General features: G+C 57.3%; 62 protein-coding genes. 12 read left to right on the top strand and 50 right to left on the bottom strand.

Annotated elements, in window-relative coordinates; genetic code table 11:
- Nucleotides 1-271: 271 nt before the first annotated feature.
- The 8 genes from HWW83_RS24160 (at nt 272) to HWW83_RS24195 (ending at nt 8745) form a co-directional block, all read left to right on the top strand.
- Entirely contained in the window at nt 272-964 is a 693-nt protein-coding gene (locus HWW83_RS24160) for a nucleotide-binding protein (protein WP_055314065.1), read from the top strand.
- 17 nt (nt 965-981) lie between these two features.
- Nucleotides 982-1317 (top strand): hypothetical protein, encoded by a 336-nt coding sequence (locus HWW83_RS24165; protein ID WP_055313860.1) that lies wholly within the window; start codon nt 982-984, stop codon nt 1315-1317.
- A 182-nt stretch (nt 1318-1499) separates the two neighbouring features.
- The gene (locus HWW83_RS24170) at nt 1500-2147 is read left to right on the top strand and encodes a recombinase family protein (RefSeq protein ID WP_176589640.1); all 648 of its coding nucleotides are present in this window, start codon (nt 1500-1502) and stop codon (nt 2145-2147) included.
- Nucleotides 2144-3115, top strand: coding sequence for an Rpn family recombination-promoting nuclease/putative transposase (locus HWW83_RS24175; protein WP_176589641.1), 972 nt, complete (start codon nt 2144-2146; stop codon nt 3113-3115). Before HWW83_RS24170 ends, HWW83_RS24175 begins: the two co-directional genes overlap by 4 nt.
- Before the next feature lie 28 nt (nt 3116-3143).
- Complete coding sequence (locus tag HWW83_RS24180; RefSeq protein ID WP_176589642.1) at nt 3144-3758, top strand: DUF2913 family protein; 615 nt, start codon at nt 3144-3146, stop codon at nt 3756-3758.
- 108 nt (nt 3759-3866) lie between these two features.
- A complete protein-coding gene (locus tag HWW83_RS24185) occupies nt 3867-7922 on the top strand; it encodes a DEAD/DEAH box helicase (RefSeq protein WP_255326674.1) in 4056 nt (1351 codons plus the stop codon).
- A gap of 61 nt (nt 7923-7983) precedes the next feature.
- A complete protein-coding gene (locus tag HWW83_RS24190; RefSeq protein ID WP_176589643.1) occupies nt 7984-8418 on the top strand; it encodes a RecX family transcriptional regulator in 435 nt (144 codons plus the stop codon).
- 45 nt (nt 8419-8463) lie between these two features.
- Nucleotides 8464-8745, top strand: a complete 282-nt coding sequence (locus HWW83_RS24195; RefSeq protein ID WP_055313732.1) for a hypothetical protein — start codon at nt 8464-8466, stop codon at nt 8743-8745.
- Between the two features lie 359 nt (nt 8746-9104).
- On the opposite strand, the gene HWW83_RS25910 is transcribed toward HWW83_RS24195, so the two are convergent.
- The 35 genes from HWW83_RS25910 to HWW83_RS24365 form a co-directional block, all read right to left on the bottom strand.
- Nucleotides 9105-9266, bottom strand: a complete 162-nt coding sequence (locus HWW83_RS25910) for a replication-associated protein RepA4 (RefSeq protein WP_500862583.1) — start codon at nt 9264-9266, stop codon at nt 9105-9107.
- A gap of 408 nt (nt 9267-9674) precedes the next feature.
- Nucleotides 9675-10763 (bottom strand): Replication protein, encoded by a 1089-nt coding sequence (locus HWW83_RS24200; RefSeq protein WP_343926889.1) that lies wholly within the window; start codon nt 10761-10763, stop codon nt 9675-9677.
- 332 nt (nt 10764-11095) lie between these two features.
- On the bottom strand, nt 11096-11878 hold the full coding sequence (locus HWW83_RS24205) for a TraX family protein (protein WP_176589644.1): 783 nt from the start codon (nt 11876-11878) through the stop codon (nt 11096-11098).
- A 13-nt stretch (nt 11879-11891) separates the two neighbouring features.
- Nucleotides 11892-12443: a phospholipase D family nuclease gene (locus HWW83_RS24210; protein ID WP_176589645.1), complete on the bottom strand. Its 552-nt coding sequence runs from the start codon at nt 12441-12443 to the stop codon at nt 11892-11894.
- Nucleotides 12436-12654: a hypothetical protein gene (locus HWW83_RS24215; protein ID WP_176589646.1), complete on the bottom strand. Its 219-nt coding sequence runs from the start codon at nt 12652-12654 to the stop codon at nt 12436-12438. Before HWW83_RS24215 ends, HWW83_RS24210 begins: the two co-directional genes overlap by 8 nt.
- A gap of 78 nt (nt 12655-12732) precedes the next feature.
- Nucleotides 12733-18039, bottom strand: a complete 5307-nt coding sequence (traI, locus tag HWW83_RS24220; RefSeq protein ID WP_176589647.1) for a conjugative transfer relaxase/helicase TraI — start codon at nt 18037-18039, stop codon at nt 12733-12735.
- Nucleotides 18039-20237: a type IV conjugative transfer system coupling protein TraD gene (gene traD, locus HWW83_RS24225; RefSeq protein WP_176589648.1), complete on the bottom strand. Its 2199-nt coding sequence runs from the start codon at nt 20235-20237 to the stop codon at nt 18039-18041. The genes traI and traD overlap by 1 nt, the downstream gene beginning before the upstream one ends.
- Nucleotides 20227-20436 carry a hypothetical protein gene (locus HWW83_RS24230; protein ID WP_033641525.1) on the bottom strand — a complete coding sequence of 70 codons (210 nt, stop codon included), beginning with the start codon at nt 20434-20436 and terminating at the stop codon, nt 20227-20229. The genes traD and HWW83_RS24230 overlap by 11 nt, the downstream gene beginning before the upstream one ends.
- 2 nt (nt 20437-20438) lie before the next feature.
- Nucleotides 20439-20969 carry a hypothetical protein gene (locus tag HWW83_RS24235; RefSeq protein ID WP_033641526.1) on the bottom strand — a complete coding sequence of 177 codons (531 nt, stop codon included), beginning with the start codon at nt 20967-20969 and terminating at the stop codon, nt 20439-20441.
- A complete protein-coding gene (traG, locus tag HWW83_RS24240; RefSeq protein WP_176589649.1) occupies nt 20966-23797 on the bottom strand; it encodes a conjugal transfer mating-pair stabilization protein TraG in 2832 nt (943 codons plus the stop codon). The genes HWW83_RS24235 and traG overlap by 4 nt, the downstream gene beginning before the upstream one ends.
- Before the next feature lies 1 nt (nt 23798).
- The gene (gene traH, locus HWW83_RS24245; protein WP_176589650.1) at nt 23799-25166 is read right to left on the bottom strand and encodes a conjugal transfer pilus assembly protein TraH; all 1368 of its coding nucleotides are present in this window, start codon (nt 25164-25166) and stop codon (nt 23799-23801) included.
- A complete protein-coding gene (locus tag HWW83_RS24250) occupies nt 25163-25585 on the bottom strand; it encodes a hypothetical protein (RefSeq protein ID WP_176589651.1) in 423 nt (140 codons plus the stop codon). The genes traH and HWW83_RS24250 overlap by 4 nt, the downstream gene beginning before the upstream one ends.
- Nucleotides 25578-26117: a type-F conjugative transfer system pilin assembly thiol-disulfide isomerase TrbB gene (gene trbB, locus HWW83_RS24255; protein WP_176589652.1), complete on the bottom strand. Its 540-nt coding sequence runs from the start codon at nt 26115-26117 to the stop codon at nt 25578-25580. Before trbB ends, HWW83_RS24250 begins: the two co-directional genes overlap by 8 nt.
- A complete protein-coding gene (locus tag HWW83_RS24260; protein ID WP_094141459.1) occupies nt 26104-26418 on the bottom strand; it encodes a hypothetical protein in 315 nt (104 codons plus the stop codon). Before HWW83_RS24260 ends, trbB begins: the two co-directional genes overlap by 14 nt.
- An 11-nt stretch (nt 26419-26429) precedes the next feature.
- Entirely contained in the window at nt 26430-27179 is a 750-nt protein-coding gene (gene traF / locus HWW83_RS24265) for a type-F conjugative transfer system pilin assembly protein TraF (RefSeq protein WP_425563772.1), read from the bottom strand.
- A gap of 41 nt (nt 27180-27220) precedes the next feature.
- The gene (gene traN, locus HWW83_RS24270) at nt 27221-29125 is read right to left on the bottom strand and encodes a type-F conjugative transfer system mating-pair stabilization protein TraN (RefSeq protein WP_176589654.1); all 1905 of its coding nucleotides are present in this window, start codon (nt 29123-29125) and stop codon (nt 27221-27223) included.
- Nucleotides 29126-29270: 145 nt separating this feature from the next.
- Entirely contained in the window at nt 29271-29945 is a 675-nt protein-coding gene (gene trbC, locus HWW83_RS24275) for a type-F conjugative transfer system pilin assembly protein TrbC (RefSeq protein WP_176589655.1), read from the bottom strand.
- 29 nt (nt 29946-29974) lie between these two features.
- Nucleotides 29975-30361: a hypothetical protein gene (locus HWW83_RS24280; protein WP_033641527.1), complete on the bottom strand. Its 387-nt coding sequence runs from the start codon at nt 30359-30361 to the stop codon at nt 29975-29977.
- Nucleotides 30362-30371: 10 nt separating this feature from the next.
- Nucleotides 30372-31370, bottom strand: a complete 999-nt coding sequence (gene traU, locus HWW83_RS24285; protein WP_176589656.1) for a conjugal transfer pilus assembly protein TraU — start codon at nt 31368-31370, stop codon at nt 30372-30374.
- Nucleotides 31367-31744 (bottom strand): hypothetical protein, encoded by a 378-nt coding sequence (locus tag HWW83_RS24290; protein WP_176589657.1) that lies wholly within the window; start codon nt 31742-31744, stop codon nt 31367-31369. The genes traU and HWW83_RS24290 overlap by 4 nt, the downstream gene beginning before the upstream one ends.
- An 11-nt stretch (nt 31745-31755) precedes the next feature.
- Nucleotides 31756-32391 (bottom strand): type-F conjugative transfer system protein TraW, encoded by a 636-nt coding sequence (gene traW / locus HWW83_RS24295; protein ID WP_176589658.1) that lies wholly within the window; start codon nt 32389-32391, stop codon nt 31756-31758.
- Complete coding sequence (locus HWW83_RS24300; protein ID WP_255326675.1) at nt 32391-33137, bottom strand: DsbA family protein; 747 nt, start codon at nt 33135-33137, stop codon at nt 32391-32393. The genes traW and HWW83_RS24300 overlap by 1 nt, the downstream gene beginning before the upstream one ends.
- A gap of 80 nt (nt 33138-33217) precedes the next feature.
- Nucleotides 33218-33637, bottom strand: a complete 420-nt coding sequence (gene trbI, locus HWW83_RS24305) for a type-F conjugative transfer system protein TrbI (protein ID WP_176589660.1) — start codon at nt 33635-33637, stop codon at nt 33218-33220.
- Nucleotides 33634-36264, bottom strand: coding sequence for a type IV secretion system protein TraC (traC, locus tag HWW83_RS24310; protein WP_176589661.1), 2631 nt, complete (start codon nt 36262-36264; stop codon nt 33634-33636). The genes trbI and traC overlap by 4 nt, the downstream gene beginning before the upstream one ends.
- The gene (locus HWW83_RS24315) at nt 36261-36584 is read right to left on the bottom strand and encodes a hypothetical protein (RefSeq protein ID WP_243756578.1); all 324 of its coding nucleotides are present in this window, start codon (nt 36582-36584) and stop codon (nt 36261-36263) included. The genes traC and HWW83_RS24315 overlap by 4 nt, the downstream gene beginning before the upstream one ends.
- 10 nt (nt 36585-36594) lie before the next feature.
- Nucleotides 36595-37149, bottom strand: coding sequence for a type IV conjugative transfer system lipoprotein TraV (gene traV / locus HWW83_RS24320; RefSeq protein WP_425563771.1), 555 nt, complete (start codon nt 37147-37149; stop codon nt 36595-36597).
- A 9-nt stretch (nt 37150-37158) separates the two neighbouring features.
- Entirely contained in the window at nt 37159-37545 is a 387-nt protein-coding gene (locus tag HWW83_RS24325) for a hypothetical protein (RefSeq protein WP_142076378.1), read from the bottom strand.
- Nucleotides 37542-37760 carry a hypothetical protein gene (locus HWW83_RS24330; RefSeq protein ID WP_070914249.1) on the bottom strand — a complete coding sequence of 73 codons (219 nt, stop codon included), beginning with the start codon at nt 37758-37760 and terminating at the stop codon, nt 37542-37544. Before HWW83_RS24330 ends, HWW83_RS24325 begins: the two co-directional genes overlap by 4 nt.
- Nucleotides 37757-38266 (bottom strand): hypothetical protein, encoded by a 510-nt coding sequence (locus tag HWW83_RS24335; RefSeq protein WP_176589663.1) that lies wholly within the window; start codon nt 38264-38266, stop codon nt 37757-37759. Before HWW83_RS24335 ends, HWW83_RS24330 begins: the two co-directional genes overlap by 4 nt.
- On the bottom strand, nt 38266-39663 hold the full coding sequence (gene traB / locus HWW83_RS24340) for an F-type conjugal transfer pilus assembly protein TraB (protein ID WP_176589664.1): 1398 nt from the start codon (nt 39661-39663) through the stop codon (nt 38266-38268). The genes HWW83_RS24335 and traB overlap by 1 nt, the downstream gene beginning before the upstream one ends.
- A complete protein-coding gene (gene traK, locus HWW83_RS24345) occupies nt 39663-40391 on the bottom strand; it encodes a type-F conjugative transfer system secretin TraK (protein ID WP_176589665.1) in 729 nt (242 codons plus the stop codon). Before traK ends, traB begins: the two co-directional genes overlap by 1 nt.
- Nucleotides 40381-40944 (bottom strand): type IV conjugative transfer system protein TraE, encoded by a 564-nt coding sequence (gene traE, locus HWW83_RS24350; protein ID WP_147882578.1) that lies wholly within the window; start codon nt 40942-40944, stop codon nt 40381-40383. Before traE ends, traK begins: the two co-directional genes overlap by 11 nt.
- Nucleotides 40945-40954: 10 nt before the next feature.
- Nucleotides 40955-41260, bottom strand: coding sequence for a type IV conjugative transfer system protein TraL (gene traL, locus HWW83_RS24355; protein WP_042785939.1), 306 nt, complete (start codon nt 41258-41260; stop codon nt 40955-40957).
- Nucleotides 41261-41271: 11 nt separating this feature from the next.
- The gene (gene traA, locus HWW83_RS24360; RefSeq protein ID WP_176589666.1) at nt 41272-41637 is read right to left on the bottom strand and encodes a type IV conjugative transfer system pilin TraA; all 366 of its coding nucleotides are present in this window, start codon (nt 41635-41637) and stop codon (nt 41272-41274) included.
- Between the two features lie 126 nt (nt 41638-41763).
- Nucleotides 41764-41961, bottom strand: a complete 198-nt coding sequence (locus tag HWW83_RS24365) for a TraY domain-containing protein (protein ID WP_097103299.1) — start codon at nt 41959-41961, stop codon at nt 41764-41766.
- A gap of 203 nt (nt 41962-42164) precedes the next feature.
- On the opposite strand from HWW83_RS24365, the gene HWW83_RS24370 reads away from it, so the two are divergent.
- Complete coding sequence (locus tag HWW83_RS24370; protein ID WP_097103301.1) at nt 42165-42818, top strand: helix-turn-helix domain-containing protein; 654 nt, start codon at nt 42165-42167, stop codon at nt 42816-42818.
- Between the two features lie 3 nt (nt 42819-42821).
- The gene (locus tag HWW83_RS24375; protein WP_176589667.1) at nt 42822-43310 is read left to right on the top strand and encodes a hypothetical protein; all 489 of its coding nucleotides are present in this window, start codon (nt 42822-42824) and stop codon (nt 43308-43310) included.
- Here HWW83_RS24375 and HWW83_RS24380 read toward each other — a convergent pair.
- From HWW83_RS24380 to traM, 3 genes are all read right to left on the bottom strand, one after another.
- Nucleotides 43303-44034, bottom strand: coding sequence for a metallophosphoesterase family protein (locus HWW83_RS24380; protein ID WP_176589668.1), 732 nt, complete (start codon nt 44032-44034; stop codon nt 43303-43305). The genes HWW83_RS24375 and HWW83_RS24380 overlap by 8 nt on opposite strands.
- A 17-nt stretch (nt 44035-44051) precedes the next feature.
- Nucleotides 44052-44714: a VUT family protein gene (locus HWW83_RS24385; protein WP_176589669.1), complete on the bottom strand. Its 663-nt coding sequence runs from the start codon at nt 44712-44714 to the stop codon at nt 44052-44054.
- Between the two features lie 80 nt (nt 44715-44794).
- Complete coding sequence (gene traM / locus HWW83_RS24390; protein ID WP_176589670.1) at nt 44795-45196, bottom strand: conjugal transfer relaxosome DNA-binding protein TraM; 402 nt, start codon at nt 45194-45196, stop codon at nt 44795-44797.
- Nucleotides 45197-45615: 419 nt separating this feature from the next.
- Here traM and HWW83_RS24395 point away from each other — a divergent pair, with 419 nt between their 5' ends.
- A complete protein-coding gene (locus HWW83_RS24395; protein ID WP_164058097.1) occupies nt 45616-46086 on the top strand; it encodes a transglycosylase SLT domain-containing protein in 471 nt (156 codons plus the stop codon).
- 285 nt (nt 46087-46371) lie between these two features.
- Here the strand turns inward: HWW83_RS24395 and HWW83_RS24400 are convergent, their stop codons facing one another.
- The 12 genes from HWW83_RS24400 to HWW83_RS24450 form a co-directional block, all read right to left on the bottom strand.
- Nucleotides 46372-46668, bottom strand: a complete 297-nt coding sequence (locus HWW83_RS24400) for a DUF5983 family protein (protein ID WP_172691719.1) — start codon at nt 46666-46668, stop codon at nt 46372-46374.
- 102 nt (nt 46669-46770) lie between these two features.
- The gene (locus HWW83_RS24405) at nt 46771-47598 is read right to left on the bottom strand and encodes a DUF932 domain-containing protein (RefSeq protein ID WP_176589671.1); all 828 of its coding nucleotides are present in this window, start codon (nt 47596-47598) and stop codon (nt 46771-46773) included.
- Nucleotides 47599-47654: 56 nt separating this feature from the next.
- Complete coding sequence (locus HWW83_RS24410; RefSeq protein WP_176589672.1) at nt 47655-48026, bottom strand: dehydrogenase; 372 nt, start codon at nt 48024-48026, stop codon at nt 47655-47657.
- 574 nt (nt 48027-48600) lie between these two features.
- Nucleotides 48601-48726 (bottom strand): hypothetical protein, encoded by a 126-nt coding sequence (locus tag HWW83_RS25750; RefSeq protein ID WP_255326676.1) that lies wholly within the window; start codon nt 48724-48726, stop codon nt 48601-48603.
- A 37-nt stretch (nt 48727-48763) separates the two neighbouring features.
- The gene (locus HWW83_RS24415; protein ID WP_176589673.1) at nt 48764-49561 is read right to left on the bottom strand and encodes an N-6 DNA methylase; all 798 of its coding nucleotides are present in this window, start codon (nt 49559-49561) and stop codon (nt 48764-48766) included.
- Nucleotides 49562-49614: 53 nt separating this feature from the next.
- Nucleotides 49615-49875 (bottom strand): hypothetical protein, encoded by a 261-nt coding sequence (locus HWW83_RS24420; RefSeq protein ID WP_094887931.1) that lies wholly within the window; start codon nt 49873-49875, stop codon nt 49615-49617.
- A gap of 85 nt (nt 49876-49960) precedes the next feature.
- Nucleotides 49961-50308 carry a hypothetical protein gene (locus HWW83_RS24425; RefSeq protein ID WP_172691772.1) on the bottom strand — a complete coding sequence of 116 codons (348 nt, stop codon included), beginning with the start codon at nt 50306-50308 and terminating at the stop codon, nt 49961-49963.
- A gap of 36 nt (nt 50309-50344) precedes the next feature.
- Nucleotides 50345-50815 (bottom strand): protein TraE, encoded by a 471-nt coding sequence (locus HWW83_RS24430; RefSeq protein ID WP_176589674.1) that lies wholly within the window; start codon nt 50813-50815, stop codon nt 50345-50347.
- A gap of 558 nt (nt 50816-51373) precedes the next feature.
- Complete coding sequence (locus tag HWW83_RS24435) at nt 51374-52099, bottom strand: plasmid SOS inhibition protein A (protein ID WP_176589675.1); 726 nt, start codon at nt 52097-52099, stop codon at nt 51374-51376.
- Complete coding sequence (gene psiB, locus HWW83_RS24440; RefSeq protein ID WP_176589676.1) at nt 52096-52536, bottom strand: conjugation system SOS inhibitor PsiB; 441 nt, start codon at nt 52534-52536, stop codon at nt 52096-52098. Before psiB ends, HWW83_RS24435 begins: the two co-directional genes overlap by 4 nt.
- A gap of 41 nt (nt 52537-52577) precedes the next feature.
- On the bottom strand, nt 52578-54632 hold the full coding sequence (locus tag HWW83_RS24445) for a ParB/RepB/Spo0J family partition protein (protein ID WP_255326678.1): 2055 nt from the start codon (nt 54630-54632) through the stop codon (nt 52578-52580).
- Between the two features lie 92 nt (nt 54633-54724).
- The gene (locus HWW83_RS24450; protein WP_176589677.1) at nt 54725-55015 is read right to left on the bottom strand and encodes a ribulokinase; all 291 of its coding nucleotides are present in this window, start codon (nt 55013-55015) and stop codon (nt 54725-54727) included.
- A gap of 507 nt (nt 55016-55522) precedes the next feature.
- Between HWW83_RS24450 and HWW83_RS25615 the strand changes: the two genes are divergently transcribed.
- Nucleotides 55523-55723 (top strand): hypothetical protein (locus HWW83_RS25615; protein ID WP_218035870.1); only part of this gene is annotated, 201 nt, incomplete at its 3' end.

A 55723-nucleotide genomic window follows, 5' to 3' on the forward strand; every position in this document is an offset into this window, starting at 1 on the left:
ACAAAGGATTCCACAAATGGTTAACGAAGGTTACCTTTAAAGAATCCACAAAAGAAACCACACACGGTAACTTTTTAGAATTCACAAAAGAATTCATTAAAGATATCACAATGGATTCATATGAATTCAGCAAATCACCCATATAATGCACACGACAAGAATTCTAAATGAATTCCACTAGAATTCCTCATTGACAACACAAAAGAATTCCTTGAAGATACCAAAATGAATTCAGATGAATTCTCAAAGCTCATCAACGGAGGGTCAATGTATGCCAGTCATTGTGTTCGTATCCCCAAAAGGAGGGGCAGGAAAAACCACGTCCGCCCTGGCGTTAGCTCTACAAATAGCAAAAAGAGTTCCGGTAACGGTCATCGATGCAGACCCGAACCACCCTATTAAATCCTGGTCTGAAGGGGGGGCTACACCTGAGAGCATGACCGTCATTTCAGATGTAAGCGACAAGACGATAGGGGAAACAATCGCAGATGCTGCGACCAAGACCCCCTTTGTGATAGTTGATTTAGAAGGCACAGCTGCAACCATTGTTGCCTACGCAATTGCCGAGTCAGACTTTGTCGTCGTCCCAACCCAAGGCTCCCAGCTTGATGCAGAACAAGCCAGCAGAGCTTTTGGTTTAATCCGCGCCCATGAACGAGGCATTCAGAAGCATAAGCCTGATTACAAGCTACCTTATGCTGTTTTGTTCACTCGCACCTCAGCAGCGATACAGAGTCGTGATACCAGGCATATTAGGAAGAGCTTCGAAGCAGGTGGCATTCCTTTTTTTGAAACCGAATTAAACGAACGCGCTGCATTTAAAGCAATGTTCTCGTACCGGCAACCTCTTGAAATGCTCCCAACAAACGAGGTTTCAAATGTTGAAAAAGCCATCGAGAACGCAGAAGCCTTTACGCGCGAAGTTATTGGCAGAATAACCACCGGCACTCCGGTTACACCATGACAGGAGGGGAATAAACCATGAGTCGTGTTGATCCGTTAGAGAATTTGAAGAACTTTGAACCTAAAGCTGCCGTCGAAAAAAAATCAAAGCAGAGCGATGCAGAAATTGAGGAGCTGGCAAACCAACACGGTTTTGTTGGAAGGCAAACAACAGCGCTATCTCAGCCCGTTGAACGCTCAAGACGACGTTTCAAGACAGGGCGGAATATACAAATCAATATTAAAGGGGAACTTGAAACCAAGAATGAGTTATACCGCATCGCCGATCTAATCGACCAGCCATTAGGTGAGACTCTCAAGCGTGCATTGGCGGCTTTACAGCGAGAACTGGATCAAGCAGAAGGCTCTGCGTAATAGTTAAAAGCGGGAGGGTAGGGGTCTCCCCCTATTTGAATGATCGGCCCCGCCCAAGCTCTCACAAGGTATACCTTTGTGAGAGCCAGGGCAATTTGTTCAAAACAAGTATCACATAACTTGATTTAGTAAATTTGATACGTGAAAATCTCATTATCTAATGTCTATTGAGATTAAATCGTATGGCGCTCGTCGGTTATGCTCGTGTATCCACCACAGATCAGGATCTGACACATCAGATAGCGGTGCTGACTTCAGCCGGCTGCCGTAAAATCTTCTCGGAGAAAATGACCGGCGCCAGGAAAGAGGGCCGTCAGGCACTCGATGACTGCCTTGATTACTTGCGAGAAGGGGATACGTTGGTGATCACCCGTATCGATCGTCTGTCACGTAGTCTGCGCGACTTACAGAATCTGGTTCATGAACTTGAAGGGCAAAACATCAAGCTCAGGGCGACCGAGCAGGCCATCGATACCTCTTCGGCATCCGGCAAGGCTTTCCTGGATATGTTGGGCGTCTTCGCCGAGTTTGAGACACGCCTGCGTCAGGAACGGCAACGGGAAGGCATTGCCCGCGCGAAAGCCAGGGGGGTATATAAAGGAAGAAAACCCACCGCTCAGGTGAAAGCGCAGCAGGTGATTGAATTGACGCTGGCCGGACTCACCCGCGAAGCGGTTGCCGACCGATTGGGCATTGGCAGGGCCAGCGTCTACCGAATATTAAAAACCTGGCGGCAGCAACATCCCGACGCTATTCTGCCCGGAGAGCGGGTGAAGCCTTCGCTCAGCCATAGTGAGCCGGCGACAGAACATGTTACGATAGCGCCATGAAAAAAAATCCAACGCCCCATGATGCAACCTTCCGGCAATTTCTGACTCAACCCGAAATTGCCCGCGATTTCGTTGATATCCATCTGCCGGCCGAACTACGGGCCATCTGCGACCTCACCACGCTGAAGCTGGAGTCCGGCTCCTTTGTCGAAGATGACCTGCGCCAGTATTTCAGCGACGTGCTCTACAGCCTGAAAACCACCTCCGGGGAGGATGGTTACGTGTACGTTTTATTAGAAGCACAATCCTCGCCCGATAAGCATATGGCTTTTCGCCTGATGCGCTACTCAGTGGCCGCCATGCAGCGACATATCGAGGCAGGACATAAAAAGCTGCCGCTGGTCATTCCGGTACTGTTCTATACCGGCAAACGCAGCCCATACCCTTACTCGACCAACTGGCTGCAGGAGTTTGATGATCCGGCGTTGGCGGAGAAACTGTACACCGGCGATTTTCCGCTGGTTGATGTGACCGTCATTCCCGACGAAGAGATTATGGGTCACCGCAGCATGGCCGCACTGACCCTGCTGCAGAAACATATTCGCCAGCGCGACCTGGCCGAACTGACCGACAGGCTGTCCGCCATTCTGCTGGCCGGCTATCTGTCTTCGCCACAGGTGATTTCGCTGATACACTATATTATCCAGGCCGGTGAATCGGCGGATGCGCAGGCATTTGTCCGCGAACTGGCCCTGCGGGTTCCGCAACATGAGGATGAACTGATGACCATCGCACAGCAGCTTGAACAAAAAGGTATCGAGAAGGGTATCCAGAAAGGTATCCAATTGGGTGAACAGCGCGGTATTGAAAAAGGGCGCCATGAAGGCAAACTTGAAGGCAAACTTGAAGGCAAACTTGAAGGCAAACTTGAAGTTGCCCGTACCATGCTGGCCAACGGCCTCGATCGCGACGCGGTGATGAAAATGACCGGGCTGACCGCTGACGACCTGGCGCAGATCCGCCACTAATCTTTCGCTTCGACGGGCAGGGTAGCCATTGTCAGATAAAACCGCATCCGTTACCACTGAGAACACTACTTCAGCGCTCAGCCATCTGGCGTTCTGCGCCCTGGCAGCGCTGGGGCTGGCGCGCCAGGACGGTATCGCCGGCACGCCCTATGCCGAAAACCTGTTCCTGATCCGCTGGCTGGCCACCGCCCAGAAGCAAAAACGCTTCCCCAGGAGCGTCGCGATTGACATCCAGTGGTTACTCGAACGTGGCCGTAAACACGGCCCGGCGGGCAAACTGCGCCAGCATCTTGACTACCTCTTTCGCTCCTGCAGCGGTAACCTGGCCGCTCAGTCCGACCTGTTCCGACTCACCTACGCCTCCGAAACCCTGAAAGACCAGGGCTGGGACAATTATGTGCTGGACGCGAAAGAGTGGAAGTCCGGCGTCGTGCCGACACCGTCACAGCATAACGGGTTCTACGTCGAAAAAACGGCGCTGAATGCCGCCTTTGCCCAGGACGGTCGCCATCTGCACCCCGTCACCTTTCGGGTGGTCGGTGACGCCGACCGGTTTATGCACGTCATGGCGGAGTACGGGCTGGGCACTCGCCGACTTAACAGCACGGCGACTTGCCACACCATCGCGCTGGAGCCTGCGTAAACGACATCATCGCAGCCCGGTAAAAGGACAGAGATAGCGGCACCTGACCCACCGTCGCCGGCAGACACGCAGCCGGCGGTGCTGAGGTCACGTTAAAAGGGTGATACCATGACCGGACACAAAAACACACCTTCACGCGCTGACAACGCGGAGACAGGGATTGCGCATCTGTCCATCCCTCTCACCGCCATCCTCTGCCAGCTCGCCCTGCATGACGATTTGGCAAAATCCGCCCTGCTGGATAACCTGCACCAGCTGGAGATAAGCCCCGTTGCCCACCGCCGCATGAATCCCGCGGATATGGCTGACGCCCTGAAAATCCTGCTGGCGCAAGGATGGCTGCAGGAGATGAACAACCGCTACCACCTGGCCGGTCATGATAACGTGGTTTACCGCTACATGGCCACTCACCCCGCAGTCTGGGGGGCTTCCCCGCATCACCCTGGCCATTCACGCCTGTTCAGCGGCCTGCGTACACGCCGAGCCCGGATGTGGCACGCGCTTCTCGCCGGAGATGAGGCGGCCCTGCCGCAATACCTGGACGAATGGATAACAAATCCGGGGTATTCCCCACAGGCACATCCGGCTTTTCAGCTGTTGGCTGACGAGGCCGGCAGACAGACCTTTGCGCTGTTGAACGAAGCGATACAGATAGCGCTGCTGGCCAGCTTTCTCGTTGATGCCTGCTATCGCCTCACGGAGTGTTCCGCACTCTATCAGTATGCCTGCACCTTCAGCGACGCGCGGAGCACGACACCGTCCGTGTTACGAGAACCCCTGGCGCTGCAGGCCCTGTGGCGCGGCGACCAGGGCCGCCTTGACCAAATTAGGGGGGAGGGTGAACTGCCTCCGACCGTCACCGGCTGGATTGCCCTGAGCCGCGGACAAAAAGACGCTGCGCTCGAGGCATACCGGCTGCTCGTCAGTCAGTACCGCAAGGCCACGCGCAAACGCAAGCTGCACCTGCCCCCCTTGCCGTCCATGATGGCCGCGTTAACGCTGCTGGCCAATCATGGGCCTGCGTATACCGCAACACTTCGGGAACTGGCCCACCATGCCATCGAGGAGGGTTTCGGCAGTGGCTGGGTTTTGCTGCTGGGTCTGCTGCATGAATGCGAAGGTAAGCCGCCGCAGGGCACCTCACCCGAACAGGCCACGACGCCACTCATCGGCATGGCCGGCGTCTGGCTGGCGCTGCTCCGATACTGGCGAAGCGATACCGAAGACGGCGAACGCGGGCAGCAACGCCTCGAGCTGTTCGGAGGACAGTTAGCCACCCGCGGCTATCACCGGCTGGAGCAGGACATCGCCGACCTGCTCCATCAGCAATACCGTCAGCCGGCGCCCTCACTGCCTCATCCGCTGAGCGCCCTGTATCGGCGCAGGGCGTCATGGGAATACGCCCTGGACGCCCTGAGCCAGCTGACGGCGGCGGAAAACGCCAATACGTCACGCATGGCCTGGTTTTTGACCCTGCATCGCTGCGAGCTGACGCTGGAGCCCCGGGAACAAAAATACAACCGGGACGGCTGGACCAAAGGGCGCCCGTTGTCCCTCAAACGCCTCAACGACGCGGCCGACACGCTGCCCTGGCTGCTGGCGCAGGACCGGCAAGCGTTGCGGCATATTCACTACACCTCGGCGTACTCCTTTTACGGGCACAGCGGCACCTACACACTGGATGCCGAAGCCGCCTTGCCGGCGCTGGTTGGCCATCCGGCGGTGTTCTGGCAGGACGCCCCTGACATACGCATCGATATCGAACCCGGGCAGGTGACGCTGGTGATAACGGAGGCGGGGGAACATCTCGCCCTCACGCTCCGCCCGCCGGACATCAGCGACAGCCGTGGCCTGCTCTGGGAAAAAGAAACGCCGACCCGCCTGGTGGTGTATCCGGTCAGTGACGAGCATCGCAAGATAGCCGGCATTCTCGGCCGGGAACTGCGCATTCCGGCCGGCGCCCGCGACCGGGTCTTGCAGTCGGTGTCGTCCATCGCGCCTCTGCTGCCGGTCCAGGCCAATCTGCCCGAGCTGACGGCCCACATTCCGCATGTCCCCCCGGATGAAAAGCTGTATGCGCATCTGCTGCCGCTTGGCGAGGGGCTGCGTCTGCAGCTGCGGGTTCACCCGTTGCCAGGCGGCACCGCCTTCCCGCCAGGGCGGGGCGGCGACATCGTCAACGGCGAGCACGACGGCCAGGCGATACAAACCCGCCGCGACCTGCCGGCAGAACAACAGCGGCTGCAGCAGGTACTGGCGGCTTGCCCGATCCTCGAGGCTGCGGCAACGGACACCACCGAATGGCAGCTGACCGAGACCCAGGACGCCCTGGAGGCACTGACGCAACTGCGCGCAATTGACCCGGCGCAGCTTGAATGCGTCTGGCCGGAAGGTGAACGCTTGCGTCTGGGCGGACGTCGCAATATGCAGGCCCTGAAACTGCATGTCCGCCGGCAGGGCGAATGGTTTGCCCTGTCCGGCGAACTGGTGCTGGATGACGGCAAGGTGTTGCAGCTGCGCCAGGTACTGACACTCCTGCAGGAAAGCCGCGGCCGGTTCATCCGCCTCGGCGAGCAGGACTGGCTGGCCCTGGATAATCAGCTTCGCCAGCGCCTGCAGCAAATAGCCCTGCTGGCCGGTGACAGTGGCCCTCTCACGCTGAATGCGCTGACGCTGCCATTTTTGAAAACGCTCGCCGATGAAGCCGGGCATCTTGACGGTGACGCCGACTGGCGCCGGCAGCTGCGTGGGCTTGAGGACAGAGAAAAACACCCTCCTGTGGTACCGTCCACTCTGAAAGCCGAACTGCGCGACTACCAGCAGGCCGGCTTCTGCTGGCTGTCCCGGTTGGCGCAGTGGGGTGTCGGCGCCTGCCTGGCCGATGACATGGGGCTGGGGAAAACCCTGCAGGCACTGGCCCTGCTGCTCGAACGCGCCCCGGGCGGACCGCAACTGGTGGTGGTGCCTACATCCCTTACCGGCAACTGGCTGAGCGAAAGCGAACGGTTCGCCCCCACACTCCGTCTGCGGGACTATCGGCGCCGACGCGAGACAGCGGACCTGGGCGCATTCGATGTGGTGGTGGTCAGCTATGGTCTGCTGCTGCAGGATGCGCCGGCGTTTGCCGGCCAGCAATGGCACAGCGTGGTACTGGATGAAGCGCAGGCCATCAAGAACGCGCAGACCCAACGGGCACGCGCCGTGATGGCGCTGAAGGCGGATTTCCGCCTGGCGCTGAGCGGCACGCCAATCGAGAATCACCTGGGCGAACTGTGGAGCCTGTTCCGGTTCCTCAACCCGGGGCTGCTGGGGGGGCTGAAACTGTTCAATCAACGATTTGCGACGCCGATTGAGCAGGGTGACCGGTTGGCCGGCACCACACTGAAGCAGCTGCTTAAGCCGTTTATCTTGCGCAGAACCAAATCGCAGGTACTGGACGAATTGCCGCCGCGCACCGATATCCTTCACACCATTCCTCTGAGTGACGAGGAACGACACTGGTACGAGGCCTTGCGCCAGCAGGCAGTAGCGCGGCTGGACAGTGACGGTGACGACATCAAACCGCTGCAGGTGCTAACGGAAATCACCCGCTTGCGCCGGTTCTGCTGCCACCCGTCACTGGTGCTGGATAACCTCCCGCTGGCGGGCAGCAAACTGGCGGCCTGTCTGGATATCATCGCCGAGCTGCAGGAAAACCACCACAAGGCCCTGGTATTCAGCCAGTTCGTCGACCATCTGACGCTGTTACGCACGGCGCTGGATGAACGGGGCATCACCTGTCAATACCTGGACGGTTCAACCTCGCCGACCGAACGGGAGAAGCGGGTGGCCGCGTTCCAGTCCGGCGAGGGCGACCTGTTCCTGATAAGCCTGAAGGCCGGCGGTACCGGACTCAACCTGACGGCCGCCGATTACGTCATTCATCTCGATCCCTGGTGGAACCCGGCCGTTGAGGACCAGGCGAGCGACCGCGCCCATCGAATAGGACAGGAGCGCCCGGTCACGGTATACCGTCTGGTGATGGAAGACACCATCGAGGAACAGATGGTCGCCCTGCACAGCCGAAAGCGCCAGTTGGCTGAGGACTTGCTGGCCGGTAGCGACGGTGTGAGCCGGCTGGACACCCAGGCCCTGCTGGCGGTACTGCGGGGAAACCCGACGTGAGACCGTGGCGACATGTTGGCAGATCCCCGTGCCGTTTATATTACGACAAAAGGAATGAGCCGTGACTGAACAGGAACTGTATGATCATGCCGTATCGTTGCTGGCAAAGAAAAATTACGCCTCTGGCGAGATGCATCGCCAGCTGAGCCGACTGACCGAAAGCACGGGGGATATCGAGCGTGTTTTACGTCGCCTGACCGATAACCACGCGCTTAATGATGCTCAGTTACTTGCTTATCTTTTTGATAAACACGTTAAAAAAATGCACGGCCCCACGCGAATAAAACAAGAGATGCGCCAGAAAGGATTTCCCGCGGCACTGATAGAGCAAGGTATTAATAACGGTGACATTGACTGGTATCAATTAGCCAAAGCCGCCCGTATCAAGAAATTTGGTGAAGCATTACCCTCAGAGCCAAAGGAAAAAAACAAACAAATCAGGCATCTTCAGTATAAGGGATTCACGATGGACATGATCTTTGAGGCGTTAGGTTAACCCTGATTTCAATTTTGACTTCGATAGAGGAGAGGCCGGAACCCTATGCGCATTCCAGAAAATGCCATTTTATCAACCCTGAAAAACGGTGGGTGTATCAAGAGCTTTTACCGGCGAGCGGCACGGAGTCCCCGTCAGGAAAAATCAATGCTGGCAGATGGTTATGTGCTGGAGTCATCGGTTGACGGGGACGAAATTATTCTAAGTCATGCCGATTTTTTATCGGTAAAAACAAAATTGGCAGAAACAGAGACCTGGGAGCAAAATGTGGGTGGCATCTTCTTCGGGGGAAGTACGTGGGTAATTCGTGTTAATGCTGACAGTTGAACGGCCGAAACGATAGAAACAGCTTCACCAGCCATTCTCTTAATGCCATTGTCCGGCGTAGTACCCCTTTATGCGCGTCAGCGCATGCAGGCGACAGCAAGTCTACAAAAGTACATAGTTGGTAAGGGTCGCCGGTGACGCGGCGCAGCCGCCCTGCTTTGATAGATTTCACCTATCCCCCCCTTCGGCCTGCAAGACCAGTCCTGCTAAATGCGATGTATGTCTTTGTGTGCGCCGTCGGAGTGGTCACGACAAGGCGTAGCCGCCGTCGGGGCGTATCTCCGCGTTGGCGGGCCGTAGGGCCGCTTACGGGCGTGTACGCATAACGTTCCGCAACACATCTGAAAGCCACTCAATTTCTAGTTACAACATCGATCATTAAAAGCGACACTGTTCCGGCCCTTTGGGCCGGGGCGGGGCCGCTTTTCAGCGATGGTGAGGGGGTTTGTGGGGCTAAGGTTGGGAAATTTTGGCGGTTCCTGTGTGGGTGCTGGGCCTTTTGCCTGCAGTCGTGACTGCAGGTGCTACATTAGGTTTTTGCTAAGAGAGGTAGGGAACTGAGTAAGGCTCTGTTTTTTGCCCGAACGAAGTGAGGGAGGTACTCAACAGCAACGGCGTAAGCCGGTGCGCTGAGTTACTCCCTTTTTAAAGGGCTTAGTTTGTTCAGAAACAACCTTCGAAATTAAGCATCTCTCCGAGTGATATTTCGAAGTTAATACTGCCTACGAAGTTAATGACGAAGTTAAAGGTTTATTCATTGCCTATCGATGTCAGCAATGACCCGGATCGACGTCGGCGGCCGCCAAAATCACGCCGACATCAGCCGAAACACCCCGGCCGAATGGCCAACCTGGCATCAGCGGCGAGAAACAAGCAGCACAAAACCCCCGCGGATCAGGCAGGGTAAAAATTCTGTATGTGGGAGGAAGTTAGGCGGGGATAGCGCCGGCACGCTCCAGCAGCAAGCGATAGAACGCCTCCGGATCGCTGTTCAGCAGTCCGGGCTGTTCATGCTTGAGCGTATTCTCCAGCTGCATCGCCTTCAGCGGCGAGCTGCCCATCGTCCACTGCACCCAGGCCTGATAAAAGCCGTTCTGCTTCTGGCGCCGGGCGGCGGCCAGCTTTTTGATGCCGGCAGCGGTGTCATCCAGCAACGTATCGAGCCGCTGCTCGTTCTGCTGCCGCCTGGCCAGTTCGTTGCCAATCACCTGCTCCGCGTTACGTTTGAGGTTTTGCAGATCGGGACTCACTACCCAGCGCCGGATCTTTTTCAGCCGGTTTTTCAGCGAGTGCTTGCGCTCGATGTCGATCCCCAGATGCGCAATGCGCACCAGGTGGCGCTCGTACTTTTGCCTGAGCGTTTCGGTCAGGCCGTTTTTAATCGCCCACAGCCGGTACTGATTCAGCCACTGGCGAATTTCGTCCACCCGGATGCCACGGCTTGTGAAGAAGTTCTCCGTCAGCCAGATGCGCAGCGGCTTGTTCTGACCGGTGTCAGTATCCTGCCCGCGCGACACGATGAGATAGTCCAGCTGCTCGAGCACCGACAGCGCATGCAACGCCACGTCATACGCCTTGCGGCCGCTTTCGTAGACGTGCAGCACCCCCATCGCTTTGGCCACGTCCTCGAACGGCAGCATGATCTCGAACGGGTAGTCGCTGTCCGGGTTGTAGTCGCAGTTGGCGCCCAGCACCATCGAGAGCACCGTCAGCGCTTCACGGCTCTCCGAACGCGCAGCAATGCGCATCGGTTTGGGACGGTAGTCCGGGTTGTTGCGTTGGGTATAAGGGATATAACCCTGCCGGCGCAGGCCGATCAGGTCATCATTACGCCGCCAGTCGTGGCTGCTCATGCGCGCCACCACCTTGCTCGCCATGCCTTTCGGCACCCGGCAGCACAGGTTTGGGGTGTAACGACGATGAATTTTTTGTTGCCCGCGCCGCAGCGCATTATTGGCACCACGGCGTGAAATGGTTGATTTTACAGGATTTACCTGTGCGGCATGTTGACTATGCACGTTCCCCTGCACTTAGGGTCGGCAGGGGGGATTGACGTAGAATACGCATACAGTATACTTCCTTACAGGCGCCAGGCCTGCTTGTGACCCCCGGATTTACGATGCACCGACCAAAGTTCATGCGTAATCCGGGGGTTTTTGCGTCTGGAGCTCCGCTCCATCCCGTCCACCTTCTGGCGTGGACAACCATCGAATGCAAAATTTTTCCCACTCTACCAAAAGCCTTCATATCGGTAAAGCGGACAACGCGCCCCGCGGCCGTGGCGATCGTCACCTGGTCAAGTAACGAAGCATGGGCAAAGTGCGAAGCGGTCGGTAACATCAGCGGTGCCTCAGTGTAAAAACACGCCGGCCAGCCCCAGCGCCAGCAGGTGCGCCACGTAGGTCTGCAGGAAAAACCCCCGCGGCAACAGACGCCGTTGATTGAACGCCGTCGCCAACGGCAGCGTCCCCAGGATGAGCAGTGCCGGCAGCAACAACCCGGCCAGCATCATCGTGCCGCCCAGCTCGGCATTGAGCATCAGCACCAGTAGCGGCCAGGCCACGATCGCCAGCCCGCGCACCGGCCAGACGGCCGTCACATACCCCGGCAGAGAAACGCACAGCCCATAACTGGCCAACAGCAACAGAACGCCGGCAGTACCGTAACTGCCGTCTGTGGCGCCATACGCCCACCACAGCGCCAGCAAAACGCCGCCGACCAACACCGGATTGGGGGCGCCCTTGCGCATCGGCAGCGACGCCACGGCCAGCGCCTGTGTCACGGCAGCGAACAGGAACAAAATATTCGGATCGGTAAATGCCAGCCCGTCATGACGCATCACCAGCCAATAGCCCGGCTGCGCAACCACGGCCCATACCCACAGCCGGGTCGCCTGCGCCTGCCGGACAGGCCGCGAGGCCAGGTTGTACCCCCACAGCAGGGCGAACAGCGGAAACGCCCCACGCCCCAGCAGCAACAGCACCGGCTCATGCAGCCCCAGCGCCCGGTTGGCGTGGTCGAACACCATCAGCACCAGCGCCAAAAATTTCAGTACGTCCTGCTGCAACGGGGTGAAACGCGCCACCTCGCGCACCTGCTGCAGTTTTCCGCTGTGCGGATCAAACATCGCCATCCGATTTCCTTTCTTAGTAAGTCGACTGCCAGTCCTGGCCCTGCGCCCAACGGGATTGCCAGTGCGCCAGGTACGGTTTGGCCACCTCCGGCATGTCGCGCAGCACCACCACATTTTCCGAGTTGGCGCGTGCCGCTCGGCTGAAATTAAAGCTGCCCGTTTCGGTCGTCACGCCATCCACGACGATCACCTTGTCGTGCAAAATCTTATAGCTGTTCACCGTCCTGACGTTCACGCCGGCGTTGGCCAGCAGGTTCAGTGCCGCCCGGCCGGCGCCGTTCTGGTTGGCCTTCGCATCGACCACCACCCCGACGGCCACCCCGCGCCGGTGCGCCGCAATCAGCGCCCGCGCCACCTCCGGCGAGGTAAAGGCGTACCCCATCAGGCGAATATCGCGCCGCGCCTCACCGATAACGCTCAGTACCAGCTGCTGCGCCGTCCCTTCCGGCGAAAACCCCACCTGTACCGCCGGCGTCGCCAACAGGGGCGATGCCGGCAGCCAGCCGCTGAACACCAGGGCGGCAACGCCAAACACCCGAGCGGGGAGTCGCGGTGTCTTATTCATGCGGGGCCGCCCTGTTCAGCCGCGCCTGCAGGTGCTTCATGCCCATGAAGACCAGCAGAGGCAGCGGGACGAGCGCATTGCGCCAATACAGCGGCAGGTCGCTCAGCGCGTCCCACTGCACATATCCCCAGAGCGTCGCGGCCCCGGACAGCAAGACCGCAGTGGTTAACAAGACGCCCTGCGTCGTTGATACGTTTTGAGTTGTGTTCATCCGTTCTTCCTTTAGGTAATGCCGTGCGGGACAGGGGCTCGTCACCTGTCTCGCACGGCGTTGGACAAGCGCAGCGCGTCAGTCGCCGCCCAGGGTTTTCTCTTTGTTCAGTTCCCGCTCCGCATGGGTATCCCGCACCAGGTTCTGTTCATCCTGCTGCAGCCGGCTGCGTGTCGATACCGGCTCGCGCGCCACCTGGCGGACAGCGGCATCGACCCGCAGTGCTGCATCCTGACCCATCACCTCCCGCATGACCGCCGCCGGCAGACGCGCTTTCACGTCCTCGGCGCGCAGTTCGCCACGCGCGAACAACGCACGCAGCTGCTCATCGTTAAGCCCGGCCAGCCGCTGCGGGTCAGGGGCGTTCGGTTCACGGCCCAGTTTGTCGGCCTGCGTCTGCAGTTCACGCTGCAGGCGTTCTTCCGGGCTCTCCGGCAATTTAATGACACTGTCGGACGCGCCGCTCTCCCGTGCAGTGGCCTTGAGCGTCTCGTCGTTCACCCACACCCTGCCGCCGGTCATCGCCTGGGGGTTGAACGGCACGTCATCACCCTGCAGGCGTACCACCACGCCACTGTCGGGATAGCGTGCCGCCAACCGGATACCGTCCTGCATCGTCCCGGCCAGCCTGGTCTCGTTGTTGCGGCTCCCCTGCAGCGCCACGAACTGCGCGCAGTCACTGCCGAACACTCGCCCCTGCGTCGGCAGTCCCCCCACGCTTTTCCCCTGGGTGTCCGCTAGAGGCGCCAGCCAGGCGCCGGCCGGTTTGCCGTTGGCGTCATACATCGGCAGCATGGCGTGGGGCTGCGGATACTTCTTACCCGGAGACACATAGTGCGCCAGCGTGTCGCCGGTAAGTTGGCTGCCGCGCAGCACCGCGCGTCCCAGCGCGTTTTTGGATAAAGGGACCGCTTTGCCGTAGAGGTCGGCGGCCGCTTTCTGGCTGCCCGGCGCCATCCCCAGTACCGCATCATGGGCCGTGGTGCGCGCCTTCGCCTTGCCGATGGCATTCAGCCACCCGGCTTCGTTGTCGGTGTACACCTGCACGTGCTCCTTGGCGCGCGAGAGCGCCACATAGGCCGACGCCCGGTTGACCAGCGGCTCACGCCCGCCTTCCACACCTTCGAGCGTGATGGCAAAGCGTTCGCTGGCCCCTTGGGCACCGTGGGCGGTGATGGCATAGGCCAAATCGACGTGTCGGTCTTGTTGCTGCTCGCGGGGATTGACGGTACGGGTCTGTTGTCCATCGGAGAGCGTGACCATGTCACCTTTGATGGCTTCGACCGTCCAGACGCTGTTGGCCACATGCCCGCGCTCGACGTCCGATTTGGAGAAGCGCATGCGGTCGCCCACGTTCACCTCGATGGTGCGCGGGTTGTACAGCGTGACGCCTTCGCGCACCGCACTGGCCGGGGACAACTGTCGGGTATTGCCCTCGCTGTCCTGCAGGCTGACGGTACGGGACTGACTGTCGATGTCGGCCATCCGGTAGTAGGTGTTATCCAGCAGGACGACGGCGTCGCGATGACGCGCCCAGGTGTCCAGCTTGCGCAGCTCGCCGTCACGAATATTGGCGGTCTCAAGGATGGGCAGATTGACGGACGCCCCCTTCAGTTCGCCCGCCGCTTTACGTTCCTGGTGAATACCGGCATTGATGATGTGCCGGTCGGCATTAAGGTGGGTGATGATCAGCGTATCGCGCCGGGCCGCCTCGGTGCGCCCCAGGTAATCGCTGACAATCGCGGCATGAATGTCATCCGGCCCCTTGGCGGGATATTCAACGACCGACTGCGCCGGCACCCAGGCATCGGCTTGCCGGGGCACATTGGCCGGCGCCACGGCGCGCACCACGTCCAGCGCGCCGGGCACATCGTTATCAATCATCTTGTACACCGCCGGCTTCAGCTCGGGGGTCTGGCGCACAATCTCTTTCATGACCGCCATGTCGATGGCACTGCGTCCCTGCGCCAGTCGGAACGGCGCACCCGGCGCAATCGCCTCCAGCTGGGCTTCGTCGCCACTCATCACCGCGCGGCCGTTGCCCTCGGCAATCAACGCGTAGGTGCGCGCCATTTCGCTGTTGCCCACCATCGAACTCTCATCCACCACAAACAGCGTGTTGCGATAGTCCGGTTTCTCGCCGCCGGCGACCTTCAGCCCCTCATCGTGCAGGAACGATGCCAGGGTTTGGGCATCGACGCCGGCCGCCTGCATTTCCCCCACCGCACGGTGGGTTGGCGCCAGCCCTACCACGCGGGGCCGTTCACTTTCAGGCAACTGGTTTATCCCGTCCAGTAGCGCCTTGAACTGGGTGGTTTTCCCCACACCCGCATAGCCCTGTATTGCCACAAATCGGTCGGTTGTGTTTAAAATAAGGTCGACAGCCTGCCGCTGTCCCTGGGTCAGGTACGGAGCCACCTTTCCCTCCCGCTGACCGGGGCCGTCCTCGTTGTGGGTTTTGCTACTGGTTGTTACCAACGGCGGCAGGCTGTCCTTCCCATCCGCAATCAGCCGGATAATGCTTTTTTCTGCCTCGAAGCTGGCGCGCGAGACCAGCAAATCCGCCCCGACGCCGGGCGCGACATCCACTTTCAGCAGCTCCCCGCGTTTGACCTGCGCCTCGATTTCCGTCTGGATGGCCTCCATCGACACGCCTTTGGCCGCAAAATCGAGACTACCGGCGAGCAGTTTGGCCTGGCCAAATGCGACGCTATCCCCTTCCAGCGTCGGAATGGCCAGATGAATGGCCTGCTGCGCCGGGGTAAACAGTGATGATTTTTGCCCGGCGATAGCGTCATCAAGCGAATCGATGCCGGCCAGTTGTTTGACCTGCTCGCCTGCCAGACGGTACGCCGGATGCTGGGCGACTTTCTCCTGCGTCTTGCGCGCATCAAGCGCTGAATAGAGGGTGATGTGCCCGCCGCTTCGCGCGATGCCACTCAGCGTGGCGCTGTTAAGCTCGTTTTTCTTCACCGCGGCATAGACCGCCGCCGTACTGCTCACCGACGCGCCGAGGCTTTCCACATACGCCGGCGACACCTTGACAGCGCTAAAGACGTCGTTGCCGACCGCGAGCGTCCGGGTCTCCGGCTTCTGCGTCGCATCCGGCTCGCCGGCCACACGCACCCGCAGCTCGCCGGCGCCGGCACGAACAACCGTCAGCGCCGTGCCGGCCTTCAGCGCATCCTTGCCCCGCCCCTCCAGGCCTAATACCCGCAGGCGTTCGCCGTCGGCAACACCCATCGTACCGGCCCGGAACAACGACCAGTCCTTGTCCACTTCTTTGACGGCAAGCCGCTGTTTTTCACCCTCGGCGTTACGCAACACCAGGTTGCGCGTTTGCGCACCGACCCGGTCGATAACGAACCGCTCGCGCTGCCGGCTCTCCGCATCCCAGCGCTCCATCACCATGCCTTCCCGGTAGGTATCGATGGCGCCGCGGTTTTTGCTGTCCAGCCATACCGGTGTCAGCGTCGCCACGGTGGTCTCTTCGCGTCCCAGCAGTCCGGTATCTTTCAGCTCGTCACGTATCATGGCCGTCAACATTCGCTGGTCGGACGGGCCGTTTACCTGCGCGACCGCCGGCCGGTCTTCGACAAACGCCTGCACCACGCCTTTGGCCAACTGACCGAGGCGCTGCGTCTTATCCGGCTCGCTTACCACCTCCGCCGGCACCACCTGACGGCCACTGAACTGATAACGCGGTACGCCGGCCTCCTTCATGACTGCAAGCGCATTGCCCGTCCCCTTGCGCTTTTCGGTATCCATCAGCACCAGCTGGACGTTGTTACGCACCGCGCCATCCAGCAGCGCTACGGTCTCCTTGAGCGTCAGTTTCTCAGCTTGGTCAACGACCAGCGTACTGTTCGGCGCAAACAGCGCCTCGCTGCCGAGCGCAGCGCGCGTCACCACACGGTCTTCATCGAGATGGACGCTTTGCTGCAGATACTGCTGTGACTGCCGGTCAACGGTCAGCACGGTGGCGTCGCGGCCCTGCTCGCGTGCCAGCTCCACCACTTCCGCCACGCGGGAACGGTTCACCGATGCGCCACCAATGCCCGACAACACCGCCATCGCCGGCGCATGCTGCGCAAGCGTCTGCACAGCATCGCTGTAGGTTGGTATGCTGCCGGTGCGCGGGTCAGACTTTGGCGCGCCTGTCACCACCGCACTCTCGTCAAGGTGCGTGCGGCTCAGCTGCGCCACGCTCAGCTCATCGAGCAGATGAATATCGGAGGTAAAGACGCCCTTCTCCTTGTCGAGCGGAATAAGCTGCTCGCGCTCGATGGCGCGGTCGATGCCGTCACGCACCGCGTCCAGCATGCCCGGCTCCCCGGAGAGGTAGCTGATGGCCTTGTTGGCCACCTGGTTGTGCGTGAAGTTGACCTGCCGGTCAGAGAGCGCAGAAATGGCTTTCCCCACCGCCTGGTCGACAAGCGCGTCGCCCCCCGCTTCCAGCGGCGTCGGGGACGGCGTCACCATCGTGCGAGACTGCGCCTCGGCCTGATACGATTTGGGTTCAAAACCAGTGGCCTTCATTTCCTGCATCCAGGTGACAAACAACTCGGCCTGGTCAGGGGTGACCTTGGCCTTGCGGGTATCGAGCGTCGCCATATCGCGCGACTTGAGCGAAGCATCAGGGCCGGCAGCGGCGTCGATGGCATGGCTGCGCTTGGAGAACGGTTCCCTTACCGCCTCCGTTCTTTTGAACTCCCACATGCCATGTGGCCCGGTAGTTTCGGTCTCGTACCCCATTGCCTCAACTTCCCGCTGCAGGATATGGCGGTATATCTGACCACCCGCGATCTGGCTGGCATACACGTTCTCGATAAACCCGGTCTTGCCGACCGTATCGGAGGACAGGGTGTGCCACTTGCCGTCATGCTGCGTGACGTTGGCCACCACCGCATGAGTGTGCAGTTGTGGGTCAAGGTCGCGCGACGTATCGTGGTTAAACAGCGCCACCACCAGGTTGCCGGTCAGTTTGGTCTCGGAGACGCCACCTTCCATCACCCGCGTCGAGGCCATTTTCTCTATCTCTCGCACCGCGACCTCTACCGCGTGGTTATGCGCGGCGATAAGGCGTTTATCGCCGCCCAACATCGCCATGATGGAGACGCTTTTGGGCGCCGAAAACGTCAGGTCATAGCCGGGGCGGTGTTTATTCTCGCCTCCGACCATACGGGTCAGGTCGCTGCCGTCCGGCAACTTGCCTTCCAGCACCGCCACGAAATCTTTGACGTCCACCTTACCCGTCAGCCCCAACGCTTCCGCCCCCTGGCCCACCCAGCGTTCGTCCATGCTGCCCAGCACGTAGTAGTTGTCCTGATGGGTGTAGTAGTCGCCGGCTTTACCGGCGGGGCCGACCTGGCCAATGCTCATCATCAGAATTCATCTCCCGGTTCGCTGTCCCCATGATGAACTTCGGCCAGTTCGCGCCGATGCCTGTCGATAGTAATGTTGGTCTCTTCCCTGCGCTGCATGGCTTGCTGCCCCATGGCCTGCTGCTGCGCCTGCCAGGCTTCATACTGCGCAATGTCCACCACTTCGCCGTCGCCACTGATACCGGGGGGCAACTCCCCCCGTTCTGCATCATCATCACCGGGCGCCGGTTTCTGTTTCAGTTCCGCCTCCTGCCCCCCTGTCGCGGTGGTAGCTGCTGACACGACAGGCACCTCACTGACGGGGGTCTCTGTCGGCACCGTACTCACGACAGAGACAGGGGCATCAGCAGTTTCGCGCGCACTGGCCGCCGGCAGGATTGGGGTAGCAGCGAACAAGGCATCCATATTGCCGGTCTCGGCTTCCCGCATTTCGATCGCCGATACAAGCCGCCCATCGGCAGCGGCATCCATCTTGCGAGGCTCATAGGGGTGCGCGACCTGCCTGACTTTTTTGTACACCATCTGCAGCCTGACGGCCGGGTATGGCCCCGGCAGCGTCACATAGCAGCACAAATCAGGCAGCGTCTGGATGTCGCTGTAGCTCACCAGCTGCATGCGCTCCAAATCCTTACCGACGGACACCCCGTCCCTGACGGGGTCGGCCCCGTAGGAAAACTGTTCAGAGGCCTTGCGATACTCTTTTTCACCGACTTCGCCGGCGGCGAACTCGGCACCCACGCGATCCGGTACGCTGAAGAGGAAGCGGGTGCGCAACACCCCGAACAGGGTGGCCGCCGCCTTGACGCCATAAATATCTTCAAGCTGAGAGTAGGTCTGGAATCCCAACACAAAGCATCCGCCGAACTTGCGCGCTTCCGGCACGATGGACACCAGGTCCGGCAGCTTGTGCAGGGTGGGTAATTCATCGGCAAAAATCCAGACGCGGCGGTCCGGGTTCTCGCCCATTGATAACAAGCTGTGTGAGGCGATAGAGAGCCACATGGAGATCAGCGGTTTGAGCGCCTTGTGGCTGGCTGAATCGGAGGTCAGGAACAACCAGCCGTTTTTGCCGTTGTCCTTCACGCCGCGCATCCAGTCACGGATGGTGAACGGTGCCCCCAGTTTCTCTACGCCCTGCATGTAACGCAGTGCCTTGGCATAGTTGGTCAGCACGCTGCGAATGGAGATGGCGGTCTTCTCGATTTTGCCGTCCACCAGGTTGGCCGCCGGCGTGCCCTCCAGATAAGCACGCAGACGCGGCAGATCGATGGACAACAGCGTATTGAGCAACTTGGCGTAGCTGCGGTCTTCGTCATTGCGCATGCGGTAGGCCGCTTCCACAAAGATGGTGCGGGCCGACCCCTGCCAGAACGGATCTTCGTTGCTGCCCATGGGGATAAGGATATCGGCGACGTTCTCAAAGTCCGGCAGTGTCAGACATTCCGACCATAAATCCCAGCCGACGCAGCGTGCATCCTGCGGGTTGAGGATTTTATCGTGCTGCGGATCGTAGTAGTCTTTGACAAAATCACAAGACTTGTCGTAGACAATAACCATGTCACCACGTTTGCGAGCATAGTCCATCAGCTTGCGATACAGCCGTGACTTACCCGTACCGACGCTGCCCATGGCGCAGAAGTTTTTGACCTCGCTGTTTTTTAGCAGCGGTAGGCCATCAATAATGATATCGGACGCCATACCATCACGTTTGAGCATGTTGGCCACCACCGCAGGGTTATCTGTGAGCGTTCGCCCGCCGGTGATCTCATCCTCGCTCTGCTGCTTGCCCTGACGGCCAAGTATCCACACGGTGACCACAAAACCCGTCACACACGCGACCGCCGCCACGATGCAGGCAAAGATCCCTTCACGCCAAATCAGCTGACCGCAGTAGGAGACGTAACTGTCGAGCAGCACCTGTTTGGCGGTGTAGGTCAGCGTTTTGCCGTAATAATCCAGGTGGTAGAGGGTCTCTGACGGCGATATGCTCGGCCAGCCTTCCACCATCCAGACCCACCAATAAATCAGGCCGTTCGTGAGGTTCTGGATGGACACGCGCCACAACAGCGTGCAAATCGCCACCAGGAAGAAGGCGATAAACAGGCAGTAGAAAATCAGGTTGCCGATCTGCGTGAACATGCGCAGGCGCATAAAGGCGATCTGCCCGCCCTGCGTCATGTCCTTGGCGTTAAAGCTCATCCACACCTCCCTTTGCTACGGCCAGAATGCAGGCTTCACGTTCACTGTCGGTTAATCGACTGAGAGCCAGCAGGGCACCGCGCATCACATGTGAGGGGCTGTAGAGGGGGTTCTCAGCCACCATACGCTGCAGACGCCCAAACGTACCGTCATCGAGCCGCAGGGTGGTGGTATGCGTTTTGGCAGAGATCTTAGCCACCGTTACTCACCTCCCTGTTTGCGGGATTTAATAAGCTCCAGAGCGGCGGTAAATGCTGAAAGACGATAGCGGCCAATATCCATATTAAAAATGAACACCATCATTACTGTGAAGAAAATAAGCGGTATGATATATGCCATAGAACCTAAAGCACTATTCGCCGCCAAAACTGATAATATCAGCACCAGTGATAAAAATACCATCGCGTAGCTTTTTACTTTTTTACTTAACAACTCCAACACCTGCGAACTCTCTCTCAATTGAACTGGTAGTGAGAGATACAAGCTCCGTCCATTGACAATGCTTACTGATATTAAAAAACCAAGAAACGCACTCATTCCTGTTGCAATGAGTAATTCCGAATCCCTTTGATCAGCCAAAAAGAAACTAACCAGTGGGCATAAAACCATCCAGACTTCCATTAGTATTGCAGGTTTAACACAAGAAAAGAATGATGGTATCTCAAGTTGTTCATCCATCAGTTCTTTCAACTGTGCAGCCTCATCTTTTATTATCTTATGAGTAACCATCATTTACCACCCCGCTCTTTATTGAATTTATCTTGCATGGCTTGTGCCTGTGCCATCATTTCATCTTGACTACTTGCACCTGGTATACCTTCCTGCTTCTCTTTTTCAAGACTATATTTTAAATTTTGTGCAGTTCGTGCTGATGAATGATTTTGCTGCAGTTCGTTTCTCTGCCCTTCAACATTTTGCTGTTGGCTATGAATATCTGTCTGAATTTTTTGTTGGGCTGTTTGGTTATTATCAACCATACCATTAACCTGAGCCCCTACATCATTGCGTATTCCCGCTTGTGAGGTTCTGTTTTCAACCGCACTCTGGTGTTTGTTATAATCAGCCTGAATATCCTGGCCGGAGCCACCACCACCAACAGAACCCATGCCGGTGCCAAGCGAACTACTGCTGGACTGATATTGCGCATCCACCTGCGGCGCCACCTGTTCACGCACAAAATCACGCGCAAGCGACTGACGCGCGGCAACGGCGTCCTGCGATTGACCGGTCAAAATGTTGCCGGCATCGTTTGGTGCCTTGTCCATCACGTACTGCGCAAACTGCTGGCTCAGGTTCTCGCGCATATCGCCACTGAGACTCTCGGTACGAGAAGCCTGCTGTGACAGCTCCTGGCTGCGGGTATGTGCACTACTGTATTGTTCGTAGCTGCTCTTGGCGCCTGACAAGGACGAAGAAAGCTGATCAATGCGCGAGTCCGCATTGTTATCCGTATGACTGCCGGACTGACTGGTGCGCTGACTGGTCAGGTAGTCCATCCCTTCCTTAAAGTCAGCAGCAGCCTGGGCGCTCTGGTCGTGACGCGCATCCTGACTGCCACGCGTGCCGCTACTAGCAGAATGAGAATCTGTGTCGCTCCCTCTTTTGTCGTAACTTACGCCCATATATCCTTCTGCCGTTACACCATTCCCCAACACTTTCAATCCACCACTTGCGGAAACACCAGCTCGCGTATTAAAGCTCGCGGTATCAGTAACGGCTCTCGACGCCAACTCCTGCGTTGCCTGCTCTTTGCTGACATTGTTGGCGTTGGCATAGCTTTCCACCGCGCTCGCCATTTTGTGCGCCGCGATGCTGGACTGGCTGTTTTGCGCCGTGTCGGCACCGTGGGTCATGCTGTCGCTGCTGCCGCGCTGGCCGGTAAACTGCGACAGCTGCGTCCAGGCGCTGCTGATATTGCTGTTGAAGCCCTGCATGGATGTCTGCGCCTGGGTCTCGGCTTCCCGCGCCATTTCCTGCTGCGCGGTCGCAATCTGCTTCGTCACGCCGATATCCACCGGCAGTTTGGACATCGCGCCGCTCGCATCCCAGACGCTGCTACCATCGCCCGTGCGGGTCTGTGTACCGCCGGTCGGCAGTTGCGCGGTCATCTGGCCGGCACGCACGCTGCTGTTGGTATCCCAGGTGTTACCCTGCACGTTGTCGGTTTGCATGTTGTTGAAGCTGTAGTTGGCATCCGACACGCTCATCGCCGCCGACGCCGCCGAACTCTGGTAGGCGCCGGTCATGCTGTGGCTGACGCTCATCAGCCCCTGCCCCAGCCCTTTGGCGATATACCAGGAGATAAACGGGATCATGCCGGAGATATAGCCGGCGGTATTGGCCAGATCGGAGTAGTTCAGCTTCACCGTGGACAAATTGCTCAGCACCACGGGCGAGCCGGCCTTCTGGGCATAAAAGGCCATCGCGCTGTTGAGAATGGCGTACAACAGCGGCCAGCTCATCACCCACAGCCAGCCGAACACGTAGGCTTTGGCCACTTCCTTGCCCTGGTTAACCATGCCGATCACCACCAGAATGGGGAACATCCCCATCATCATGCCGATCAGGATGACCTGCAGCAGCGGCAAGGAGCGCATCATCACCTGCCCGAGCGTCGCCTGGGACAGACGCTGCTTCTCGATGGCCGACGTGCTGGCGATGTTAAGCATGCCCGCCGTGTCACCGCTGCGCGCCGAGTAGCTCATGATGCCGCTGCGCAGGCCGTTCATGACGATGTTCTGCTTGATGATATCGCTGGCCGTCTTCTGGTTCTGGTAAAAATACTGGTAGCTGTTCCCCAGCAGTTGCCCGAACAGCAGATCGCGATCGGGACGCCCCCCAAGAATGCGCCGCGCATAATAGTTGTAGGTCGGACTGCCGGTTTTCGCTTCCAGGCCCAGCATGTTCTTCAGCGGCATCGCGGCTTCTTCACAGGTCTGGAAACGGCCGTCCTTGTTGAACACACCGCGAAGCGGACTCGGCTGGCGGAAGATCAGCGCATACGGATCTTCGGAATGCATCAGCTCCTCAAAGCTGTACTTGTGATTGAGCAGCATGTCGCCCACCACACAGTTCTGTACATAGTCGGCAAACAGGTTGGCCAGCTCCGGGTTCTGGGCGGTGAAGTCGGTGCTTCGGGACACCAGTGAGGAGCCGAAAAGCATGCCGGTTTTGCTGTAGGTCACCGCATCCGGCTGGCTGAACACCATTTCGTAACTCAGCACCATGGCGTAACCGATGCGGGTGATGATGGTCGCCGGCAGCACAATCCCCAACGGCACATTGGCCACCCGCTGAATCGAACGCTGATTGGACAGATCGATGATTTGCACCGGCTGCGCCTTGGTCAGCAACGCCGAGGAGAACACCAGCACAAACACCCAGCCCAGGATATCCATCAGGTCGCGGCGGGCGGTATACCGCGCGGCCAGCACCAGCACGCTGACAGCCACCGCAAAATTCCGTATCCAGTCCCAGGTATCCGTCTGCATAAAGGCCGCGACCGCGTTAAGGTTCTGCGCCAGCCACTCCGAGCCGCCGATGACATAGATTTCCGTCATGTTACTGCGCCTCCCCGAACTGGTAGTTGTTCTGGTAACGCGTCAGCAGGCGTGCCGACACCTGCTGGCGCATGTAACGCATCTGCTGCTCGACGACCAGCAGGGCATCAGTCTGCACCTGAACGCGCGATTGCAGGGAGGCGATAAGCTGCCCGGCCTGCGTGAAGTTGTTGTTGATTTGCTCAACGGTGGCCTCCGGGTAGTTCCCGGTCGCCAGCATGGCGCGCGCGCCGCCCATCAGCTCCTGCAGGTACTGCATCAGGATGTCGTAACCCACGTAGTCGGCCAGTTGGTGCACCATTGCGCTGGACACGCCGAGCATTTGCGGGTCGGTCAGGTAAGTCAGCAACGGCACATGCGTGCTGGAAATCAGCCCTTTCTCCGCATCCGTCAGCCGCTCGTCGTTGCGCGCCTTGCTCTCGATGCTGAACAGCATTTTTTTGATTTGCCCTTTCAGGGCATTGTCCGGACTTATCGTCGTGGTGCTGTCGGCCACCACCTTCAGGCACTTGTCGCTGTCGTTGCAGTGATAAACGCGGGCCGCGCCGCCTTCCATCAGCGCCTTGATGATGCTCTGATCGGTAGTGCGTGGCGGCAGCGGCGTGATTTCGCCGTTGGGGCCGAACACCAGCGAGCCGGTCAGCGTCATCACGAACTCCTTCAACTCCTTGTTGCCGTCGAACATCCGGTTTTTGGATAACGCATCCCACATGATGTTGATGTTCTTGGAGATACGCTCCTTATCCTTCTCTCCTGCCCGGTCACGCACCGAGTCCCCTTTGCCACCCACCGTGCAGCCCTGCCGCGAGGCAGCCCAGTCTGCGAAGATGTTGGATTCGCCGGCAATGTCCTGGCAGACCTTCTGCTGAGAGACCTGCGTGCGCGGGAACAGCCCGCCGACAATGCCCTGCGCCGCCTGACAGCTGCTCATGTTCATGCTGTTGATGTCGCTGGCCATTTTCTGGATGAAGTCTTTGGCGTCTTTCAGCTCCGGCACGGTGGTCTGCAAGGCAAGATCGAAGAAGTAGCCGGCGGCGTTGGACATGATCTGTTTGGTGAAGCGCTGCAGCTGCTCGCCGTTGATAAAACTGAACGCGCCCAGGTACGCATCGATGCCGCCGCAGCCGGCATTGATATCCGGCAACGACATCGAAATCAGCTGGATTTGCTTCACGCCGGTGCGGGCATAAATCGACCCGCCCGAGATATACCCGGCCGCCTGCCCCTGCCAGACCGCCGGCGCCGTGGTGTTGGATGCAAACCCCAGCTTGTCAAAAAACTGATTCATGTCACTGTTCATGTCGGCCACGGCCGGTGCAACGGTCGCCAGCCCCAGCGTCAGGCCGATGAAGAGAGCACGTAATTTCATACAACCTCCCGGCGCTGGCGAGACTGGCGGTACATGCAGCACTTTTGCCACAGCAGGGTGGTATAAAGGCTAAACAGCCCCAGACTCTCAAAGACCAGTGCGACCGCGAGGCACCCGGCTGACAGCGCGGCAAACATGCCAGGTATGAAGTACATCAGTACGTTCCACATATTCATCACGTAAAACGTGCGTGAATCGGAGGCTGGGTGACTGTCGGTAAAGATCACCCCAAACCACCAGTGGCTGACCATCCAGAGCGCGACGGCCGCCACAAAAAACAGCACCGTCAGATGAAGAAAAATCATAAGCCGCGCGCTGTCGCGCTTGTATTCCGCGCACGCGCTGGCAATACGCCGTTCGGGAGACACCGCGCTCTGCTCAACAGTAACAGTAATGGTGTGACGCTCTGATTTATTCACGATGGTCTCCTCTTAATGTCGCTTCCTGTAACACGGTATCCAGCCGCGCCATAAAACCGCGCTCATCGCTGGCACCCTGGATCATCGGGTAGGTCGCCAGCGTATTGACGTTCACCAGGAACGTTGTCGGCGAGGCCACCGGCAGGCCGGGGAAGAAGGTGCGCATCACCTCCGGCGGCGCCGGGATGGCCTCCGGGAACGTGGCATCGCCCTGGCCGTCGAAGGTGTAGGCGAACACGGAAAAGCCGACCCGCTCCGACAGCGATTTCAGCAGCGGATCAAACTGATGGCAGTACGGACAGTGCCCCTGCATAAACAGCACCACCTTCCAGTCATTGAGGTTGACGCGCGCGCCGTTGCTGAGCGTAAACCAGCGTGGCGCTGCCGCCGGCCGCGGAGCGGGGACGGATGTCGCTGATTGCGCCCGATTGACGCCGGCTTTTTTCTGCAGCGCCGCTATCTCATCAATTGTGGAGCCATGCGCCAGCCTGGTTAACAGCAAGGCCAGCCAGGCGATGTTAGCGATCCGCATTCTGCACCTCCCCGGCTCCGTGCTGTTCGTCTGTGCTCGCCGGCGACGGCGCCTGTTCACGATGTGCCGCGATATAGGCCTGTTTTTCCGCCTCCTCACGCTGCCGTTTGGGGACGCGCGCCAGCTCATCGAGAATTTTGTAGCCGCCGCACACCGTCAGGGTGAGCGCGATAAACTCTGCCAGCGTCACCGCCATATCCGGCGCCCGGTGCACCAGGCCGGCGACGATATGGAACCAGATCCCGAAGGCCGCGACCCAACCGCCGGTTGCGTCGATGTCAGGGAATTTAAATTTACGCATTCAACGCTCCGTTAATAATTGGGTTTGAAGTCGGTAAAGACGTTCAGGAACTGTTTGGCCAGATCGTCCTGGCTGATAAAGCCATAGGCCAGCGGCTTGACCGCGCCGCTGCGCGGGTCAACCAGCACCAGCGCCGGGAAGTGGCTGATGCCCAGCCGCTGTGACTGTCCCGCATCGCGCCGGCTCTCCGGCATCGCAGGGTTGACCACCCCGTCGATAGTCACCGGCACCACCGACAGCCCGTAGCTGTCCCGAAAGCCCTTCACCACGCTCACCAGCTGACCGTCGATCGGCTCCGCGCCGCGATAGAACAGCATCAGCCCGTACTGCTGCGCCATTTTGCCGATGGCCTCGCGCTGCGCGGCAAAGTCGGCGGCCAGCTGGCTTTTCACCGTGCCGTTGTAGTGGCTGTGCTTCAGGTTGTAGTCCAGCTCCGGGTGCGCCAGAAACGCCCGCTGCGCAGAGCGCTCAAACAGCCCCGCCTGCTGGGTAAAGTAGTTCTGCATCTGGAAGAACTTCACGAAATTCTCCGTGCTGGGGTACAGGATGGCGTCTGCCAGCCGCTCCTTGAGCGACTGCTGCAGCAGCTGCAACTTTTGCAGTGCGCCGGCCGGAGCGGCCGGGGCTACAGCCTGCGGTGGCATGTCCTCGTCAGCGGGTTTGGCCTCCCGCTCATACCACTGCCAGCCGCCGGCCTGCGCGGTGAACGCCGCACCCAGCAGGCTCAGGCTCAACAGCGCTGCCGCCCTGCGGTTGGCCAACCCGCGTGCCGCCAAATTGAAATTTGAAGTCCCGCGCGTTTTCACTTGGCTGCCTCCTGCATACGTTGTGCGATTTGCTGCTTAACCTTCTCCAGCAGTGCCGCGTCTTCGGGCACCTTCTGATTTTTCATCAGGTCTTCATAGAAATTGGCAAAGTCCAGCTGGTCGAAGTTGATGCGCTGCAGCTCGTCTACGGTAATGCCCCGGCAGTCGGGGGATTTTGCGTCGCCAAAGCCGATACCCAGCTGCCACGCACGCCCCTGCTGCTGAACAATCTGCGCCAGCTTGCTGTCGAACTGGCAGTAGCTGCGCTTCTTCTGCAGGCAGACACCCAGCACTTTCTTGCTGCAGTATTCGCCGACGCTGACGGTCAATTTGTTCTCTTTCGCCTTGCCCAGCGCCTTCTCTTCGCTGTCGCAGTGCGCCAGCCCGACGCTGTTACCCCACCCGGAGTCCTTGCAGCAGTCGCTAAAGCCGGCAAACGCCTTGCGGCAGGACTGCCCCTTGCCGGTGAAGGCGCGCACATCGATACCGTTCAGCGCCGCCACGTCCTTGCCGGCGGCCGCCACCGCGGCCAGTTCGGAAACGGCGTGCGCAAAATCGTTACCCTGGGTGCCCTTTTGCGCCTTGTCGCACTCCCCGTCCAGGCAGTACATCTGGCCGCCGCACAACATCACGTTCCCGGTGGTGCGGGTTTCGCAGGAGTAGGTCACGTTCTCGTGCAGGCACTGGCCATACTCATCAGAGAAGGCGCAGCCGTGCGTGGCAATAGTGCAGGCCGGATTGTTGGCATAGGCTTCGCAGCTGCCCTGGCCGGCCTCCTGCAACCGATAGGTGTCGGTAAAGCGCCAGCAGCTGGCCCACACCGGGTAGGTCTGGCCGTTGACCGTAACGGTTCGTTCGCCGCCCGGCTCACTGCAGACGGTATTGACCTTCACCGCCCCGGCCTCCTGCGCCAGTGGACAGTCGGCCGGCGTCGACGTGGTCGGCACCCAGACCTGCACCGACGAACTGCCGTCGAACGTCACGTAGAACACCATCGGCGAGCCGCCCCCACCACCGCTCAACTGCCTGACCATCGCATCCAGAAAGGTATCCAGATGGCCACCGGGGTCCATGGTGAGGACAATATCGACCTGCTGCCCCTGCGTGAGCGTGACGTTACCGACGTTCAGCGGCCGGCTGCCCCAGTCCTGACGGCCATAGCGCACCTCATTCCCCAGCAGTGAAAAGGCCAGCGGCACGCCATAGCTGTGCAGATCGTCCTGCAGCTCGAGGTATATCGACCCCGTATTGAGCCTGCCGGTAAACGGCGCGATAAAGGTGCCGTGGATACGGTTGCCCTCTTTCCACCAACGGATCATTGATTTATCGATGTGTGCGCTGCGGTCTTCGTAACGGGTTTCATTGTGGCCACCGATGTCGGTGGCACGCTCGCAGGTGCGCATCACCGCCGTATCGCGCTCGCACACATGGCGGGTGAACTCACTGCGCGTCACCTGTTCGGCCTTGCAGTCCGGGCCGGTCTTGCCGACGATGCTCTCGGCCTTGCCTTCAATCTCCTTGCCGGCCTGAATAAAGGGCGCATCGTGTGAAATCGGCTCCTTGGGGTTCTTGAGCACCGAATCGGTCACCGCCTGCCCCACCTCGGTCTGGCCCCAGGCGGTGCCGCCGTCGGTCTTGAGGTTGTTGGCATCCCCGGCTGTGACGCCACCGTAATAGCCTTTTTCTTTCGGGTTATCGGTGTAGTTCGGCAGCACGTTGGCCGGGTTGGTGTTCTGCAGCGTACCTGTACCCTGACCGGCGATCTGTTTGGCAAACTCGCTGCCGGTCTGGAACACGTCATCCCCTTCCGCCCGGCAATCGCCGGTGGCGAAGATAAACGTCCCCAGTACCAGGGCATGTGTTGCCAGCAGACCGGGCAGAGACTTCACCAGGTGGGTCATTTGTCCTTCCTCCCGCTTTTTTTATTGTTTTTTTTCGGCATTAAATCCCTGAAAAAATCACTGAGATCGAGCAAATGCCACATCAAAAACCCCCAGGTCAGAAGTCCCAAAACTAATTTAAGAAGGTAGAGCTTCGCTTCGGTATTCATTTCACACCGGCCTTATCCAGTAATGCCTGAGCCATGGCGGCGCAGTCGCCGTCCTTCGCGACCTTCTTCAGCGCCTGCGCCATCAGCAGGTTGCCGCGCACCACATCGAAGCCGGCCGCGCAGCGCACGACCAGCGCCGGCACGGCGGTCACGCCGTACTGTGTGTAGGGCTGCGGGTCGATTTGCACGCCGTCGATGCCGCCGGCTTCCACCAGTTTTTGCACCCGCTGCACCGTTTCGCGCATGTCGCCATTCACCATGCCGCGCAACGTGGCCGGAATGCCGAAGCGACGCGCCTCCTGCAGCATGCGGCGCATACCTTCCTCGGGAATAGCGAAGGACACGAAGTACAGCGCCCCCTCGGCCGGTTGTTCGGTGGCGTCCTGACGCTGCTTCGCTGCCAGCTGGTCAATAAAGGACTGGTCGTCCTGGGACAGCGAACGCGGCGGCTGATTGCGCAGGAACTCCGGTAACGGGGTGTTTTGGTGCAGGTCAGCCGAGCGCTTTTCCTGCTCGCGCAGCCACGCCCGGTTGCTGTCCACCTGGGCTGCCGCCTGCTGCTGCGCAATCGTCACCTCGCTGGCAGGCGCAGCGCTGTCTGCAGCCCAACTCCCTGCCACATATAACGCCGAAAGCGTCAGCGCCAGGGCTAAGCTGTTCAATCTATTCATGGCGTTACCTTTAATGCTGCTGATCACCGTCACACTCCCCCCTCAGCCATCAAGAAACCCAGGAAGAAAATCGAAGCGAGGCCCACAGTCAGCGCATTAAGCAATAACAACGCCTCCATTGATGGCCAGAAATCAACCCCTTGCACCACTATTCCGAATAGCGAAATTACAAACCACAACACCCAGGCAACGAAGCAGACCAGGCCAGAGGCATAAGGACCAGATGACGTGTCATTCGGTTCGAAAACCACCACCCATAAAACAATGATCAACGTCCCTAACACGCATAAACCAAGCCATAAAGGCCAATTCAAAAAGGTCTGCTCTTGAGAGCCGGTTCTCAACGAAACTGCCCCCAACCCCAGAAATACGACCCAACTCAGTGGATAGAAAAATGAAATACGTTTAGAAAACATGGGCAATTCCCTATAAAAAAACGCAGTTGCGCTTGCGCCACATGACGTAGCCGAAGTTCTTCTTGCTGGCCGGTGAGTTATGCCCCACTTCCCAACGCATCACGCTGCGACCCATCGGGTGACAGCGGGCGCTGTCCGGGTACATGTTCACCATCTGATAACGCCAGCGCTCTTTCGGCATGATCGGCGATGGGTACTCGAAACAGACCGCCCGGTCTTTGCCGATGGATTCCATGATTTGCCCCTGGCGGTGCAGCTTGAACGCCATCTTTTCCGAGACCAGCACCGACGACTGCAGCGGGCTGATTTCCTTGGCCACCCAGCCGTTGAACGGATACATCGAGCCCTGACTGCCGGCGCACCAGAACAATGCGTCGATCGGCAGATGGAAGCCGCTGGCAATGGCGTCGGCCGCGCAGGCGCCCTGCGCCAGCGGGTTGGCAAAGACCACCGCTTCCGGGTTGAGAATGGTGGTCAGGCTACTGTCGACCCAGGTCGGGTCGATTTCCGACAGGTAGGCGATATCCATGTCCCCACCCTGCAGGCAGCCCGCGGAGGTGATGATGTTCAGCCAGTAGGTCAACGGGTACTTGTACCAATGGACGTGATAGAACGCGGTGGTCACGTCCCCCTTGCCGCTGCTGCCGCCGGTGCCGGTGCCAATCTTGCCGAGGTTGATGCTGAAACCGCCCAGGTTGACCATACAGCCCGGCGAACGGGTCACGTCAGTCATGGCCATCGGCTCCCAGTACCCCATTGCCATCCCGATACGCTGAAAAATCGGCGGCGGCATGGGGCAGAACTGGATAGGGCTGCCCGGATTGCTGGTATCCGGCAAATCCCCTTTCCCGACCGGAATGCTGCCGATTGAAAGCGGGAAGATGCAGCGCCAGCAGATATCGGTGATCGGATTGACAAATCGCCCCTGACAGGCCGCATCCGCCGCCTGAGACGGTGCCGAAAACAGGCCTGCCACAACCAGCAACGCCGAGAGACACCACCGGGTCATGCGCAACGCTCCTGGCAATGCGTCGCCCACTGTGTTCCCCGGTAAATCTCTTGCACATCACCGGCGGCAACCATCCTGGCGGTGGGGCGTGCCTCATCCTGCGGCGGTAACAACGCGGCCAGGGTGCCCAGCAAACTGTCGATAAGCGCCAACTTGTCGAACAAATAAGGGCTGTGACCGTCCTGATCGGCAGGCAGCTGCTCACGCAGCTCGTGGGCTACCTCACGGCACTCAAGAATGCATTTGTAGATCCCACCGTTTGCCGACGCCGCCTTGCGGATGGCCATCAACTCGCCGTGGCGCGCGGCCAGCAATTGGCGACAGCTTTGCAGCTGATTCTCGGTCGCAATAAAACGTTTACGTGTCACAAACATACTGTTCCCCTTCAGTTCGCGCTGCCGGCGGCAGGAATGGATTCGATACGCAGCCGCAGGCCGCTCGGCGCCGCCGTGATGCGCGCCGGCACCGTCGTCAGCCCGAACCGGCGCGACAGCGCCCCGCCCTGATCGAAGTAGATACGGCTGTCGAGCGCGGCAGAGGTCTTGGGAATGTCGCCGTTGACCAGAATGACCTTCACCATCAGGGTCTCCGGCTGCTGCGCCTTCATCCAGGCAACCTGCTGCGGATCGTCGCCGTCGATGAAATACAGCGTCTGCGCGAACGGCACGGTGGCCAGCGGGTTGATAACGTCGCCCTTGCGGGCAAACACGCGCCCCTTGTCGTCTTTCAGGTCAGAAGAGAGCTGCACGCTCGGGTCGAAGAAGCGTTCGGCATAGCGCTCGGTCCTGCCGATGCCGGCGACCGGCTCAGGCCGCTGGCTGTGCTTCACGGTGCGCTCTTTGAACGCCGTCATTTCCTCGTCCCAACGGCCGCTGCGCTGCAGCGCGGTCAAACGTTCGTGAATGGTCTGCAGCATGTCCGGCTCGGCCACCGGGTACAGGTCGCCCCAGGTGCCGAAGTCTTTGGCCAACGCCATGCAAGGCAGCAGTGATAAGGAGAAAACCAGGCAGACAACGCGCATCAGTAGCCTCCCGCTTTTGCCTGTGCGACCGCGGCCTGCAGTGCCTTTACATCTACGGCACCGTACAGTGGCGTCACCTGATCCGCCCGCGCATCACGGGTCGGCATGACGATAAAGGCGGGGGTCCCGCTGATGTTCAGCTGCTGAGCCAGTTCACGCGTGGTCAGCAGCGTTTTCTCCGTCTCGGGCAGCACGGTCATCGGCGCGGCGCCGGCGCTCTGGAGGGCCGCATTAAGCGTGGGTTGGGACAAGCGACCTTCGTTCTCACCGGAGGCAAAGACCGCATTGTGGTAGGCCAGATAGGCGTCACCGCCCTTGAGTTGCCACAGCGTCAGGCCGGTGCGTGCCGCCTGCACCGACATCGGCCAGCGACTGCCAAAAATGGGGAATTCCTTGAACACAAAGCGCACATCGGGATTGTCACGCACAAATTCGGCCACCACCGGCGCCATACGCGCGCACCAGATGCACTGATAGTCGAAGAACTGCACCACGGTGACGCCGCCGTCAGGATGCACAACCGGCGTCGCCGGATCGTGCAGTAACGTCGCCTGCAGTTCCGGCTGCGTGGTCAACGCGGTTTGCACCGTGCGATTGGCTGCGGTCTGTTGCTGCGCCTCCAGCTTCTCACTCATCTGCAGCAGGATGTCCGGGTGCGCCAGCAGGTAATCGCGGGCAAGTGGCCCGATGGCATCCTGCTGAGCCGGGGTAAACACCACTGGAGTCGCCGTGATGGTGGCTGGCATTTGATTTCTCCCCAGATTCGTAACGAACATGATTACAAAACAAACAACAAAGCCCGCCATAAAACTGATTGCTGAACTATTCATAGGTTTGTCTCCTCACCTACACTGACGGTATTACCCCGCTGCATTCGGGCAGCAATATCCCGCTGCAGCTCGCGAGTGACGTCCTTTGCCCCTCCCACCACCGCCGGCGAGACCAGGATGATCACGTTGTTGCGCTGCTGGTATTGCGCGATGCTGGTTTGCAGCGCGCCGGTAAACCGTTCGGCCAGCAGCTTGCTGCGCTCCGGCGGCAGGGATTGTTTGGCGGCGCTCTCGTAGAACGCCTCCATGGTCTGTTTCATGTCGAAGGTGACGATCGCAGGCTGACGCTGCAACAGCCACAGCGTGGCCCCCACACTGAGCAGGACGGCAATCAGCACGCAGACCGCCCCCCACAGCACAATGGCGCGTTTCTGTACCGGAGTATTTGGCGGCGTGATAATGGCAGGCAGTGTCATGCGGCCGCCCTCCCTGTGTAGTTTTCTTCCACCCAGCGCTCGATGCGCGCCATCTCCTCGCCAAAGTTGCGGTGCGCCAGCTCATACACGGCGTCATGCACCGATACCCCCTGTTCGCGCCGGGCCTGCATGAACTCGAAGTCCTGGCCCTGGGAGGAGTACATGGCGCGGCTCAGCGGATCGACAAACAGGCGGTGCCAGCTGACCTTGCCGGAGACCATCAGCATGAAGGAGCTGAACCACTGGTCTTTGGCCGACTCGAACTTCCCGATCATGTCCTGCTGCAGCTGGGTGAAGTTGTCCGGGTTTTTCTGCAGATAGGTTTTGAACTCGGAGGCGTCCTGCATCAGGATGATCTTGTAGGAGGAGTTGCCCCAGGCGGCTTTCGCGGCCGAGCTGGCGGTGTCCGAATCAAAGTCCTTGATGTTCTGGGTAATGGTGATGTACGCCCCGCGGTGACGGCGCGCGGTACGGTAACCCTCTTCGATAAACTCGCCCGCCTTGGCGTTCTTGAAGTTGAGCAGCTTCCAGCCCTCGTCGATAACGCACAGCTTCTTGCTCTGACGCGATGTCTGGTACATCCGCCCCTCGATGTAGATCATCAGCGAGAACATCACCGCAACCAGCAGATCAGGGCGATTTTTCAGGCCGCCCATCTCCAGCACCACCATGTTGACGTCATCGCGCAGCGACGGTTCGTCGGAGTTGAAGAACTCACCATAGGTGCCGTCGGAGCAGTATTTATCCAGCAGGATGGTCATTTCATGCAGGCGGTTGCGGATGGTCGGCGAATCGCGATAGACCTCCTCATCCATCGCGTCGCGCAGAAAGTCACGCACATCATCGATACGGGCATTCTTTTGCTTGCTCAGCCAGGCTGCCTTCACCGCCATCTCCAGCAGGCTTTCATGGACTTCGTCCAGGTTGCCGTCGGGGCTGGCCATCACCGAAATCAGGTTGGCGATCTGCGTCGCCGACAGGTTGATGTCCTTCACGTTGGCGAACGGGTTGAACTTCAGCGTCTGGGCGTCGATGTAAACCCCGCCCATGTTTTCGCACAGGCTCTTGTAACCATCGCCCATATCGAACACCCAGGCGGCGCCACCGGTATCCAGCACGCTGCGCAGCATCGGCTGAATAAGACCGGTTTTACCCGCGCCTGACGTCCCGGCCACCGCCATGTTGTAGTTGGTGTTGCGCATCACCTCGGAGTAGATGTCGATGAACGCCAGCTGGTTGCGGTAGGTGGGCGCCAGCAGACCGGACGGCGCCAGACGGTTGTCGGCGACGATCGGCATCAGGTTGACCACGTTCAGGGTCTTGGCGCGATGCACCGCACCGTGCATCGCCAAATCCTGGAAGACGCCGTGCTCGGCCATAAACGGCAGGCAGGCCAGGAAATTCCAGTGCTGCTTGAAGCGCGGGGATATCAGGTCGAAACCGTTCTTGCGGTAGCTGTTGATGACGTCCTGCTCGCAGCGCAGCGCCACGCTGTCATTGTCTTCGCAAAACACCGTCACGTTATAGAAGAAGGAAACGATCGCCGTCTGGTTGGACGCCAGACTCTGGCGCAGATCGCCCCACTCCTTCATCTCCTCCAGCGTGCCGGGGAAGAATTTGGCGTAGGAGGTGCGGGATTTTTTCTCCAGATCGATATACTTGCGGTTCGCCTCGAAAGAGGTCTTGGTCTGTTCTTCAACGACCAGTGTCAACGTAATAATGAACGGTGTGGCGATCGACAGTTCGGGATACAGCAGGTTGCCGTAGTTGTCGGCGGTGTTCCACAGGAAGGCCATCTCCGGGTTCTGCTCGAGCTGGAAGTTCATCACCCGCGCCACGCTGCCTTTCTTGCTGCCGGCATCGCGCAAGTTGATTTTGACGCAGTCTGGATACACGTCCATACCGAACCCGTTGTCGATGCACTGGAAGTTCAGGTCTTTGAGCGGGTCGAGTTTGCGACGCTTGTTGTATAGCTGGCTCGGATCGTGGTTGATGATTTCGCCCACAACGTTGATAAAGTCTTCGTCATTAAGCGACTCTGTCGGAATTTTCGCCCCCATCAGCGACGCACGCAGCACCTTGACCAGGTTCTCCAACTCGGTGAAGAGTGCCTTGTTGCGGCGCTTGCTCTTGACACAGTAGGAGATGAATACCCGGTAATTACGCAGCGTCAGCGGCATATCGACGCCCGGTGGCAGGGAAAAGCGACCTTCTGCCGCCATCAGGTAGAAGGCCCGCGTGATGGCGTTGAATTTGTCCGCGTCCTTGCCCGACCAGGAGAAGTCACGCAGGCCGGATTCCACCAGATCGCCGACGCGCTTGCTGGCCATCAGGTGAACGGACAACGCGATCCCACGCGGCAACTTGGTGCGCAGCAGACTTTCGAGCGTCAGAACCACCTGCTCGTTGGCGCCGGCCAGCGGCAGCGCTTCCAGCACAAAGCCGATGGAGCCGGCATTGATGAACAGCCCGCTCTCTTCGTCGTAGTCGCGATAGGGCAGCACGCTGCTCAGCTGGGGAAAGTTCATGTCACCCAACACCTTGTTGGCGGCGGCGGCTTCATCCGGCATTTTCAGCGCCGACAGCAGGCTGTTGGCGGTATGGGTGACTTTATCGATCAGATTCATGCGTCAACCTCGCGAGTGGCCGCCCTAAACCACAGGCACATAGGTCCGTCCTCGTTGTCATAAATGGAGCCGATGAACCAGCCCTCCCCCGGCGGCGGAGAAGGGTTCCAGCCACGGGCATCCGGACAGTCCTCATCAAACCCCGCAAGCAAGGCCTCAGGGTCTTCATCCCGCATAAACATCACCCAGCATTCCAGGCCGCGCGACCGTAGCCAATAGGTCATCTCTGCCGATGTCTCAAGGTTTGCCTGCAGCATCGCCGGATGGGTCCAGAATCCCTGCGCGTCGCGCTCAACCGGTACAGCACATATTCCCTGCATCACTCTCTCCTTAATAGACGGACTGGGGCTGGCCCCAGACGGCGGGTTTAACCACGAACAGCACCTTGCCCGGCTGGTGATAAACGTCCTGACTGTCAATCCAGGGCGCAATCCACAGCTGCGCGGTCTGCTCGGCCTGGCGTGCCGGTCGGGTGCTGCCGACACCGGCACAACGTGGCAACGTGCAGGTACTGACGGTCGTCACGATGGCGGTCGGCGCCGCAATCGCCGGATACGCCGGTACCACCGGCGCCGGGGATGCAGCGTCCTGACGAGGCAACAAACGGGAAGTGCTGCCAACTGATACAGGGACGGGGCCGGTATCTCGCCCCACTGCCGCAAAGTCGCCGTCAGCCAGACGAGGCAATGCGGCCGCAGCCGGCTTTGCTTCGCTGCCCTCTTCCAGCGACTTGGCTTTCTCGTTAGCCTGCTCCATCGTCATGCAGCTGTCGGAGGTGGTGGCGTTACAGCCAAACTCGCTGCTGACGCCGGCACAGCCGGCCAGCAGCAGCACGCCCCCCAGGGCGGGGAGTAAAAGTAGTGATTTCATGATGTGCGTTTTCATTGAGTCTCCTTAAAACCTGGCCGAGAAAAAAGTCATTAACGGTACAACGAGGGTCATTACCCATCCGGCGCACGTATGCATCATCAAGAACATCGGGACATCAAATTCCCAGTGAATGAAAGAACTCCCGGCAACGATTGCGACCGAGATGGGCACTATCAGTGCCAGGCATACCGACAGTGCGTAAGCAGAGGATTTTTTATTGGGACCCGTCATTAAGAAAAATAAAGAGAGCGCCGCCGACCCCGCACACCAAAGAATGTCACGCCGAAAACCGGCCCACTTGTCGGCATCGGTCAGCAGGTGCTCAATGCGCCACATATCGAGCGCAAGCCAGCCGCCCCACCAGGCCAGCAATAAAAAGACATATAGCCCCGTCATTTTTCGTTCAGTCATGATTTGGCCTCATCCTCAGAAGGCGGTGTCGGTGCAATAGAAATGCCCTGCCGCACGGCATCCGCGCTGTATTTATCCACGATGGACTGCATCAGCGTCGTTTTCCCCGCCCCGGTTCGGCCGCAGACGACACGGTTCCCGATTTCTGCAGAAGCGACACCCATGAAGGGAAAGTCATCGAAATACCAGATAGTGGGTTTGTCGTTGTTATTCATGGTTTCTCCTCACGTTTCGGTTCACCGGTGTGGTTGCTACCCTCAGCGAAAACAACCGTTGCCAGGGTGTTATCCCGTATCGACGATGACGCCAAGCGCCCCGCCGCCGTGCGCACCGACTGCGCGCGGTCGACGTAACTGTGCCAAACGCTCATCACCATCCACAGCCCACCAAAGGCCGGCGCATATTGATAAGAAAAATCGACCAGCAGAGTTTTCAAAGCAGCACGCAGCTGCATGAACCCCGCCAGATCCAGAGCGGTAAACTCGGTGTAGAATCGTTCGGGCTCCAGGAAAAACAGGACCAGCAAAATCCCCCCCAGCCCCATAAGCAGCATCGTCATGGCCAACAGCCAGCCGTTGACGAAACGACGGGTCAACACGCCGAACTGGAGATAACGCGCGTGATGCCAGTCATCACGCACCAACGCCCACGCCTCCCGATTCAGCTGCTTTTGCACTGCCTTGTGTTTCATTCGCCACATGTCGCGCATCGCCTTGTCCATTACCGCCCTCCTGATGTTGATGCGCCGAGACCGAACTGAGCCGGATCAAGCTTGCCGAGGTGGTTCAGCATCTGATCGGTGTTGAACCCGTTCAGGTTCTGCCCGGATTTGGGCTGGTCGCTCCCTTCGGTCTGCCCCTGCTGACGGCTCTCTTTTTCCGCCGCCACTTCCTCGATGGTTTTCATCTGGAAGCCCTCCTGGAACACCACCGTAACTTCGTTACCGGCGCCGATCGGAATCACCGGGTGATACTGCTCGGCCCGTTTGATGTAGTAGTCGCTGAGCGTCGAGGCGGCTTTGCTGGCCCCCCCGCCGATGGCCGATTTGGCAATATCGCCGGCGCCCATGCTGGCCGTGGCCCCGAGACCAACGGTCGGCTGCGCCGCCCGGCCGGCACCCTCGCCCAACCCGTCAAGGAACCCGGCGCCCCAGGCAAAGCCGAGGATCTTGCCGTTGCGCATCACCACCTCGCCCTTCACGCCGTTCTTGCCCATAAAGGAAACGTGGCCGTCGATGTCCTGATCGATAATGTCTTCACCGCGAATGCAGCTGATTTTGCGGGTGCGCACGATGGCACGTTCGCTGGAGACGTCGCCGTAGGCCTCCATGCTGATAAAACAGCCGGTCGCGTCATAGGTCTTGCTGTTCGGCATCTCGATCCGGCCGGTCAACCGCACCTGCATCGGCACCGTGGCCGTGTTCCCGGTCACCGAGGCGTTGGCATCCGCCCCCTCAATCAGGATGGATTTGGCGAAGCTGCCGGTTGGGATATAGGGGTACTTCTTTTTCCTGGGGCCGGTCTCCGGCGGCACCAGTGACTTGCGATAGAGACGGCCGGGAACAGGGATAGGCTTGTAATCAACGCTCGGTGGCGGTGTGACGCCTTTGCCCGGGTAGAACGCCGTCGGTGGCGGAACCGCACCGCCCGCTGCCGGCGGGAACTGTGTCGGCATGGGCTCGCCCTCGGGCGTCACGCCGTTAACCAGCGGCGGTAAGGAGGCGGAACCGGGGGCCGGATTCCCTGGTGTTGTTTGCGCCCCTGGCCCGCCAAACTGTTTAAGCTTGTTGTTTTCGTCTTCCAGCACCTGCATGCGCTTCTGATCTTCCAGGCGCGATTTGTTCAGCAGGTCGATTTCCTGACGCAGGGCGGTAAACTGCTTGTTGATCTCGGCCTGCGCGGCCTGCGTCTGGGTGATGGCATGCTGCTGCACGCGATCGTCAAAGGTATTGTCGACCACCCCGGTCAGGTCGGGAGCCGGTTCGGCAAGTTGCTGTGTCTCCAGCTCCGCATCCTGCGAGAAGTAGTAACCGCCGCCGATGGCCGCGGCGACCGCCAGCGCGACCGCGCCCAGCCAGAGATATTGCTTGCGCTTAACCAGCACATTGATGTTCGCCATCAGCGGCCTCCCTCGGACAAGGTGATCCACACGCTCATGCGACCGCCGCCGATAATCTGCCGGGTAGGCGTATCGAACATCACCGCCCGCACACCCCGTTGCCAGAAGTCGTGTTCGTTGACCCACTGGCTGGCACTGCCGGGATTGCTGACCTCAAAGCGAACCACCTTCAGGTGATGCCCTGTCCAGACCTGCTGCGCCTGCGCACGCAAACCGTAAGGTGCGGCCAGCGCTTCCCGCGTGACCGGCATCTGCCCATAGCCGGCCGGCAACCGGCCCTCCATCAATGACTTGTTAAGCGAGACCAGCATGGACTCGTAGGGCTGTCCCTCTTCCCAGCCTTTGGCGGCAACAGAAACGCCCTGGCTCTCCCCCACCAGTGAGAACGTGCGGCCGACACCGGCACGCGGCACGGCGCGAATGGAATAGTTCATGCCCCGCTCGGTTTCGATCACAAAACTGAACGGCTTTTTATTGAGCGTGCTCAGCACCAGCCCCCCGTTGGCCGCCGGCTCATAATTCACCAGGCTTTCATCCACGCCGCTGACGAACGTCACGCGATCGCCGGGGATGTTGAACAGGTTGGGTTCGCTGTTGCTCAGTGAAACATGCGCCTGACTGCCGTTCTGCAGTGGGATAGTGACCGGCGCATCCACCGTGCCGGCCTGGGCGCCGAAGCAGGCCGTCAGAGCGACAACCGTCAGCGCATAGCGACGTTTAGTTTTCATCGTTTACCTCGACGAACTTGGCCAGCCAGGTCACACCCTCGCTGCGATCGATATAAAGGGAGTAGTGCTTGAGGGCTTTTTCCGGGGCGCTGTCACCGATCCAGGTACGCAGCTCACCGCGAATATCAACACGCCCCTGGGCGGGATAAACTTTCACGCTGGTCTGGAAGAAAGCCGCATTGACGTTGCTGGCTCGGATACGGTTGGCTTCTTCGGCCAGGACGATTTTGAGAGCGTTTTGCGCCGCCGGCTTGACCATCATGAGCAGGGTGGAATGTGAGGCGTTGACCGTCTCAGGGGTCACATTGAGACGCAACGCGACAAAGGAGAGCGCCATTTGCTCGAGATACGATGCATCAGCGCTGTTTTGCGAGACGCCAAACGGCGCCTTGAACAACATGGGGACTGCCACCACCTGTTTCTCGTTCTGCAGGCGATAGTTGTTGATAGCCATGATAATGACGGCCACCGTCAGCGCAGCAATCAACAGCGCCATGACAATAAAGCCGATGGCAATAATACGGTTTGAGTTGAGACGTGCTGAGTGTTCCATTATCGCCTGCCTATTTTATCCATTTCCGAAAACACGATTCAGGGACCACCTTGTAGACGCCTTTGCCGAGCGAGGTCGGTAAATACCAATATGCAAGGTCACGCAGCCAGCTACTGCCCTTCCCCTTTTTGGCTTTGTGAATGGCCCAGAACACCAGCGCCGCTAAAATAATCCCCGTGATATATTTCTGCTGCCAGATAAACCAGCCGCCAGTAATAGCCACGGGGATTAATTCATCAAGACAAAACCCAAACCAGCGGTCTTGTGTTCTCAGTGTTTTCGGGAAACGGTATTTATTCAGATCGTTTCCCGACATACCGCCCCCGATTAATACCCGGCGACTTTCATCCCCACCGCGATCAGAACAGAGACCACGATGAAGCCGGAGAGGTATTTAAGGTTCTTGGTGGCCATATACATCACGGCCCCGACCAGAACTTCAGTCACGATGATCCATCTGACCATGGTGGAGCCGGAGCCTGCCGTTGCCTTCACATCGGCATCGCCGGATTGCAGCATGTCCTTACCGCCACCGGCGGCGAGAGCCACTTCCGGGAAGAACGAAGCCAGTACGGCAAACGGCAGGATCACCTTGAGGAAATTCACGACGCGTTGCCGAGAAAACAGCTTACGAAGTGAAAATCCCTGACGTTGGGCAACAGAAGGCCCCTGAGCGCTTAATGAAGCATTCATTATTAAATTTCCTATAAAATAAAAATCACGTATGGATATGTTTTAATATCCAGATATGGTCGGTTTATTTAAAGTGTGATTTGATATTTGTAGTTAGCCTCCTTATTAAATTCAGATATTAGTTTGTTAAAATTTAAAACTCTTGCCCTGGGTAGCGATGTCTCGGACTTGCTGAAGATGGTCTGTGAGCCTCAAAAGAGCCTCCTGACGTTTTGTTCTCCCAGACCGATTTGCAGCATGTGTTAGCAGTTCATTCACCTCAGGACCAAGCTGCAGGGTGATAGAAACAGAACTGTACTCATGTTCCGATTGAGATTTTTCCATAAAAACCGTAAGTTATGTTAGTTAACGAGGATGAAAAGCCATCAGAAGACAAAAAATCCCTGTTACATCTTACACTTACAACAATAGTCATAAGAACGTCACAAACACTGGATGCAGTAAAACAGTCAGTACTACACTGAGAGTGGACCAACGCTACTTGATCACACTCCGCACACATTAAAGTATAGGCAGAAAACATTATAATGCAACAAAAACACATTAAAACATCAGAAGAAAATCATATGTCATTGAAAATGATAGGCGAAAACCTTACTTACCTCATGCGTTTGCATGGTGTTGACGCCAATCGGCTAAGTATCGAGACAGGGATCGGTATAGCAACCATCAACAATCTTAGAAAGGGAGTTGGTAATCCAACGATATCGACTCTTACCTCCATTGGAGATTATTTCAACGTTAAAGTAGGTGACCTTACAGATAATGACTTGAGAGTTACTGGAGAAGTTAGTCAAAATGTAAAATCAATACCCCTTATAACCTATAGTGATATTGAGAGATATCTAGCAAATAAAATAAGATCAACAGGCACATACACAACAGAAGTTGATGATATTGAAGATGATTCGCTTTTCGCTGTTGAAATAACAAACAACTCACTTTCCCCAGAATTAGATCGTGGCACATATTGCGTAATATCCTTAAAAGAACAATATTGCGATGGTGATATTGTTTTAGTTAAATTAAAGAATTACCCAATATGTTTGAGAAGAGTTTTCGTTTCAGATGGAAACTTACAATTTACAAACATATCGCTCGAATCAGACAACGTAGCCAAGTCTTATAGTGACTACACAATCGTCGGGGTGTTATTAAAAACAGTAAAGAGGATGAAGTAAAACATGGAATTATACAAAATCACTATGTTTATAAAGAAGATATTTACTCCTTGTTATATATACACATTAGATCGCAGTGTTGAAAGGACTTCGGATGGATATTGGCTGTTCAAAGAGTTCGGAACACATACGTTTGTAAAAAAAAGTTGGAATCAACTAGTTGAGGGAGATTTTTTAAGGCATGTCAATCCGAAAGACATAGCTCATATAGCAGAAACCGAATCAAAGCTTAAAATAGAATCAAGTAAATATACAATTTTGGAAGAAAAAAGAAACTGTACTTGGACTCTAAGGAATGGGATTAACTCAATATCAATATCAGGCATAGAGTTTGTGAGAAACAGAGATATCGTTGATAAAACTGATTCATTAGATGCAACAAAAATTGCATTTTATACAGGAATAAAAGAAGGCAGAGAGCTCTCTGCCCAATCAAAAAATCAAAACTTAAAAATAAATCCTAAAAAAACAAAACTTACATTAATCAAATAAACCAAGGTGTTACATGTACATGTTCACCAAGGTTAACTACACTAAACGCGCTATTATCAATGAAGGAAACCTCTTTAGTTCCATTCTTCCATTGAGAACACGCAGCTGGAGAAACTGACACCAGGGTATCTCCAATCTTACGTTGAAAAAGTGTATGAGCATGTCCTGAACCAATAAAGGAAACATTCAAACGCTGGCAAACATCAAGAAATTCAGATGCGTTCATCAACATACAATTATCTACAATCGGGGTTCCAACTTGAATAGGATGATGATGTAAGAATACAGCAATTTTTTTACTTTTACTTGCTAAAACTTCATTTTCAAAATCAACCAAATCTTTCTTTTTTATAAAACCATAATCCTCATTATCCACAACAGAATCGACACTCAGTATACGCCAATCCTGATTACAAAATGAATTAACATTTAAACCACAATCATATTTCTCGGAAACATAATGCAACCTCTGTTTGTTATCATGATTTCCAGGTATAACATAGACAGGTAAAGAAACATGACTCATCGTTTTAAAAAACTTCTCGTAAGACGCATCTCCACCATCATGAGATATATCTCCAGTAACCATGATTAAATCTGCGTTAATCTGATCAAGATTTGACTCAATAAAGTTAATAATATATTTCAGGTTAGAAAGGTGTTTTAACCCAATCTTATTCTCTTCAGAATAAATATGTGTATCAGTGATTTGTATAATCTTCATGGCAAATCCTTCTGCTATTACTTGAACGGGTTGTAAGATGTACCCCAATCATAGTGGTCGGTTTTTTCAATTCTTTTTACAATACCGACAAAATATATAGCAAGGGGTAACAAGATTATTGAGACAACGACTTTATATGACCATGTTGTACTGATAATATTTACTAACTCCATGAATGTGTACTTACCGGACAGACTAATTGGATAAGCCGTTAGTAATAAAGCTGCTTGTGTTGTCATAGAACCTACGATATATCTCACAAAAAAGTATTTTCCAGAAAACACTATTTTCATTTTCGATATAATAAATCCGTTAACAAAATATGATACTGGTACAGACACCCAAGTCCCAATCATAACCCTCCAGAACTCGTGATATAAAAAATAATAACCACTTGCAATAGCATTCTCTTCAGGTTGTATAATAGCAGCTACATTAAGAATCAAAACATATAAGCTTTGACATATAACCATTATCCAAATGGCTCTTACAGACAACTTATAGCCATATACCTCTGTTAGGAGTGTTGAGATTAAAAAACACAACGAAAATACAATACCACTTGCAGTTATTTTGAAACCATACACATCGAGAACCTTGTAAACCAAGGTATCACATGTAATCATTATGGTAACAGTTAGCCCAACAAAAAAGCCATATAGTTTTAGATTTCCTTGCATACACACTCCTTTGATAAATTCAATGTCACTTTCACTTTGATTATAATAGATATATTTAAAATTACACTAAAAACCAACTTTCAATCATCATCATGTTCAAAGTTATCGCTAACCAAAAAGAACCGTTGCAAATCTTCTTGAACCGAGTCTTTTATTTCAGAAATGATCTGCTGATAGTTATTAAGTTTTGGTTTATCTGCAACATGTGGAGCTAGAGTACTTGCACCAAGAACCTTTGCCATTGCAAGTTGAGTTTTCAATACGTTTTCCAAAAGAGTTTTGTTAAACTCCGTCTGATTAAAAGGGTCATCTTTTCTTTCCATCTGTGCCTCATAGACTCTGAGACCGAGTTCAAGAAGCATAGAAATAACACTAGATGTACTTACTTCAGTTTCAGCAGCCCCTTCTTGACGGCGCTGTTCAACAATTGCATGAATCTTTTCAACCGCCTCCTTGCTGACATATGCTTGAATTCTTGCCATATAATTTTTACTCCATGACATTATTAGCTGACAGATAATCTGTATGTATTTTGAGTTAGCATGCACGAATCAAATCAGACTCTAATTGCGAGTCTAATGATAGCTATAAAAGCAAAAACATACAACTCGCCTCTAGGGTCGAGTCTGTTTATCTATATGAAATTTAGTGATAACTCTATATAGAGTTGTGTATAAACTCGAATAACGACTCTAGTTAGAGTCCTTTACAACTCTAATCTCTTGCCATGTAAAAATACAACAACAACTTAAAACGCGTAATCAACTGTTTTAAAATAATAATTCTGCAAAATACAATTTTGCGTGGGGTGTGATGCTGTTAACCCAAAGAGCGCGAATTTGTTGACTCGAGATCCCGAAAAGGCTAGATTTTCACCAGGGCTAGGGATTTTAAGGATAACATGAAGAACCTCATCGCAGCGTTAATGCTATTCAGTTCAACGGCCGCTATGGCTGATTGTTTTGACATGGCGGGTCGTGATTATCACATCGACCCGGATCTGCTACGTGCTATTTCATGGAACGAGTCACGGTTTAATCCCGTGGCTATCGGTCCAAATCCTACAACAGGGTACGGCGTGGGGTTAATGCAAATTGACTCCCAGCACTTTAACTCGCTCTCATCGATAGGGGTTTCAGAACGGCACCTGAAGCAAGATCCGTGCATGAACATCTACACCGGTGCTTATTATCTCGCGATTGCCTTTAAGAAGTGGGGAGCGACCTGGCAGGCAGTAGGTGCTTATAATGCAGGATTTAAAGATTCGCCTAAGCAGGCGCAACGACGTTATAAGTATGCAAGCAAAATCGAAAAGACCTACCGGGCGATAAAAGCCAGCAAGCAGCAACCCCTCCTCGTCCAGAACCCGTAGTTTATCCACATATGCACATAAGACAAAGCCAGTGAAGTTTCCCATCACCTTAATGGGAAACGAACGGGAGCGGTTATTTCACCGGCGCAAGGTGAAATAACGTCGATTGTGTAGATGTGGGTAAGCGGATCGCAGAGTTAACGGACACCACCAAAAAACGTTACCGTTTTTTGGTGCTAACCTGGGCGCCCCTTTGGGGCAGCGGGAGCGGGAAATGTATTTCCCGCTGGGCGGGCGGGGAGAATAAGAGACGCCCCCACGATGGGGACGGCTCTTATCAGCGCGCTACCATTCAAAAACCTCGTGACCGGGGAGAATGGGCGCATCACAATCAAAATGGATGTAGCCTGTACGGTGATATTTTATCTGATGAATTAAAAACCGCCTCAGCGCTTTTGACGCTCCTTGCGACTTTAATACCCGCAGCCGCCGGCGATAATCCGTCAGCACCAGAATATAACCGTACTGGATGTTAACCACCCAGGAACGAAAAGCCGCCTGCCCTGCCATTGTCGCTAACAGCTCGTTATCTTCCGATGTAAAATGTGCCGTACTGCATACCCGTACATTTTCCGTTTGCATCTTTCACCCCGTTATTTCATACTGTCCGCGCTGTGTTAAACTGTACGTTCTGTAGCAGTGTTCGGCCCCGGTATTGATGGGCGTCATTACCGGGGCACCCTGTTATTTCATTCGGTTTTTGAATTCATCCGCAATCAACCATAACGCACGGTTCAGTTTTATATCGCCATCGATACCGTTGACCGCCCGAGTCCGGGTATTTTTCCCGGTCGAGCTTTTACCGGGTAATCCGCCTTTAATCATGTTTTCCTGAACGCGCTGGAATGTCGTCCATAAATCGTTGCCGTAATCTTCACGCCGACGCGGACGCAAAACCTGGGACGGCGTGATTGGGGATTTATCTTCATACTCGTAGCGATAACTTAACGCCGCCCGCGCAAATAATTCCTGGTCGCGCTCGGTCAGTGAAATGCATTTCATGGTATCGAGGTCATTATCGACGCGGTCAAATATGCCGAGCACTTCATAGGCACCTTCAATCACCTGACCGACCACATCCCCTTTATGCGGGACACGAACATCACCGAACGATTGACCAAATACCATGCCGTTGGCACAGACATAGCGGAACATCCCCGGGATCATTTGGTAACTGCTGCTCCCGTCGTGGCTGTTCAATAATACGATTTCGGGTACTTCCTTATTGCCGGAGACAATCATATTTTCCCGACGCAGCCGCAGCATGTGTTTGGTATGGCCGCGTTTGCTTTCATCCCGGACGCGCGTCTGGCAGGCATAAAACGGCTGAAAACCTTCCTCGCGTAATTTATCCAGCAGCGTAATGGTGGGGATGTAGGTATAGCGGTCACTGCGCGAATCGTGTTTATCTTCTGAAAACACACTCGGCACCACGTTCATTAATTCGTCGTTGGTTAACGGACGGTCTTTACGGATGGCGTTATAACGGCCAAAACGGGAAGTCAGACGCATGATATTCTCCTTTCTCTTTGAGTAATGCCGGACAATTTTTTTAGACCGGCGATGAATTAACGGTATGAGTGATTGATAGCCAGCTGAAGGTGCAGCCGATAACGCGCATGTTCCCAGGCAATGACGCCGGTCTCGCCAAAATACGTACCGGCCAGACGCTGCGCCTTAATCCAATGTTGCGCGACGGCATACGCAATTTTCGGTTTATCGGACGGCGAGTTATCGACGCCGTTAAACACCACCCGATCCGTCATCGTGTTAAAAATTTCATACATCGATTGCGCCAGTTCGTCAGGGGACAAATACACGCCGTGCAATTCCTCCATCAATGCCAGTTGACGGATCATGATGCTTTCCGCGTCGGGGTATTTTCCCGCCCATCGTTTGGAAGATTCTTTGGTGGCGGTGTTGACGTTTTGCGTGTTCATCCTGCGCTTGCTCCTCTCTGGTGGTTATTCCATCGTTCGGTGAGTTCCCTGGCGGCAAAGGGCGACGGAGCAACGGCGTAAGGAGACACGCAAGGGGCGAGACGAAAAGTTTTTACCTGGAAAAAGTTTTCGGTGAAGTGCATTTCACCCCTTGCGGGGCGACGCGACGGTGCTACGAACAGCCCTCCGCCGGGGAACGGCCGTCCGATGGCGCACCGGAAACGCAGCGAGGAGGAACACGGCCGACACGGCGACAAGCCGGGGCGAACTTAGCGTTCCTCGCCAGGGCGAGGGACAGTGAAAAGCGGCGCCGGCATCGCCGGCTGCAAGCGAGCCCATCGCGTGACGGATGGAAGCCCGCCAGGGGGGAGACGGCGGGCCGGCTCCCTGCGCAGCACGACAGCCGGGCCCGAAGGGCACGCCCAGGCATCCTGCGGAAACCCGATTCACCGAAGAAATACCGGCAGCCAACAAGGGAGAAGTAGGGAAATCGCCACCAGGTCTTTTTGACAGTGTGCGAGAAGGGAAAGAATGGCCGGTGCCGCAGGCTCCGGCCTTTCGTTCTGTTCGTCTTTTACCGCGCGGTGCTGACCGAAGCCACCGTTACCAGGTAGCACACGGCGTCGGCAAAAAATGCCCAAAGGTTCACACCCCGATCGGTAAATTCGCCCGGTAGCGGCAGCGTGTCGTTTTCTGCCATGCGTTATCGGGCAGGATCGCCCTGCCCGCCTCGGGTGTTAGCGATACATCGGCCAGCGCGTGGACGTCACGCGATACCAAAACGGCGTATACATCTCGCGCTGATACTTCAGTGTCAGGCTGTTGCCGATCACCACGCGCGCCGGGATACCCAGCAGCGACAACTGGATGTAACACATCCGCGCCGCCACCGGATCGATGTCCACGCAGTCGGCGCGCAGCTGCGTTTGCGGGTTATATCCGCGCGCCAGCATCACTTTGGCAAACGCGATCACCATCCCGCCCGCGCCGCAGGTCGGTTCGGACAGCGTGATATACGGCTCATTGTCCAACGCCGCCAGCCGATCACCGGCTACCAGTCCCGCCATCAGTTCGGAGAGATGGAACGGCGTGAAAAACTGGCCGATGTTGCCGCTGCCCAGCTCCAGCTCCATAAACAGCGAGCCGAGAAAATCCCCCATGTCCTGATCCAGCCCGATGATCAGCCATGAATACAACTGCGCCATGCGCTGCTGGTCGGCTTTTTCATAGCGCTGGATGGTGGCCAGATACTCCGCCTCGATGTCCGGCGACTTTAACAGCAGATTTTCAAGCGCACAGGCCGTCAGTTTCACAAAATCGCTGAACACTTCGTAGCGATGGTGATAACGCGCCGTTTCACGAAACGTACTCAAAAACGCCTTGCGCGGATCATCGCCGGTGATTGTCCGTTTTCGTCCCGGTACAGGGTCGGCGGGTTTTGGCTGTTCTAACGCATCAGCCCTGACGTTCTTTTCCGCCGGGCGCACTGCATCGACGGGCACGGAAAACAGGGCATCAAAAGAGAGTTGTGACATCAATTAACCTCCGGGTCAGTGAATAGCCGCCCGGTACGGGGCGGCTCGCGTTATCAGGCCATTGCCCGCGTTAACTCCAGCGCACGCAGAACGTGCCCCCACTCACTGCCCCGCATCGACGGCACCCGCACCGATTTGCCCTTGCGAACACATCCGGCGATATGACGCCCGAACGACCGCAGATCCGGATCGACGTCGGCGGCGGCTATATCGCCGCGCGCGATCCGCCGCTGGCGTTTCACCTGCTCGCACTCCGCCTGTAGGCGCTTTACATACTCGTCGGTTACTGTCATGATGCTTACATTCGATTTCATGGTTGATCTCCATGCTGATTGATGAATGCCGGCCAACTTTCCTAGGGCTAACCGGCACGAGAGAGCAGGCGAAAGCCTGCTTTTTTCATTTACGGGCTTGCGTCTCCCGGCTTAGCACCTCCTTATTGATCCGCGCCAAAATGGCGCTATGCGATAACGTCACCACGTCACGGAACTTAAAATAGCGATCGCCGACTTTGGCGAAAATGTAGGTAACGTCCCCGCAGTACATTTCGGCCAGCTTGAAAGTTTCGCTATGTGCATCTCCCTCCCAGTCTTTCGGGTACAACACCGCGATCGCGTCCATAAACTCCGTCAGGGTGATCTCCACGACTTCTGTGCGTGCTTCTTGCTCCCTCAGCTGCCAATAAGCGGCCTCGGTACTTGCATCCCACGCCATGCGGTTTTCAGTGCTGATTTCGGTTTGATACATCGTTTTTTCTCCTCTGTTATGGTGGTTTTCCACCGGTTAAATGCGGGTTAACGTGCCGTAGTACGGCAACGTGCAACCATCATCCCCGCGCCGCATCCGGCCATCCTCTGACACTTCAACGATCACGCCGGTATCAAGACACAGCCAGATGAAACCTTTTTGCATAAAGCGATACCCGGTTGTGCTCAGGCAAACAGGGCGCACAGGCTCGACCTGTTCCACGGCGTACACCGTGCAGCCCTTCGCGCTGGTTTCGAGCACGAATCGCGCCACGGCATCAAACGGATTGCAGGCGTTGGTGATGTGGCTGCAATTGAGGTTCACCGTGCCCCCGATGCAGGGCGCCGAGAATTTGACAGAAAAGCGGCCGATCGCCTGCGTAACGAACAGGCAGGCTTTTACATCCCAATCATCAGACGATCCGTTGACAATGGATTTTTTCCCATATCTCTTAGAGCGTCCCTTCGTGGCGGTTTTGAAGTTGACGTTGACGTTTTGTGTGTTCATGCTGCTTTCCTTCCTGGGTGGTTGATTTATCTCTCGTCGGAACCTTGCGCGGCGAAAAGCTGACGTAGCGACGGCGAACGGGGGAACGCAAGGGCGCCGCTTGCGGCGTGCATTTCACCCTTGCGGGCACGCGGGCGACGGTGCTACAAAAGCGGCCGCGTAAGGGCCGATGAGAGATAACCACCGGTAAGCTGAGCAGGAACACACCCGACACGGCGAAAAGCCGGGGCGACCTTAGCGTTCTTCGCCAGGGCGAGGAACAGTGAGAAGCGGCGCCGGCACCGCCGGCTGCAAGCGTGCCTTTCGCGTCAGCGATGGACGCCCGCAGGGGGGCGACGGCTTGCCGGCGCCATGCGCAGCACGACAGCGCGCCCGGACGCCCAGCGCCGCATCGTTTCGCCAGGCAAGTCGTTCAGAAGCAGCACATCCCTGCCCGACCATCACCTCGGCTCTATCAACAGAAGTATTCTCCCCTGCTGAAGGATGAGGCATACCTGGCACAGGAATGAGAGAGCAACAAGCCGCAGTGGCGCAGCCACTGCAGCCTGTTGTCCGGGGTTAGCGGCCTTCCAGGCGATTCGGCAGCCGCGCCGCGTTATCGCTATGCGTTTCAGCGGATAACTCAGCACTGATCAGACTGACCTGAAGACGCGCCTCCCAGAACGGCATGTCAGCCCAAAGATAACGATCCAATTCGGCAAGGCACGGAAACCGCGCCGTCCACGCCATCACCAGCCCGCTCAAATCATCCTCGGCAACTCCCTGCTGCTGCGCACGTCGCACCCAGCGGTCAAGCTCGCCCGGCGTGATGAACGCCAGCTCGATTTCCGCCTGCGCCAGCCGCACCTGATAGCGTCGCCGCTTGTGCCGCCGGAGTGTGGCGTCGATGCGCGCCTGACGGGTGTGTTTCATCGTCAGCCGGTGCTCGAAGCGCTGACGGCGGCGACGGTTCACTTCCGGGAACAGCGTGTCACGGGTGTCGCCCGGCAACGGGGAATAACAGTGCTCCCCCCGGCTGGCAATCAGCGTGTCGAGCGCGTCAATATAGTCTTCCTTGCGCGTGGCGCGGCGACGATCGCCGGGCCGGTAGGTCACGTCTATCATGCGGATGTCCCTGGCTGAAAGTGTGAGCCGCCCGGTTAACTGGCGGAAAAACGCCGTGGCATACGGGTAGGCGGATAACCGCCTGCCAGCTTCACGGCGGGCTTCGACCTGTGCGATGGCTTGCCAGACGGCCTGCCGGTACGGGTGCCACGGCACCAGAGCAAGATGGTTCGGGATCACAGGCAATGCCCTCCCATCCGCAGCGCGACCGCCAGCTTTTCCGGCCGCCAGAACCCCAGCCGGTAATAGCCCGCCACGGTATGCAGCACCCGGTTGACCGTGGCCGGGGTGTAATGCTCATCCAGGTACAGCCACGCCAGCGACTGACCGCCGTCAAACGGCAGCGTCATTGACCAGTTCGGCACCTCCGCGCCCGCGCTGCACAAATAGAGCGCCGTCGCCTCATCCCCTGCCGGGCTTATCCGGCACACCACAGGCACGCGCCCACAGAACTCGCAGCCCTCTTCCGCCGCCACGTGCCAGCCTTCCGGCACAGCCAGTTGACCGAGCACCGCGCAGTTGATCATCACCCGATACTCTCTGCCCCGATCGCGGTACTGCTCCAGTTCGTCGGCGCTCATCGCCGTCAGTGTTTCCAGATTGAATGCATTTTTCATCGCTGTTTTCTGCCGCCCGATGGGCGGCAGCTCCCTGTCGGTTAGGCGGCGGCGCTGTTGTCAGCGTCCTGTAAAGTGGTGGTGTCCTCGGCCACCGGCAGCAGGCACTCCGGCACCCAGCCGCTGGCGGTCAGTTCATCCTCGGCCAGCTGCGCGGCGTCGCCCTTCTTCATCTTGAGCACCGAGGCCGCCTGCGCCACCTTCCCGGCATCAAGTAGTGCATCGCTCATCAGCTCCTTGCTGATGCGCCCGAAGTAATTGGCCTTGGTCGGTTGCCACCAGTCGCGCAGCGTGAAATCCAGCGCGTGCTCGAGCGGCGTCAGGGCATCACCAACCTTGCCATTACCGGCAGGCCACTGGTGCACGGCATCGAGCGACAGGCCGACGCAGTACGCCAGCAGCGCCACGACCTCGGCCTGTTCCCACGTCAGCAACCATGAGAAATCGGTATTCCACTCCGGCGGCAATTTCGCCACCCACTGTGCGTGCAGCTCACCCAGCTGGCGATCGGCGCGGCTGCCTTCCGCCGTCGGGGCTTTGCTCAGCAGCTCCGCACGTTTGGGCGTCAGGTCGGTTTTGAGCAGCGAACCGGCGTAGCGCGAACCGAACACCTTCACGGCCAGCGTGTGGGTATGCAGCGCCAGCGCCACGTTCGGGTTTTCGACCAGCGCGCCCATCACCGCCAGCGTGCGCTCCGCCGACAAACTGGTGATCAGCGCCGACGACAGCCCTTTCTCCTTGGTTTTCGGTGCTGCCGTTTCGGAGGTCGCCGTGCCCTCGCCGTTGTCATCAGCGCCATTCCCGGTCGTTGCTTCACTCGCCCGCAGCACGATCCCGCGCTGGTAGACCACCTTGTCGCCACGCAGGGACGCCACTACCCCGCCGCTGCTGCGCATCCCCTGCGGCCATGCACGGACGATGGCCTGCGCGGTCAACCGCGTAATATCGGCCTCGACAGCATCGCGCTCGACGTTCAGTGCGTGGGTATCGGTATCGGCATCCGCCACCTCAAATGCCACTTCCAGCGCGCGGAACCGTGCTTTCAGAAGGGCGATCTCGGCCTGTTCATCAGCGGTAAATTCCGGCTGCGGTTCGGCCAGCTCGCGGTAAATCTCCGCATCCTCACCCCACGTTTTAATGGCCGAAATACGCCCTTCCGCCCAGCTCCAGCCCTCGTCCTCGGCCACCTGCTGCGCCAGCGCGTGTAGTTTTTCGCGGGCAAGACGCTCCAGCATCGCCGGTTCTGTCAAAAAGCCCTCGTCGGTAAACAGGTCGAATTTGAAGGTGCCGCCCGCCGCCTCGTAGGTCTCGCGCCCGACGAACGCAAGCTGGCTGTTGTCTCTGGCCGAGACTTCGCCTTTCAGCACCGCCTCGCGCAGGTGCTGCGGCGCAGCCGCCCAGCCGTGCGCGTTCTCCCACACGTCACACTGACGTTGATGATCGTCGGTGGCCGACAACGCCTGCAGCTGGTCGAGAGTGATCTGGTCGTCGGCCAGCGCATCGAGCAGCACCGGCGCCATCGTTGCCAGACGCAGACAGCGCTGAACGTGGCGCGTGCTGAACCCGAGCAGATCGCCGATCTGTGCCGGGGTTTGCCCGTCTGCAGACAGGTCGCGGAACGCCGTGACTTGATCGGCCGGGTGCATCTGCTCGCGCTGGCTGTTCTCCATCATCGACACCACACGCGCCATCGCCTTGCTGACGACCAACACCTCGACCGGGTAATCGTCGGTCACGATGCCGTCCGGGGTGGTCTTGTCGGCGTCTTTCTCCTGTTCCATCAACCAGCGCAGCGCCAGCGTGCGGCGCTCACCGGCGGCGACGCCGTAGCGGCCATCCTCAATTTCGAACACGACCAGATTCATCAGCAGACCGGCAGAACGGATGGAAGCGGCCAGCCCCTCGATCGACGCCTGCGAGGATTTTTTCTTGCGCACGTTCAGGTCGGTCAGCACCAGCTGGCCGAGCGTGGCGGTTTTGCGTATGGCCTTGGCCAGCGCCGCCTCGATTTTTTCCGTAAGCGCGTTTTTCGCGGTGGTTTTGGCCGGACGGGTTGTCTTGCCCTTGGTTGGTGCTTTAGACTCGGTCATAGACATGGTGTAGCTCCTTCAAGTTATTGCCTGTTGAGCCAGCGTCAGAAGTGGGGTTTCCGCGCTGGCGGTGAGAAAGCGGCAGCGATGCCGCTTTTTTATTGCCCTGAATTCATGCGCCAGTGGGTCATCGTCATCTGATCGCTGGCAGCCACCGGCCAGCCTCCGACTGTCCACACCGAAATCGTGTCGAAATCCCCAAAGTCCGCGAACAGCTCTTCCGCCCCTGCTGGTACGACCGGCGGTTCAATGCTGCCGGTTGAACGACCGCACACCGCCTTCACATAGCAAAACAGGTCATACACCTGCGGGATGGTCAGAGCACTGCTGGTCTGTGCGGATGCTGCTGTAGGCTTCGTTGTCGCGCCGTTGACGTTTTGTGGGTGCATGTTGCATTCCTCCGGGTGGTTGTTTGATGCCGCTGTGAGTATTCGCCGTCGCAATAAACTGATTCAGCACGGCGATGAGCGGCACCAAGGGGCGGAGACAAAAAGTTTTTTTGACCGAAGAGAGGAAAAAGTTTTTGGCGGAGTGCATTTCACCCCTTGGTGTTCAAGCGAGACGCTGTGCTGTTATCAGTTGCGGCGGGAAGACTGACTGCGGCAGGCGTACCACGGAAGGATGAACGGGCACCCACCCGACACGACGGCGCGACAGCGGCCGGCGGGGCGTCAACAGCGTCCTGCAGCCAGGCTGCAGGACAGTGAGTGCGGCGCCGGCATCGCCGGCTGCAAGCGGGGTTGCGTGAGGATGGAAGCCCGCAGGGGGGAGACGGCCGGCCGGCTCCCTGCGCAGCACGACAGCCGTCCCCAACGGGGCACGCCCAAGACTAACGCATGAGTCCAACATAGAATCACCAATCTGGCACCAACAATGAATTCAAGTTGAATTCAATTATGAATCCCCCCAAAAAAAACGATAAAAATCATACTAAAGCGAACCCAAAATGGAATTCAATTAGAACCCTAAAAGGAATCCAAAAAGGAATTCATAAAAGGATTCACAAAGGATTCCACAAATGGTTAACGAAGGTTACCTTTAAAGAATCCACAAAAGAAACCACACACGGTAACTTTTTAGAATTCACAAAAGAATTC

Origin of the sequence: Serratia ureilytica, from assembly GCF_013375155.1 — a bacterium.
GTDB lineage: Bacteria > Pseudomonadota > Gammaproteobacteria > Enterobacterales > Enterobacteriaceae > Serratia > Serratia ureilytica.

What these genes read in the sequence shown, in the direction of transcription:
- HWW83_RS24160 (WP_055314065.1), top strand. Translation starts at nt 272, where the DNA reads ATGCCAGTCATTGTGTTCGTATCCCCAAAAGGAGGGGCAGGAAAAACC.
- HWW83_RS24165 (WP_055313860.1), top strand. Translation starts at nt 982, where the DNA reads ATGAGTCGTGTTGATCCGTTAGAGAATTTGAAGAACTTTGAACCTAAA.
- HWW83_RS24170 (WP_176589640.1), top strand. Translation starts at nt 1,500, where the DNA reads ATGGCGCTCGTCGGTTATGCTCGTGTATCCACCACAGATCAGGATCTG.
- HWW83_RS24175 (WP_176589641.1), top strand. Translation starts at nt 2,144, where the DNA reads ATGAAAAAAAATCCAACGCCCCATGATGCAACCTTCCGGCAATTTCTG.
- HWW83_RS24185 (WP_255326674.1), top strand. Translation starts at nt 3,867, where the DNA reads ATGACCGGACACAAAAACACACCTTCACGCGCTGACAACGCGGAGACA.
- HWW83_RS24195 (WP_055313732.1), top strand. Translation starts at nt 8,464, where the DNA reads ATGCGCATTCCAGAAAATGCCATTTTATCAACCCTGAAAAACGGTGGG.
- HWW83_RS24205 (WP_176589644.1), bottom strand. Translation starts at nt 11,878, where the DNA reads ATGGCGATGTTTGATCCGCACAGCGGAAAACTGCAGCAGGTGCGCGAG.
- HWW83_RS24210 (WP_176589645.1), bottom strand. Translation starts at nt 12,443, where the DNA reads ATGAATAAGACACCGCGACTCCCCGCTCGGGTGTTTGGCGTTGCCGCC.
- HWW83_RS24215 (WP_176589646.1), bottom strand. Translation starts at nt 12,654, where the DNA reads ATGAACACAACTCAAAACGTATCAACGACGCAGGGCGTCTTGTTAACC.
- traI (WP_176589647.1), bottom strand. Translation starts at nt 18,039, where the DNA reads ATGATGAGCATTGGCCAGGTCGGCCCCGCCGGTAAAGCCGGCGACTAC.
- traD (WP_176589648.1), bottom strand. Translation starts at nt 20,237, where the DNA reads ATGAGCTTTAACGCCAAGGACATGACGCAGGGCGGGCAGATCGCCTTT.
- HWW83_RS24235 (WP_033641526.1), bottom strand. Translation starts at nt 20,969, where the DNA reads ATGATGGTTACTCATAAGATAATAAAAGATGAGGCTGCACAGTTGAAA.
- traG (WP_176589649.1), bottom strand. Translation starts at nt 23,797, where the DNA reads ATGACGGAAATCTATGTCATCGGCGGCTCGGAGTGGCTGGCGCAGAAC.
- traH (WP_176589650.1), bottom strand. Translation starts at nt 25,166, where the DNA reads ATGAAATTACGTGCTCTCTTCATCGGCCTGACGCTGGGGCTGGCGACC.
- trbB (WP_176589652.1), bottom strand. Translation starts at nt 26,117, where the DNA reads ATGCGGATCGCTAACATCGCCTGGCTGGCCTTGCTGTTAACCAGGCTG.
- HWW83_RS24260 (WP_094141459.1), bottom strand. Translation starts at nt 26,418, where the DNA reads ATGCGTAAATTTAAATTCCCTGACATCGACGCAACCGGCGGTTGGGTC.
- traN (WP_176589654.1), bottom strand. Translation starts at nt 29,125, where the DNA reads ATGACCCACCTGGTGAAGTCTCTGCCCGGTCTGCTGGCAACACATGCC.
- trbC (WP_176589655.1), bottom strand. Translation starts at nt 29,945, where the DNA reads ATGAATAGATTGAACAGCTTAGCCCTGGCGCTGACGCTTTCGGCGTTA.
- HWW83_RS24280 (WP_033641527.1), bottom strand. Translation starts at nt 30,361, where the DNA reads ATGTTTTCTAAACGTATTTCATTTTTCTATCCACTGAGTTGGGTCGTA.
- traU (WP_176589656.1), bottom strand. Translation starts at nt 31,370, where the DNA reads ATGACCCGGTGGTGTCTCTCGGCGTTGCTGGTTGTGGCAGGCCTGTTT.
- HWW83_RS24290 (WP_176589657.1), bottom strand. Translation starts at nt 31,744, where the DNA reads ATGTTTGTGACACGTAAACGTTTTATTGCGACCGAGAATCAGCTGCAA.
- traW (WP_176589658.1), bottom strand. Translation starts at nt 32,391, where the DNA reads ATGCGCGTTGTCTGCCTGGTTTTCTCCTTATCACTGCTGCCTTGCATG.
- HWW83_RS24300 (WP_255326675.1), bottom strand. Translation starts at nt 33,137, where the DNA reads ATGCCAGCCACCATCACGGCGACTCCAGTGGTGTTTACCCCGGCTCAG.
- trbI (WP_176589660.1), bottom strand. Translation starts at nt 33,637, where the DNA reads ATGACACTGCCTGCCATTATCACGCCGCCAAATACTCCGGTACAGAAA.
- traC (WP_176589661.1), bottom strand. Translation starts at nt 36,264, where the DNA reads ATGAATCTGATCGATAAAGTCACCCATACCGCCAACAGCCTGCTGTCG.
- HWW83_RS24315 (WP_243756578.1), bottom strand. Translation starts at nt 36,584, where the DNA reads ATGCAGGGAATATGTGCTGTACCGGTTGAGCGCGACGCGCAGGGATTC.
- traV (WP_425563771.1), bottom strand. Translation starts at nt 37,149, where the DNA reads ATGAAAACGCACATCATGAAATCACTACTTTTACTCCCCGCCCTGGGG.
- HWW83_RS24325 (WP_142076378.1), bottom strand. Translation starts at nt 37,545, where the DNA reads ATGACTGAACGAAAAATGACGGGGCTATATGTCTTTTTATTGCTGGCC.
- HWW83_RS24330 (WP_070914249.1), bottom strand. Translation starts at nt 37,760, where the DNA reads ATGAATAACAACGACAAACCCACTATCTGGTATTTCGATGACTTTCCC.
- HWW83_RS24335 (WP_176589663.1), bottom strand. Translation starts at nt 38,266, where the DNA reads ATGGACAAGGCGATGCGCGACATGTGGCGAATGAAACACAAGGCAGTG.
- traB (WP_176589664.1), bottom strand. Translation starts at nt 39,663, where the DNA reads ATGGCGAACATCAATGTGCTGGTTAAGCGCAAGCAATATCTCTGGCTG.
- traK (WP_176589665.1), bottom strand. Translation starts at nt 40,391, where the DNA reads ATGAAAACTAAACGTCGCTATGCGCTGACGGTTGTCGCTCTGACGGCC.
- traE (WP_147882578.1), bottom strand. Translation starts at nt 40,944, where the DNA reads ATGGAACACTCAGCACGTCTCAACTCAAACCGTATTATTGCCATCGGC.
- traL (WP_042785939.1), bottom strand. Translation starts at nt 41,260, where the DNA reads ATGTCGGGAAACGATCTGAATAAATACCGTTTCCCGAAAACACTGAGA.
- traA (WP_176589666.1), bottom strand. Translation starts at nt 41,637, where the DNA reads ATGAATGCTTCATTAAGCGCTCAGGGGCCTTCTGTTGCCCAACGTCAG.
- HWW83_RS24365 (WP_097103299.1), bottom strand. Translation starts at nt 41,961, where the DNA reads ATGGAAAAATCTCAATCGGAACATGAGTACAGTTCTGTTTCTATCACC.
- HWW83_RS24370 (WP_097103301.1), top strand. Translation starts at nt 42,165, where the DNA reads ATGCAACAAAAACACATTAAAACATCAGAAGAAAATCATATGTCATTG.
- HWW83_RS24375 (WP_176589667.1), top strand. Translation starts at nt 42,822, where the DNA reads ATGGAATTATACAAAATCACTATGTTTATAAAGAAGATATTTACTCCT.
- HWW83_RS24380 (WP_176589668.1), bottom strand. Translation starts at nt 44,034, where the DNA reads ATGAAGATTATACAAATCACTGATACACATATTTATTCTGAAGAGAAT.
- HWW83_RS24385 (WP_176589669.1), bottom strand. Translation starts at nt 44,714, where the DNA reads ATGCAAGGAAATCTAAAACTATATGGCTTTTTTGTTGGGCTAACTGTT.
- traM (WP_176589670.1), bottom strand. Translation starts at nt 45,196, where the DNA reads ATGGCAAGAATTCAAGCATATGTCAGCAAGGAGGCGGTTGAAAAGATT.
- HWW83_RS24395 (WP_164058097.1), top strand. Translation starts at nt 45,616, where the DNA reads ATGAAGAACCTCATCGCAGCGTTAATGCTATTCAGTTCAACGGCCGCT.
- HWW83_RS24400 (WP_172691719.1), bottom strand. Translation starts at nt 46,668, where the DNA reads ATGCAAACGGAAAATGTACGGGTATGCAGTACGGCACATTTTACATCG.
- HWW83_RS24405 (WP_176589671.1), bottom strand. Translation starts at nt 47,598, where the DNA reads ATGCGTCTGACTTCCCGTTTTGGCCGTTATAACGCCATCCGTAAAGAC.
- HWW83_RS24410 (WP_176589672.1), bottom strand. Translation starts at nt 48,026, where the DNA reads ATGAACACGCAAAACGTCAACACCGCCACCAAAGAATCTTCCAAACGA.
- HWW83_RS25750 (WP_255326676.1), bottom strand. Translation starts at nt 48,726, where the DNA reads ATGGCAGAAAACGACACGCTGCCGCTACCGGGCGAATTTACCGATCGG.
- HWW83_RS24415 (WP_176589673.1), bottom strand. Translation starts at nt 49,561, where the DNA reads ATGTCACAACTCTCTTTTGATGCCCTGTTTTCCGTGCCCGTCGATGCA.
- HWW83_RS24420 (WP_094887931.1), bottom strand. Translation starts at nt 49,875, where the DNA reads ATGAAATCGAATGTAAGCATCATGACAGTAACCGACGAGTATGTAAAG.
- HWW83_RS24425 (WP_172691772.1), bottom strand. Translation starts at nt 50,308, where the DNA reads ATGTATCAAACCGAAATCAGCACTGAAAACCGCATGGCGTGGGATGCA.
- HWW83_RS24430 (WP_176589674.1), bottom strand. Translation starts at nt 50,815, where the DNA reads ATGAACACACAAAACGTCAACGTCAACTTCAAAACCGCCACGAAGGGA.
- psiB (WP_176589676.1), bottom strand. Translation starts at nt 52,536, where the DNA reads ATGAAAAATGCATTCAATCTGGAAACACTGACGGCGATGAGCGCCGAC.
- HWW83_RS24445 (WP_255326678.1), bottom strand. Translation starts at nt 54,632, where the DNA reads ATGTCTATGACCGAGTCTAAAGCACCAACCAAGGGCAAGACAACCCGT.
- HWW83_RS24450 (WP_176589677.1), bottom strand. Translation starts at nt 55,015, where the DNA reads ATGCACCCACAAAACGTCAACGGCGCGACAACGAAGCCTACAGCAGCA.